The following is a 55,053-nucleotide window of genomic DNA, read 5'->3' as shown; positions in this document are numbered from 1 at the left end:
ACCAGCTGGACAAGCGTTACGTGTTTGTCGCGCCGGCCGCGCCGCTGGCGGGGGCGGCGTGACCGTGCTTGAGGGCTGGGGCCGCTACCCGAGGCAGGAGGCCCGCCTGCTGCTGCCGCTGTCGGCCGGCCAGTGCGCCCAGCGCCTGCGCGAGGCCGCCGCGGACGGGGCGCTGATCGCGCGCGGCCTGGGCCGGGCCTACGGCGACAGCGCGCTGGCGCCGCAGGTGATGGCGATGGGGCAGCTCGACCAGTTCATTGCCTTCGACCCCGAGACCGGGCTGGTGCGCTGCGCCGCCGGCGTCACGCTGGACACCATGCTGCGCACCTTCGTGCCGCGCGGCTGGTTCCTGCCGGTCACGCCGGGCACGCGCTACGTCACGGTCGGCGGCGCCATCGCCAGCGACGTGCACGGCAAGAACCACCATGTGGACGGCACCTTCGGCACCCATGTGCGCGAGCTCGATCTGTTGCTGGGCAATGGCGAGCGGGTGACCGCCTCGCCCGCCGCGCACCCCGAGCTGTTCCATGCCACCTGCGGCGGCATGGGCCTGACCGGCGTGATCCTGGCGGCCACCGTGCAGCTCAAGCGGGTGCCGTCGAGCGACGTCATCGAAACCACCATTAAGGCGCCCAACCTGGACAGCGCGCTGGCAGCGTTCGAGCAGCACGGCGCCAGCACCTACTCGGTGGCGTGGATCGATTGCCTGGCGCGCGGCGCCAGCCTGGGACGCTCGCTGCTGATGCTGGGCGAGCACGCGCCGGCCGGCGAGCTGGTGGCGCCGGAGAAGGGCGCGCTGCCGGTGCCGTTCGACCTGCCGGCCGGCCTGCTGAACCGCGCCAGCGTGCAGGCCTTCAACACGCTGTACTACCACCGCGTGCTGCGCCAGCGCAGCACGCGCCGGGTGCCGTACACGCCGTTCTTTTATCCGCTGGACGCGCTGTCCGGCTGGAACCGCCTGTACGGCAAGGCCGGCTTCCTGCAATACCAGTTCGCCCTGCCGCGCCAGGCCGGCGCGGCCGGCATGCGCGCCGTGCTGGCCGCCATCGCCGACTCCGGCCGCGGCTCCTTCCTGGCCGTGCTCAAGGCCTTCGGGCCGGCCAACGCCCATCACTTGTCGTTCCCCATCGAAGGCTATACGCTGGCGCTGGATTTCAAGGTTGAGCCGGCCGTGTTCGCGCTGCTCGACCACCTCGACCGCATCGTGCTCGAGCACGGCGGCCGCCTGTACCTGGCCAAGGACGCCCGCATGAGCGCCGAGACCTTCCGCCGCGGCTATCCGCGCTGGCAGGAGTTCGAGCAGGTGCGCGCGCAATGGCACGCGCACGGGCATTTCGCCTCCACCCAATCCCGCCGTCTAGGACTCTTATGAAAAAAATCTTGATTATCGGCGCCAGCTCGGCGATCGCCCAGGCCGCCGCCCGCCAGTGGGCCGCGCAGGGTCACGCGCTCTATCTGCTGGGCCGCGACGAGGAGCGCCTGGCAGCGCTGGCCGCCGACCTGGCGGTGCGCGGCGCCCCGGTGGCGCGCCATGGCCTGCTCGATGTGAACGAGTTCGCGCTGCACGCGGCCGCCATCGACGCCGCCGCCGCCGCGCTGGGCGGCCTGGACACCGTGCTGATCGCGCACGGCACGCTGGGCGACCAGAAGCTGTGCGAACAGGATTTCGCCGCCGCGCTGCGCGAGCTGAACACCAACGCGATCAGCGTGATGTCGCTGCTGACCTTGCTGGCCAACCGTTTCGAGGCCCAGCGCCACGGCACCCTGGCCGTGATCGGCTCGGTGGCCGGCGACCGTGGCCGCCAGTCCAACTATGTGTACGGCACCGCCAAGGGCGCGCTGGCGATCTTCCTGCAGGGCTTGCGTAACCGCCTGCATCCGGCCGGCGTGCGGGTGCTGACCGTCAAGCCCGGCTTTGTGGACACGCCGATGACGGCCTCGTTCAAGAAGGGACCGCTGTGGGCGACGCCGGAAGCGGTGGCCGCGGCCATCGTGGCCGCGGTCGAACGCGGGCGGGATGTGATCTACACCCCGTGGTTCTGGTGGGGCATCATGACGCTGATTAAGCTGGTGCCGGAGCGCGTATTCAAGAAGCTCAAGCTGTAACGCCCGCCCGGGCTCAGCCCGGCGTGATGCGGATTTCGTACAGGGTGAACGGGCGCTTGCCGGTCCAGTTGTTGCGGAATTCCAGCCGTTGCCCGCCCTGCCATGGGGCCATGGCGAACGGCAGCGTCACTTCCTGCACCGCGTCTTCGGTTCCCTTCAGGCCGCGCACCAGCAGCGACCGGCCCGCCGCCGTGTCGTAGACATCGAACAGCGAGACCAGTTCGTTCGCGGGCGCGGCGCTGCGGTAGCGCAGCGTGACGCGGTAGGTGCCGCTGGGCAGCGGCAGGTAGGGACCGAAATTGAGCATGCCCGGCAATTCCGCGCCGGGCTGCGCCGTGCGCGCGGCGCCGTCCACATGTCCGGTCTGTCCCGGCAGGCTGGCGGCCGTCAGCACAATCGCGCTGGCCCGCTGGCCCGGCGCCATGCCGGCCGCCACGATGACGCCGGCGCCCAGCACGGCCGCGCCGATCCAGCGCCAGCGCGCGCCGCGCGCAAAGCCCGCCGCCAGCAACAGCACCGTCATCGCCAGCCACGCATAGTTGGGCCGGTAGCCGAAGGCCCAGTCGCCGTTGTACAGCGCCGGCAGCCAGGCGTGGAGGCGGCCGTAGTACATCGAGTAGCTGGCCAAGGGCGTCTCCCACGCGTGGTTGAACATGTCCACTTTTTCGACCGCGTAGCAAAAGAAGAAATACGCCTGCAGCGCCACCGACAGCCAGGCCAGCGCCAGGAACAGCGGGCGGCGGCGGCGCGACAGCTCCAGCAGCGCGTACAGCGTGGGCACCGCGAACACCACGGCCGCGGGCCAGCCGAAGCGTCCGGTGAAACTCCAGCCGCCGTACCAGGCGGGATGCAGCGAATTGGGGCCGATCAGCGTCGCGAAGACGGCCGCCCACAGCAGCAGGAACGGACGGTTGGCGCGGTACAGCCAGCCCACGCCCAGCAAGCCCAGCAGGTTGATCGGGTTTTGCAGCAGGAAACCCTGGTTCTGGTCGAAGTGCAGGCCCATCAAGACCATCAGGCTGGTCCTGCTCACTTCCACCGCGTTGTCCTGGTACGGGCCGGACATCTTGCCGAAGGCGTACAGGTTGTAGGCCGCCAGCGCCACGCAGGAGACGGCCGCGGCCGCCAGCAGCCGGGCCACGCGGCCCCGGTCGCCCGATTCGCGGTGGATCTTGGCGGCCACGCCCAGCACCAGCAGGGCGCAGGCCGGGCCGAACTTGATCTGCAGCCAGGGCAGGTAGACCACCGCCACGGCCAGCGCCAGTTCGGCGGCGGCGCTGCGCCGCTGTTGCGTGGTGAGGAACCAGTACAAGCCGGTCAGGGCGAGCAGCCCGCCCAGGATGTCGGGGTAGACCTGGCTGGCGGCGGGCACCAGCGGCGCGGCGACGCAGCTGGCCAGCACGGCCAGGCGGCGCGCCCCGGGCTCGCTGGAGAACAGCCCCGAGATCTTCCACGCGCACAGCACCACGCCGGCGCCGCAGAGGATCATGAACAGCTTGGCGCCGAGGATGCCGCCCAGCGTGAACGGCAACGCCAGCAGCAGGGGCAGGCCGAGGTTGTGGAGGTTGAAGCGTCCGTGCGGGCCGGCGATGGAGTGGTCGTCGGTGGGCGGCAGGCCGAAGCGCTCGGGCTGGCCGGGCTGTTTGGCGTCCTGGTACGGAATGGTCTGCTCCAGCGCGCCGTGCCGGGCCAGGCCGTTGGCCATGACCATGTAGTGGGGTTCGTCGCCGGTGGGAATGTTGACCTGCGCCTGGCGCCAAAGCGTCAGGGTCGCCAGCGCGCACACCAGGTAGATCAACAGGATGGGCCAGGGGGAGGAGTGTTTCTGCATTGTCGGATAGAGGTGGGGGCGCGCATGCAAAAACGGCACTGATGCACTAAAAGTAATTGATGATACAGCAATAGGCGGTATTTCTCCAGACGGCGGCCGCCAGCCCGCCCGCCGCCGCGCCAATCCATGCGACATACCTCGTATTAAGTTGTTGCGTCAAGGGTCTTTTCGCGCTACACTAGCCGGCTTCGGTATGGATTCGCCTTTTTATTGGTCCGTACTAATTTTAGTAGTTCAACATATCCCCGCCCAATCGTAGGTGGGAATTGGAGAAAAAATGAGCCTTGGCCTTCTCGGTCGCAAGGTTGGTATGATGCGCATCTTCACCGATGACGGGGATTCGATCCCAGTCACCGTGTTGGACGTATCGAACAACCGTGTTGCGCAAATCAAAACTCCTGAAACCGATGGTTACACCGCGGTTCAGGTCGCATTCGGTCAACGTCGCGCTTCCCGCGTAACGAAGGCTGTTGCTGGTCACCACGCTAAAGCCGGTGTCGAAGCTGGTACTCTGTTGAAAGAGTTCCGCGTTGACGCAGCCAAAGCTGCTGAACTGAAAGCTGGCGACGTTGTTGCCGCTTCCCTGTTCGAAGTCGGTCAGAAGATCGACGTTCAAGGCGTCACGATCGGTAAAGGCTACGCCGGTACCATCAAGCGTCACCACTTTGCTTCGGGCCGTGCTACCCACGGTAACTCCCGTTCGCACAATGTTCCAGGTTCCATCGGTATGGCGCAAGATCCAGGCCGCGTGTTCCCAGGTAAGCGCATGACCGGTCACCTCGGTGACGTCACCCGCACTGTGCAGAACCTCGAAATCGCCCGTATCGATGCCGACCGTCAGCTGCTGCTGGTCAAAGGCGCGATCCCAGGCGCGAAAAACGGCCAGGTTGTAGTGTCGCCTGCTGTCAAAGTTAAAGCAAAGAAGGGAGCTTAAACGATGGAACTCAAGCTCTTGAACGCTCAAGGTCAAGCCGCCTCTAACGTCGCCGCCGCCGATACCATTTTCGGCCGTGACTACAACGAAGCCCTGATCCACCAAGTCGTCGTTGCTTACCAAGCCAATGCTCGCAGCGGCAACCGTAAACAAAAAGACCGTGAAGAAGTCCACCACACGACCAAGAAGCCATGGCGCCAAAAAGGCACCGGCCGCGCTCGTGCTGGTATGTCGTCGTCGCCACTGTGGCGCGGCGGTGGTCGCATCTTCCCGAACTCGCCTGACGAGAACTTCACCCACAAAGTGAACAAGAAGATGTATCGCGCAGGTATCTGCTCGATCCTGTCCCAGCTGGCCCGCGAAGACCGTCTGACGGTTATCGAAGACCTGACGATCGAAGCGCCAAAGACCAAGCTGCTGTCGCAAAAGCTGACCGGCATGGGCTTTGACTCGGTTCTGATCATCACCGACGTCGCCAACGAAAACCTGGAACTGGCATCGCGTAACCTGCCTAACGTACTGGTTGTTGAACCGCGTCACGCAGATCCAATGTCCCTGGTGTTCTACAAGAAGATCCTGGTCACGAAAGCTGCACTGGCCAAGATTGAGGAGATGCTGGCATGAGCGCATTGAAATTTAGCGAAGAGCGCCTGATGAAGGTGCTGCTGGCTCCGGTCATTTCCGAGAAGGCCACCATGGTCGCGGAAAAGAACGAACAGATCGTGTTCCGTGTAACCACCGACGCGACCAAGCCAGAAATCAAAGCCGCTGTTGAACTGCTGTTCAAAGTGGAAGTGGAATCGGTGCAGACCGTCAACCGCGAAGGTAAGCAGAAGCGTTCCGGTGCCCACACCGGCCGCCGCAACCATACCAAGCGTGCTTTCGTGTGCCTGAAACCTGGCCAGGAAATCAATTTCTCCGAGGAGGCTAAATAATGGCACTCGTTAAGATGAAGCCAACCTCCCCAGGCCGTCGCGGCATGGTGAAAGTTGTGAACCCGGACCTGTACAAAGGTCGTCCGTTCGCAGCCCTGGTTGAGAAAAAATCGAAAACCGCTGGTCGTAACAACAACGGCCACATCACCACCCGCCACATCGGCGGTGGTCACAAGCAGCACTATCGCCTGATCGACTTCAAGCGTCAGAAGGATGGCATTCCAGCGAAAGTGGAACGTATCGAATACGATCCAAACCGCACCGCGAATATCGCCCTGCTGTGCTACGCCGACGGCGAGCGCCAGTACATCATCGCCACCAAAGGCATGAGCGTTGGCGACACCGTGATGAACGGTTCGGAAGCGCCGATCAAGTCGGGCAACTGCCTGCCGATCCGCAACATTCCGGTCGGTACCGTCATGCACTGCGTCGAAATGCTGCCAGGTAAGGGTGCCCAGATGGCCCGTACCGCCGGCGCCGGCGTGGTCCTGATGGCCCGCGAAGGCACCTACGCTCAAGTGCGTCTGCGCTCGGGCGAAGTGCGTCGCGTGCACATCGAGTGCCGTGCAACCGTGGGCGAAGTCGGCAATGCCGAACACAGCCTGCGTAAAATCGGTAAGGCCGGTGCGATGCGCTGGCGCGGTGTTCGTCCTACCGTTCGCGGTGTGGTCATGAACCCGGTCGATCACCCGCACGGTGGTGGTGAAGGTAAAACTGCAGCTGGTCGTCATCCAGTGTCGCCTTGGGGCCAACAGACTAAGGGTAAGAAGACCCGCAGCAACAAGCGTACTTCTTCCATGATCGTCTCGCGCCGCGGCAAGAAATAAGGGGTAGCACATGACTCGTTCATTGAAAAAAGGGCCGTTCTGTGACGCCCACCTGGTGAAAAAAGTCGAAGCCGCGCAAGCTGCCAAAGACAAGAAGCCAATCAAAACCTGGTCCCGTCGTTCGACCATCATGCCTGACTTCATCGGCCTGACGATCGCCGTCCACAATGGCAAGCTGCACGTGCCAGTGTACGTTTCCGAGAACATGGTTGGTCACAAGCTCGGTGAATTCGCGCTGACCCGCACGTTCAAGGGCCATGCCGCTGACAAGAAGGCGAAGAAATAATGGAAACCAAAGCTATCCTCAAGGGTGTGCGCTTGTCGGATCAAAAAGGTCGCCTCGTGGCTGACCAGATCCGCGGCAAGAAAGTTGACGCTGCACTCAACATTCTGCAATTCAGCCCAAAAAAGGGCGCGACCATCATCAAGAAAGTGCTGGAGTCGGCTATCGCCAACGCCGAGCACAATGATGGCGCGGACATCGACGAACTGTTCGTGAAAACGATCTACGTCGAAAAGGGTCCGATCCTCAAGCGCTTCACTGCACGCGCTAAGGGCCGGGGCGATCGCATTTCGAAACAATCGTGTCACATTTATGTGACCGTCGGCAACTAAGGAGCCAAAGATGGGTCAAAAAATTCATCCAACCGGCTTCCGTCTGTCGGTTACCCGTAACTGGGCGTCGCGTTGGTACGCAGGCAACAGCAACTTCGCTGCCATGCTCAACGAAGACTTGAAAGCACGCGCTTACCTGAAAACCAAGCTGAAGAACGCTTCGGTTGGCCGCATCGTCATCGAGCGTCCTGCCAAGAACGCGCGCTTCACGATCTACAGCTCGCGTCCGGGCGTGGTCATCGGTAAAAAAGGCGAAGACATCGAAGTACTGAAGTCGGCGCTGACCAAGATCATGGGCGTGCCTGTCCACGTGAACATCGAAGAAATCCGCAAGCCGGAAATCGACTCGCAGCTGATCGCCGATTCGATCGCCCAGCAGCTGGAAAAGCGCATCATGTTCCGCCGCGCGATGAAGCGTGCGATGCAAAACGCCATGCGTCTGGGTGCCCTGGGCATCAAGATCATGTCGTCGGGTCGTCTGAACGGTATCGAAATCGCTCGTAAAGAGTGGTATCGCGAAGGCCGTGTGCCACTGCACACCCTGCGCGCCGATATCGACTACGGCACCAGCGAAGCTTCGACCACCTACGGCATCATCGGTGTCAAGGTGTGGGTCTACAAGGGTGACCGCGCGCCGAACGGCGATGCACCAGTCATCGATACCCCACCGGACGAGAAGAAGCCACGTGGCCCACGTCGTGACGACGGCAAACCAGCTGGCCGTCCGCGCCCAGCCGGCGCCGGCGCCAAGCCAGCCGCTCCAGGCGCTCGTGTACGCACTGCCGCCAAGCCGGCCGAGAAAGCAGGAGAATAATCATGCTGCAACCAGCACGCAGAAAGTATCGTAAAGAGCAGAAAGGCCGTAACACCGGCATTTCGCACACCGCCGGCACTTCGGTGTCGTTCGGCGAGTTCGGTCTGAAGGCCGTTGCCCGTGGTCGTATCACGGCACGCCAGATCGAGGCAGCACGTCGCGCCATGACCCGTCACATCAAACGTGGCGGTCGTATCTGGATTCGCGTGTTCCCGGACAAACCGATCTCGAACAAGCCTGCCGAAGTCCGTATGGGTAACGGTAAAGGTAATCCGGAGTACTACGTCGCTGAAATCCGTCCAGGCAAAGTCCTGTACGAAATGGATGGCGTCGCAGAAGAACTGGCGCGCGAAGCATTCCGCCTGGCCGCTGCCAAACTGCCACTGGCGACCACCTTCGTGGTCCGTCAAGTTGGTCAATAACAGGAGTGAAATATGAAAGCATCTGAACTCCGCGGCAAAGACCAGGCAGCTCTGCAAAAAGAGCTGAATGACCTGTTGAAGGCGCAGTTCGGCCTGCGTATGCAAACCGCTACGCAGCAGCTGAGCAACACTTCGCAGCTCAAGAAGGTACGTCGCGATATCGCACGTGTAAAAACGGTAATGAACACGAAGGAAGCCAAATGACCGAACCAGTAAAGTCGCTCAAGCGCACCCTGATCGGTAAAGTGGTGTCCGACAAGATGGACAAGACCGTTACCGTTCTGATCGAACGTCACGTCAAGCATCCTTTGTACGGCAAGATCATCGTCCGCTCGAACAAGTATCACGCGCACGACGAGACCAACCAGGTGAAAGCCGGTGACACGGTGGAAATCGTGGAAGGTCGTCCGATCTCCAAAACGAAGGCATGGACCGTGACGCGCGTGGTGCAAGCCGCGCAAATCGTTTAATTGAAGTCGTCGCCTCCGGTCCTCGGGCCGGGGGCGATTTTCAATTAGTTCTTGCAAGCCCGCGAGTTGTATGTAATACTTGCGGGCTTCGTTCATGTAACGCCGCAAAGTGTCTGGCCACAGACGCAGAACCGTGCGGTCAGTAGCAGTACGAAGGTCAAGCACCCAAACAGTGCGCTCTGCTTGAGCGTTCTGGCGGGACCAAGACTGACCGCGGGTCCGCATTGTGTGGATTCTTCGGCTTAAGTTGGGAAAGAGAATACTATGATTCAAACTGAAAGCCGGCTCGAAGTGGCTGACAATACCGGTGCCAAAGAAGTTATGTGCATCAAGGTATTGGGCGGCTCCAAGCGCCGTTATGCTGGCATCGGCGACGTGATCAAGGTAACCGTTAAGGTTGCCGCGCCACGTGGTCGTGTCAAAAAAGGTGAAATTTATAACGCCGTGGTAGTGCGCACCGCTAAAGGTGTTCGCCGCCAAGACGGTTCCCTGGTGAAGTTCGACGGCAATGCCGCCGTTCTGTTGAACGCCAAGCTGGAACCGATCGGTACCCGTATTTTTGGACCAGTGACGCGCGAGCTGCGCACTGAAAAGTTCATGAAGATCGTGTCCCTGGCACCGGAAGTCCTGTAAGGAGTCGTAATGGATAAGATTCGTAAAAACGACGAAGTCATCGTTCTGACCGGGAAAGACAAGGGCAAGCGTGGCGTCGTTCAGCAGCGTATCGATGCTGAGCATGTCGTGGTTGAAGGCGTCAACGTCGCTAAAAAAGCGACCAAGCCTAACCCAATGACTGGCGTACAAGGTGGTATCGTCGATAAGACTATGCCGATTCACGTGTCCAACGTTGCATTGTTCAATGCGGCGACTGGCAAGGCAGACCGTGTCGGTTTCAAAGAAGTGGATGGCAAAAAAGTCCGCGTCTTCAAATCGTCCGGCGAAGTAGTGAAGGCTTAAGAAATCATGGCACGTCTCCAAGAATTCTATAAAGAAAAAGTCGTCGCTGACCTGACCGCGAAATTCGGTTACAAGTCGGTGATGGAAGTTCCACGTCTGACCAAGATCACCCTGAACATGGGTGTGGGTGAGGCTATCGCGGACAAGAAAGTCCTCGAACACGCTGTGGGCGACCTGACCAAGATCGCTGGCCAGAAGCCAGTGACCACCAAGTCGCGCAAAGCAATCGCGGGTTTCAAGATCCGTGAAGGCTACCCGATCGGTACCATGGTGACCCTGCGCGGCGCTCGCATGTACGAGTTCCTGGATCGCTTCATCACCGTGGCCCTGCCACGCGTGCGCGATTTCCGTGGCGTCAATGGCCGCTCGTTCGATGGCCGTGGCAACTACAACATCGGCGTGAAAGAGCAGATCATCTTCCCGGAAATCGAGTACGACAAGATCGATGCGCTGCGTGGTATGAACATTTCGATCACCACCACCGCCAAGACCGACGACGAAGCGAAAGCTCTGCTCGCCGCCTTTAAATTCCCGTTCAGGAACTAAGAAGATCATGGCAAAACTCGCACTGATTAACCGTGAGCAGAAACGCGTCGACCTGGCAAACAAATTTGCCGCCAAGCGCGCTTCGCTGAAGGCCATCATCGACGACCAGTCGAAGTCGGAAGAAGAACGTTACGAAGCGCGCCTGAAGCTGCAAGCGCTGCCACGTAACTCGGCACCGACCCGCCAGCGTAACCGCTGCGCCGTCACCGGTCGTCCACGCGGCACCTTCCGTAAATTCGGTCTGGGCCGTATCAAGCTCCGTGAATTCGCCATGCGTGGTGAGATCCCGGGTATGACTAAAGCAAGCTGGTAATAGGAGAATATGCAATGAGTATGAGCGATCCTATCGCCGATATGCTGACCCGCATTCGTAACGCCCAGGGCGTGCAAAAGACGACCGTGGCCATGCCATCGTCGAAAGTTAAAATTGCGATTGCCAACGTCCTCAAGGACGAGGGTTACATTGAAGATTTCGCCGTAGCCGAAGCTGGTGGCAAAGCGGAACTGAAAATCGGTTTGAAGTATTATGTTGGCCGTCCCGTCATTGAGCGCCTTGAGCGCGTGTCCCGTCCGGGCCTGCGCGTCTACAAGGGCAAAGACGAGATCCCTACTGTGATGAATGGCTTGGGTGTGGCGATCGTGTCGACTCCGCAAGGCGTCATGACTGACCGCAAAGCACGCGCTACCGGTGTCGGCGGCGAAGTTATTTGCTACGTCGCATAAGGAGTTAGACATGTCTCGTGTAGCTAAAATGCCAATCGCTGTGCCAGCTGGCGCTGAAGTCGCCATCTCCGCAGCAGCGATCACCGTCAAGGGCCCGCTGGGCGTCCTGACCCAGGCCCTGAACGGCCAGGTCACGGTGGAAAACAATGCAGGAACCCTGAGCTTCGTCGCCGCTAATGACAGCCGCGAAGCCAATGCCATGTCCGGTACGCTGCGCGCACTGGTCAACAACATGGTCACTGGCGTGACCAAGGGTTTCGAGAAAAAGCTGAACCTGGTCGGCGTGGGTTACAAGGCGCAAGCGCAAGGCGACAAGCTGAATCTGTCGCTGGGCTTCTCGCACCCTGTCGTGCACTCGATGCCAGCCGGCGTCACCTGCGCTACCGCAACGCCAACGGAGATCATCATCAAAGGGATCGACCGTCAGCAAGTGGGCCAAGTGGCTGCTGAAGTTCGCGCTTACCGCTCCCCTGAGCCTTACAAGGGCAAGGGCGTCCGTTATTCGGACGAAGTGGTTAAGATTAAAGAAACCAAGAAGAAGTAACTAGGGGCTGACGATGGACAAGAAAGAATCACGTCTGCGCCGCGGACGCCAAACCCGGATCAAGATCGCGCAACAGAAGGTGAACCGCCTGTCGGTACACCGCACCAATCTGCATATCTACGCGAACCTGATCTCGCCGGATGCCAAAGTACTGGTATCGGCCTCCACGGCAGAAGTCGAAGTGCGCAACGAACTGGCTGGCAAATCGGGCAAGGGCGGCAACGCTGCTGCTGCCGCGATCGTCGGCAAGCGCGTCGCAGAGAAAGCACTGAAAGCAGGGATTACCGAAGTCGCGTTCGACCGCTCCGGTTTCCGTTACCACGGCCGTGTGAAGGCGCTGGCAGAAGCCGCGCGCGAAGCCGGTCTGAAGTTCTAAGGAACGATCATGGCAAAAATGCAAGCAAAAATGGCAAGCGACAAGCCGGATGACGGCATGCGCGAAAAAATGATCGCGATCAACCGCGTGACCAAAGTGGTCAAGGGTGGTCGTATCATGGGTTTCGCCGCGCTGACCGTGGTTGGTGACGGCGATGGCCGCATCGGCATGGGCAAGGGCAAGTCGAAGGAAGTCCCAGTGGGTGTGCAGAAGGCAATGGAAGAAGCCCGCCGCAACCTGATCAAGGTCTCCCTGAAGAACGGCACCCTGCAGCACACCGTTACCGGTCGTCACGGCGCATCGAAAGTGATGATGTCGCCTGCGAAACCAGGTACCGGCGTCATCGCTGGCGGCGCAATGCGCGCAATCTTCGAAGTAATGGGCGTGACCGACGTCGTGGCGAAATCCACCGGCTCGAGCAACCCTTACAACCTGGTGCGCGCCACGCTGGATGGTCTGGCAAAAATGAGTACTCCTGCTGAAATTGCTGCGAAACGCGGCAAGTCGGTAGAAGAGATCCTGGGCTAAGGTGAACGACATGACAACTAAAACCGTCAAAGTACAATTGGTCAAGGGCTTGATCGGCACGCGCGAAGATCACCGTGCCACCGTCCGCGGTCTGGGCCTGCGTCGCGTCAACTCGGTCTCCGAGCTGCAAGACACCCCATCCGTGCGCGGCATGATCAACAAAGTCTCGTACCTCGTTAAAGTAGTTGCGTAAGCCCTCGGGCTTACACACGGAGAAATCATGGAACTGAATACCATACAACCAGCCGATGGCGCCAAGCACTACAAGCGTCGCGTCGGCCGCGGTATCGGCTCCGGTCTGGGTAAAACCTCGGGCCGTGGTCACAAGGGTCAAAAATCGCGTTCGGGCGGCTTCCACAAAGTCGGTTTCGAAGGCGGTCAGATGCCTCTGCAACGCCGTCTGCCTAAGCGCGGTTTCAAGTCGCTCAACGCCACCTTCAAAGCTGAAGTGCGCCTGTCCGACCTGAACAACCTGGCCGTTGGCGACGTCGACATCCTGGTGCTGAAGCAAGCTGGCGTACTGAGCGTGCTGGCACGCGACGTGCGCGTCATTCTGTCCGGCGAGATCACCAAAGCGGTGAACCTCAAAGGCCTGAAAGTGACCGCTGGCGCGAAAGCCGCCATCGAAGCAGCCGGCGGCTCGGTAGCCTGAGTTGACCGCTAACAGCTTGATCGGAGCGAAAATTGGCGACTAATCCACAATTGGCTAAAAGTGCAGCAGCTGGTTTCCCCTGGGGCCGGCTCTGGTTCTTGCTTGGCGCATTGGTGGTTTATCGTATCGGCGCTCACATCCCGGTCCCCGGGATCGATCCGGTACAATTGGCCGCGCTGTTCAAGTCGCAAGAGGGTGGCATCCTGGGCATGTTGAACATGTTCAGCGGTGGCGCTCTCGCGCGCTTCACAGTCTTTGCGCTGGGTATCACGCCTTACATCTCGGCCTCGATCATCATGCAACTGGTGTCGATCGTCTCGCCGCAGATGGAAGCGCTCAAAAAAGAAGGCGAAGCAGGCCGTCGCAAGATCACCCAGTACACCCGGTATTTCACGGTGCTGCTGGCGTCGTTCCAGGCGTTCGGCATCGCAGTCGCACTGGAGTCGCAAGCAGGTCTGGTGCTGGATCCAGGCTTTGCATTCCGTTTCGTGACGGTCGTTACGCTGTTGACCGGAACCATGTTCGTGATGTGGTTGGGCGAGCAGATTACCGAGCGTGGTCTCGGTAATGGCATCTCGATCATCATCTTCGCGGGTATCGCCGCCGGTCTGCCGGGCGCGCTGGGAGGCCTGGCCTCGTCGGTGAGCAACGGTTCGATCGGTGCCCTGTCCGCGATCATCATCATGATCCTGGTTGTGGCGGTGACGTTCTTCGTGGTCTTTGTCGAACGTGGCCAACGCAAGATTCTGGTGAACTACGCGAAACGCCAGGTGGGTAACAAGATTTACGGTGGACAAACGTCGCACCTGCCATTGAAGTTGAACATGGCCGGCGTGATCCCACCGATCTTCGCTTCGTCGATTATCTTGTTCCCGGCAACGATCGTGGGCTGGTTCACGACGGGCGCCGATACGGCCAACCCGGCGGTCCGGTTCCTGAAAGATTTGGCAGCATCGATGGGGCCAGGCGAGCCCATCCACGCACTGTTGTACGCCATTGCGATCGTGTTTTTCTGTTTCTTCTATACAGCGCTGGTCTTCAACAGCAAGGAAACAGCGGACAACTTGAAGAAGAGCGGGGCCTTTGTGCCAGGGATCCGTCCCGGTGAGCAGACTGCCCGTTACATCGACAAGATCCTGACACGTTTGACACTGGCTGGCGCCATCTACATCACTTTGGTGTGTTTGTTGCCGGAATTCATGCAAGCCGAGTGGAAAGTACCGTTCTATTTCGGCGGCACTTCTCTGTTGATTATTGTGGTTGTTACCATGGATTTCATGGCGCAAGTGCAAAACTACGTGATGTCGCAGCAATATGAATCGCTGCTGCGCAAAGCAAACTTCAAGGGCGGAATTCCGACGCGATAAGCGCGGTTTCAAACATACCGAATGGCAAAAGACGACGTCATACAGATGCAGGGCGAGATTCTTGAGAATCTCCCGAATGCAACATTTCGAGTAAAGCTGGAAAACGGACACGTGGTGCTCGGGCATATTTCAGGTAAAATGCGGATGAACTATATCCGCATTCTTCCTGGCGACAAGGTGACGGTAGAGCTGACACCTTACGACCTGAGCCGCGCACGTATCGTGTTCCGGACCAAGTAACTTAAATAATCGAACCAAGAAGAGAGTGCAAAATGAAAGTTAACGCCTCAGTCAAGCGGATCTGCCGCAACTGCAAGATCATCAAGCGCAAGGGCGTTGTTCGCGTAATCTGCGTCGAACCACGTCACAAGCAGCGTCAAGGTTAATAACCGTTATTTATCGAGGAATAACGAATGGCACGTATTGCAGGGGTTAATATCCCAAATCATCAGCACACCGTTATCGGCCTGACGGCCATCTACGGTGTAGGCCGTCCACGCGCAAAGTTCATCTGCGCCGCGACGGGTATTGCGACCGATAAAAAGGTCAAAGATCTGGACGACAGCGAACTGGAAAAACTGCGCGATGAAGTAGCTAAATTCATCGTCGAAGGCGATCTGCGTCGTGAGCTGTCCATGAACATCAAGCGTTTGATGGATCTGGGTTGCTACCGCGGTATGCGTCACCGTAAGGGCCTGCCGGTCCGCGGTCAGCGCACCCGCACCAATGCACGTACCCGCAAGGGCCCGCGCAAAGCCGCTCAATCGCTCAAGAAATAATCTAGGGAAATCACATGGCTAAGCAACAAAGCAGCGCAGCAGCAGCGCGCGTCCGCAAGAAGGTCAAGAAGAACGTTGCAGAAGGTATCGCACACGTTCACGCTTCCTTCAACAACACCATCATTACCATCACCGACCGTCAGGGCAACGCTCTGTCGTGGGCGACCTCCGGTGGTGCTGGCTTCAAGGGTTCGCGTAAATCGACCCCGTTCGCAGCGCAGGTTGCGGCCGAAGCAGCTGGTAAAGTCGCAGTCGAATGCGGCGTGAAGAACCTGGAAGTGCGTATCAAGGGCCCTGGTCCTGGTCGTGAATCCGCAGTGCGCGCACTGAACAACCTGGGCATCAAGATCACCGAGATCCAGGACGTTACCCCAGTTCCGCACAACGGCTGCCGTCCTCCAAAACGTCGTCGTATCTAAGAGTCCGGTCGGCGGCGAAGTTCGCTTCGCCTCCTTCCGACTTGCAGAAATCGCTGGAGCAGGAGACCGGAAACGGTTATACTGCCCGGCTGTTGTCGCCTGTCGAACGCAGTTCGGCGGGTTATTCGCATTTTAGCCACCGTCTGGCCCACCCTGAGGATCAGACTAGCGCCTAACCATTTCATGATGGCTGGGGCGTTATTATTTAAAAAAAGGAAGCATCGTGGCACGTTATATCGGACCTAAAGCAAAACTCTCCCGCCGTGAAGGTACTGACCTGTTCCTGAAGAGCGCACGCCGCTCGCTGGACAGCAAGTGCAAACTGGACGTCAAACCAGGCCAGCACGGCGTCAAGTCGGGTGCCCGCACCTCGGACTACGGCAATCAACTGCGCGAAAAGCAAAAAGTCAAGCGTATGTACGGCGTTCTGGAACGTCAGTTCCGTCGCTACTTCGCAGAAGCCGACCGCCGCAAAGGCAACACCGGCGAAACCCTGCTGAAGCTGCTGGAAACCCGCCTGGACAACGTTGCATACCGCATGGGCTTCGGCTCGACCCGCGCTGAAGCGCGTCAGCTGGTATCGCACAAAGCCTTCACCGTGAACGGCCAGGTTGTGAACATCGCTTCGTACGCTGTCAAAGTCGGCGACGTCATCGCCGTGCGCGAAAAGTCGAAGAAGCAAGTGCGTATCCTGGAAGCGCTGTCGCTGGCTGAACAAGTTGGCATGCCAGCTTGGGTGTCGGTTGATGCCAAGAAAATGGAAGGCACCTTCAAGTCCCTGCCAGAGCGCAACGAGATCGCCAACGACGTCAACGAATCGCTGATCGTCGAACTGTACTCGCGTTAATCTGTGGTCTAAGTAGCACCAAAACCCGCCCGCTGTGACCAGCGGGCGTTTTCACTAATGCCATCAGCCTTATCGGCCTAACGCGCCGAGGGTATTGAAAAGGACATTTACATGCAAAACAGTCTGTTGAAGCCACGTATTATCGATGTAGAGGCGCTGGGCGCCGGCCACGCTAAAGTAGTGATGGAGCCGTTCGAACGCGGCTATGGCCATACATTGGGTAATGCGCTGCGCCGCGTACTGCTGTCGTCGATGGTGGGCTACGCGCCGACCGAAGTGACGATCGCGGGCGTTGTACACGAATACTCGTCGCTCGACGGCGTCCAGGAAGACGTCGTTGACCTGCTGCTGAACCTGAAGGGCGTGGTCTTCAAAGTCCACAACCGTGACTCCGTCACCCTGACCCTGAAAAAGGAAGGCGAAGGCGCCATCCTGGCTTCGGACATCGATCTGCCACACGACGTGGAACTGATCAATCCGGACCACGTGATCGCCCACCTGACCGCCGGCGGCAAACTGGACATGCAGATCAAAGTGGAAAAAGGCCGTGGCTATGTGCCAGGTAACGTCCGCCGCCTGTCCGAAGACACCAACAAGACCATCGGCCGCATCATTCTGGATGCATCGTTCTCGCCAGTGCGCCGCGTTTCCTACTTCGTCGAGTCCGCTCGCGTGGAACAGCGTACCGACCTGGACAAGCTGATCATCAACATCGAAACCAACGGCGTCATCTCGCCGGAAGAAGCGATCCGTCAATCGGCCCGCGTGCTGGTCGATCAACTGAACGTGTTCGCCGCCCTGGAAGGCACCGAAGCCGCTGCTGAAGCTCCTTCGCGCGCACCGCTGGTCGATCCGATCCTGCTGCGTCCAGTGGACGACCTGGAACTGACCGTGCGTTCGGCCAACTGCCTGAAAGCGGAAAACATCTACTACATCGGCGACCTGATCCAGCGTTCGGAAAACGAACTGCTCAAGACGCCGAACCTGGGCCGCAAGTCCCTGAACGAAATCAAGGAAGTGCTGGCTTCCCGCGGCCTGACCCTGGGCATGAAGCTGGAAAACTGGCCGCCTGCTGGTCTGGAAAAATAACAGATTGGGTGACAGTGCTGGACATCGCGTAGCGATGTTCTGCCCTGTTGCCAACTGATTTGCTGTACCCGCCCGTCACATGTTGTGCCGGGCGTTATCCCTAGAACCGGTCCGCGCTCTCCGTCAAACGTGAGCGATCGAAGAACTCGGATTTAAACACCTGAAAGGAAGTACCATGCGTCACCGTCACGGCCTCCGTAAACTGAACCGTACCTCGTCCCACCGTCTGGCAATGCTGCGCAACATGACCGTTTCCCTGCTGCGTCATGAAGCCATCAAAACCACGCTGCCAAAAGCTAAAGAACTGCGCCGCGTAGTTGAGCCGATCCTGACCCTGGGCAAGACCGACACCCTGGCTAACAAGCGTCTGGCATTCTCCCGTCTGCGCGATCGTGAAATGGTTCTGAAGCTGTTCGCAGAACTGGGTCCACGCTACGCAAACCGCAACGGCGGCTACCTGCGCATCCTGAAAATGGGTTTCCGTGTTGGCGACAACGCTCCTATGGCTTACGTTGAGCTGATGGACCGTCCAGAAGTCACCGACATCGACGCAGCTCCAACCGCAGAAGAGTAATCTTCGCAGTTGTCACCGCGTTACGAAAAAGCCAGGCTCAGCCTGGCTTTTTTTATGTCCGGGCTTAAGGTCGCTCTCAGGCGCGAAAACTAAGCCAGGTGTACTATGCTGGTGCTCGTTTCGTCGAAAGAAAACCCATGCTGCGTATCGCCCGCCTTTTCCTGTCCTTGCTGTCGCTGATCGCCCTGTTGACGGCGCGCCCCGCGCTGGCTGACGACGGCTTCCTGGAACCCGATGTGGCCTTCAAGTTCTCGGCCCGCATGGTCGACGGCCATACGCTGTCGGTCAGCTTCCAGATCGCCGACGGCTACTACATGTACCGCGAGCGCTTCAAGTTCAGCGCCACCGGCGCCAAGCTGGGCGCGCTGTCCATCCCGGCCGGCACCGTGCACTTCGACGAGACCTTCCAGAAGAACGTCGAGACCTACCGCAAGAGCGTCACCATGACCATGCCGGTCGAGGCCGACGGTCCGTTCACGCTGACGGCGATCGGGCAGGGCTGCTCGGACAAGGGCTTGTGCTACGCGCCGCAGGAATACAAGGCCTCGCTGGTCGGCAGCGGTTCGGTGCCGCTGCCCGGCGCGTCCGCCGGCGCTCCCGCGAACACGGCCGGCGGCAACCAGGTCACGGCGCGTGCAGCCGTCCCGATTCAGGCCGCAACCGCCGCCGCGACGAGCGCCGTCCCGGCCACGCCGGCCGGCACCACGCCAGCCGCCGCCGGCGCGACCGCGGCGCCCAGCGCAGCCATCGGCGAAGGCAAGCCCGCCGCGGTGACCCCGGGCGTCACCATCCGCGCCATCCCCGAGCCAATCACCACCGTCCTGCCGCCGCTGACGCCGCCAGTCGCGGCCACCGCGCCGGCCGATGACGCCGGCCGTCTCGAAGCCGCCCTCAAGTCAGGCAGGCTGTTGCTGATCCTGCCGCTGTTCGCGCTGCTGGGCCTGGGCCTGTCGTTCACGCCGTGCGTGCTGCCGATGGTGCCCATCCTGTCCTCCATCATCGTCGGCGAAGGCGCCAACACCAGCCGCGCGCGCGGCCTGGTGTTGTCGGTCGCGTACTCGCTCGGCATGGCCATCGTCTACACCGCGCTGGGCGTGGCCGCCGGCCTCGCGGGCGCGGGCCTGAACGCCGCGCTGCAGAACGCCTGGGTGCTGGGCTCCTTTGCCCTGCTGATGGCCGCGCTGTCGCTGTCGATGTTCGGCTACTACGAACTGCAAGTGCCGGCCGCGCTGCAATCGAAACTGAGCACGGTGTCGAACCGTCAATCTTCCGGCAAGCTGGCTGGCGTATTCGTGATGGGCGCGATCTCCGCGCTGATCGTCGGCCCGTGCGTGGCCGCACCGCTGGCAGCCGCGCTGCTCTACATCAGCCAGAGCCGCGACGTCGTCATGGGCGGCAGCGCGCTGTTCGCGCTGGCGGTCGGCATGAGCGTGCCGCTGATACTGGTGGGCGTGTCGGCCGGCGCCTTGCTGCCGCGCGCCGGCATGTGGATGGATGCCGTCAAGCGCTTCTTCGGCGTGCTGATGCTGGCGATGGGCTGGTGGCTGGTGTCGCCGGTACTGCCGCCGGCCGTGCAGATGCTGGGCTGGGTTGTGCTGCTGGGTGCCTACGGCGTCTACCTGCTGACGCACCGCGGCAAGTGGCTGGCCAAGTCGGCCGGCGTCATCGCCGCCGTGCTGGGCCTGATGCAACTGGTGGGCGTGGCCAGCGGCGGACGCGATCCGCTGGCGCCGCTGGCCCACCTGGGCGCCAAGCATGAAACGTTGGCATTCCAGCGCATCAAGACCGTGCAGCAGCTGGACGCGCTGTTGGCCCAGACCGGCGGCCGCACCGTTATGCTGGACTTCTATGCCGACTGGTGCGTGTCCTGCAAGGAAATGGAAAAGCTGACCTTCGTCGATCCGCAGGTGCGCGCCAAGCTGGCCAACACCCTGCTGCTGCAGGTGGACGTGACCGCCAACGACGCCGACGACAAAGCCATGCTGAAACGCTTCGGCCTGTTCGGCCCGCCGGGCATCATCCTGTTCGACAAGCAGGGCAGGGAAATCGACGGCGCCCGCGTCATCGGCTTCCAGGATGCGGCGAAATTCACCGCATCCCTGTCACGCCTGAACTAGCCGGAACCCAAGGCTCAGCCGCCGTGGCTGTGCCAGCCGCCACGCGGACCGGCATGCCCGCCATGTGCGCCGCCCATTGTGTGGTCGTCGAAGATGGCTTTCTGCTCGGCCGTCAGCTGGCTGTAGAACGCCGTCAGCGCGGTCAGGTGGGCTTCCATTTTGGCCTGGTGCTGCTTGCTCAGGTCAAGCATCTTGGCCAGGCGGTCGGGTGCCGACATCTGGGCGATGGCCGCGCGGTCCGGCATCATGCCGCCGGTCGCGGCCGGCGCGATCGCCGCTTGGTAGCTTGCCCACGCCGACTCCTGCTGCGCGGTCAGCTTCAACAGGTCGTGCAGCTTGGCCTGGCGCTTGGCGAACATCTCCGCCATCTTGGCCTGCATCTGCTCGCGGTTGACGGTGGCGCCGTGGCGGCCGGCCGCCGGAGCCGCATTGTCCATCTGCATCTGGGCCTGCGCCGCCGCCATGCCCACCACGGTAAAACCGATCAATATGCTTTTGCGTAAGACGTTCATGGTCGTTCCTCTATCGTTGAAAGTTGAGTATCGCGATGCACGGGCAGCGCGCTTGAACCCATAGTGGCAGCGCAAGGTTGCCACGAAGTTTCGCAGTTTGCGGATTTTGTATCCAGATGTTTCGTCACTGGAGAGATATACAAGACGATACAATTGGTGATTGGTCACGCGCCGGCTAACTGGGGATAATTAGCATATGGAACCCACATCAACTATCTTGATCGTCGACGACGATCGCGACATCCGCACCCTGCTGGCCGACTACCTCGAATCGAACGGCTACCGCGCCCTGTGCGCCGCCGACGGCGCCGCCATGTGGAAGCTGCTCGACGAAGCCCGCCCCGAACTGGTCGTGCTCGACCTCAACCTGCCCGGCGACGACGGCCTGACCCTGTGCCGCAAGCTGCGCGCCCACTCCACACTGCCGGTCATCATGCTCACCGCCCGCAACGAGCCGCTGGACCGCATCCTCGGCCTGGAAATGGGCGCCGACGACTACCTGCCGAAGCCGTTCGAGCCGCGCGAGCTGCTGGCGCGCATCCGCAGCGTCCTGCGGCGCAGCAACGCCATGCCGGTCGGCAGCGGCGCCGAGAAGGCGCAGCTGATGCGCTTCTCCGGCTGGACGCTGGACCTGACCGCGCGCCACCTGCTCAACCCGGACGGCATCGTCATCATGCTGTCGGGCGCCGAGTTCCGCCTGCTCAAGGTCTTCCTCGAGCACCCGAACCGCGTGCTCAACCGCGACCAGCTGCTCAACCTCACCCAGGGCCGCGACGCCGACCCGTTCGACCGCTCGATCGACATCCAGATCAGCCGCCTGCGCCAGAAGCTGGGCGAGGACGCGCGCCTGCCGCAAATCATCAAGACCGTGCGCAACGGCGGCTACGTGCTGGCCGGCACCGTCACCGTGGAGTCGCAGGCGTGAAAGCTTTCTTCGGCTCGATGACCGGGCGGGTGTTCCTGATCCTGCTGCTCGGTATCGTCGCCTCGGCGGCGCTGACCCAGTGGCTGGCCGTGGGCGAGCGCGTGCGCGCGCTGGAGCGTTACCGCGACTTCCACGCGCTCGAGCGCGCCGAACAATTGATCACCACCGCCGACGTGCTGCCCGAGGCCTCGCGCCCGACCTACCTGCGCATGGCCACGCGCGGCACCGTCAAGCTGCAGGCCACCGACCAGCCGCTGGCCACGGGCCTGCCGCCGACCGAATTCTCCGCCACCCTGCAGCAGCGCCTGGGCGACGGCTACCAGCTGGCACCGCTGGCCGAGCACCCGGCCGTTTGCGACCTGCCGCGCAAGAGCAGCAACATCTTCGCGCCGAGCCAATGGCGCGGCACCTGCGAGACCATGAACGTGCGCCTGCACGACGGCCAGGTGCTCAAGCTGTCGGTGCTGCCGCCGCGCGCGCCGCCGCCGTCCAGCCATAGCGAGCTGCTGGCCATCCTGCCCTTCCTGCTCTGCATCGCCGCGCTGGCCTACCTGGTCACGCGCATGACGGTGCGTCCGCTCAAGCGCCTGGCGCAGGCCGCCAAGGACCTGGGCAACGACATCAACCACGCGCCGGTCGCGCTGAGCGGCGCGGTCGAGATCCGCCAGGCCAGCGCCGCCTTCAACGCCATGCAGGCGCGCATCCGCCAGCACATCATGCAGCGCACGCAGATGCTGGCCGCCATCACCCACGACCTGCAGACGCCGCTCACCCGCCTGCGCCTGCGGCTGGAAAAAGTCAGCGACCACGATTTGCAGCAGCGCCTGATCGAAGACTTGTCGGCGATGCAGCAGATGGTCAAGGAAGGCCTGGACCTGGCGCGCAGCATGGACACCACCGAAACCATGCAGGCGCTGGATCTCGACGCGCTGCTCGACAGCGTCTGCAGCGACGCCACCGACGGCGGCCAGCCGGTCGAGCTGCGCGGGCGCGCGGCGATGGCGCTGATGGGCCGGCCTATGGCGATCCGCCGCTGCCTGGTCAACCTGATCGACAACGCCGTCAAGTACGGCCACTACGCCAACGTCACGGTCGAGCGCATGGTGGGCGCGGCGCGCATCCGCATCCGCGACGGCGGCCCCGGCATCGACCCGGACCAGATGGCGCGCGTATTCGAACCGTTCTATCGCATCGAAACCTCGCGCTCGCGCGAGTCCGGTGGCACCGGCCTGGGCCTGACCATCGCCCGCAACATCGCCGAGCAGCACGGCGCCAATGTCATGCTGGCCAACCACGCCGAGGGCGGCCTGGAGGTGACGCTGATCGTGCCGGAATACTACGCCGGCGCCTGAATCCGCAGGGCGCGGTTTTTCCAGTAAATACTGTGCGACAATATTCCGCCTTGTCCAGGGTGGTAATGTTTTTCGACAGTAAACCTAGTTTAAAAAATAATGAAAAAATCTTCCTTAGCAGTGCTGGTCGGCGCCATCGCCGTGGTCGGTGGCGGCGTCTGGTACGCGACGCATCAAACGGCCGAGCCGCCGAAGGGGCAGGGCCAGGGCCAGCAAGGCCCGACCACCGTCAGCGTGATCGCCCCGGTGCGCCAGGATGTGCCCGTGGTGCTGCAAGCGAACGGCACTGTCACGCCGATCAGCACGGTGGACCTGCATCCGCAAACCACCAGCACCATCGCCAAGGTGCACATCAAGGAAGGGCAGTTCGTCAAATCGGGCGAGCTGATGTTCACGCTGGACGACCGCAGCGAGCGCGCCAACCTCGACAAGGCCCAGGCCCAGGTCGCGCGCGACCAGGCCGCGCTGGCCGACTACGAGCGCCAGTACAAGCGCGCGCAGGAACTGCTGGCCAAGAGCTTCATCGCGCAGGGTGCGGTCGACACGCTGAAGAGCCAGGTCGACTCGGCGCGCGCGCTGCTGCAGGCCGACATCGCCGCCGCCCGCTCGGTGGGCGTCGACGCCAGCTACACCGCGATCCGCTCGCCGATGAGCGGCCGTGTCGGCGCCATCAACGTCTATCCGGGCAGCCTGGTGCAGCTGGCCACGTCGCTGACCACCATCACCCAGCTCGATCCGATCAACGTCGCCTTTACGCTGCCGGAGTCGGCGCTGGCCGGCCTGCTGCAGGCGCAGCATGAAGGGCCGGTGCCGGTCAAGGTGGTGCAGGGCGGCGGCCAGGAGATCAGTGGCGCGCTGAGCTTCATCGACAACACGGTCGATCCGGTCGCCGGCGTGATCCGCGTGAAGGCCCAGTTCGACAACAAGGACACCAGGCTGTGGCCCGGCCAGTACGTCAACACCAAGCTGGTCTCGCAGGTGTTGAAGGATGCCATGGTGATCCCGCAGAACGCCATCATCAGCAACACGCGCGGCACCTTCATCTACGCGGTCGACGCCGACCACGCCGCCAAGGTGGTCAACATCAAACGCGTGTACTCGTTCGGCGACAACGCCGCCGTGACCGGCCTGAGCGGCACTGAGCAAGTCATCGTCGACGGCAAGCAGAACCTGCGGCCGGGCGGCAAGGTGCGCATCGCCGGCGCCGACAAGCCCGCCGACACGACCAAACAAAAGGGCTAAGCGATGAACCTCTCCGAGTTGTGCATCCGCCGGCCGGTGATGGTGGTGCTGCTGTCGCTGACTCTGATCCTGGCCGGCGTGCTGTCGTACTTCTATATCCCGGTCGCCGCGCTGCCGAGCTACAACACGCCAGTCATCAACGTCTCGGCCGACCTGCCGGGCGCCGCGCCGGACACGATGGCCTCGTCCGTCGCGCTGCCGCTGGAGAAGCAGTTCTCCACCATCGCCGGCCTGTCGCTGATCACCTCCACCAACACGCTGGGCAATTCCTCGCTGACCCTGGAGTTCGACCCCAGCGTCAACGTCAACGAGGCGGCGGTGGACGTGCAGGCCGCGCTGCTGCGCGCCCAGCGCCAGTTGCCGATCGAGATGACCGACCTGCCGTCCTACCGCAAGGTCAACCCGGCCGACGCGCCTGTGCTGTTCATGACGATGAACTCGCCATCGCTGACCTTGGCCGAGCTGAACGACTACGCCGAGAACCTGATCGCGCCGAGCCTGTCGACCTTGCCCGGCGTGGCGCAAGTCAGCGTCAACGGCCAGAAGCGTTTCGCCGTGCGCGTGCGCGCCAAGTCCGAGCTGATGAACGCCCGCAACCTGACGCTCGATGAACTGCAGCAGGCGATCAAGTCGGCCAACGCCAACACGCCGCTGGGCATCCTCGACGGCCCGAGCCAGACGCTGACCATCCAGGGCAACGCCCAGCTGATGAAGGCCTCCGAGTTCGCCGAGCTCATCGTCGCCCAGCGCAACGGCCAGCCGGTGCGCCTGAAGGACGTGGCGACGGTGGAGGACAGCTTCCAGTCGGTCAAGACCGCCGGCAGCTACAACGGCGAGCGCTCCATCGTGCTGCTGGTGCAGCGCCAGCCGGACGCCAACACCGTGCAAGTGGTGGACGGCGTGCGCCGCCTGCTGCCGCGCTTCAAGAACCAGTTGCCGGCCTCGATCAACATCAACCTGGTCAACGACCGCTCGGTGTCGATCCGCGAAGCCATCCACGACGTCAACCTGACGCTGCTGCTGACCATCTTCCTGGTGGTGCTGGTGATTTTCCTGTTCCTGCGCCGCGCGGCCGCCACCTTCATCCCGGCCATCACGATGCCGATCTCGCTGCTGGGCGCGCTGGCCTTGCTGTACGCCTTCGGCTACAGCCTCGACAACGTCTCCCTGCTCGGCATCACCTTGGCGGTCGGCCTGGTGGTGGACGACGCCATCGTGGTGCTGGAGAACATCGTGCGCCACATCGAGCTCGGCAAGAAGCCGCTGCAGGCCTCGCTGGTGGGCGCCAAGGAAATGGGCTTCACGATCATCTCGATCTCGGTCTCGCTGGTGGCCGTGTTCATCCCGATCTTCTTCATGCCCGGCGTGATCGGTTTGATGTTCCATGAATTCGCCGTGGTGGTGGCGCTGTCGGTGCTGGTGTCGGCGGCGGTGTCGCTGATGCTGGTGCCGATGCTGGCCAGCCGCCTGCTGCCGGCCGACGCCATCGATCCCGAGCACGACAAGGGCGGCTTCATCGGCCGCTGGTTCGAGACCGGCTTCACCGCGCTGCGCAACGGCTATGTGCGCACGCTGGACATCGCGCTGCACCACCGCTACATCGTGCTGCTGGCGGCGATCGGCACCTTCGCGCTGACGGCGGTGCTGTACGTGACCATCCCCAAGGGCTTCTTCCCCGAGGAGGACCTGGGCCAGATCCGCGTCAACACCGAGGCCTCGGAAGACATCTCCTCGTCCTCGCTGATGGAGTTGCAGGAGCGCGTGGCGGCCGTCATCAAGGCCGACCCCAACGTGCAGGACGTGACCTCGTTTGTCGGCGGCGGCAACAGCGGCCGCATGTTCCTGGTGCTCAAGCCGCGTGGCCAGCGCCAGAAGATGCCGCAAGTGCTGGACAGCCTGCGCAAGGCCACCAAGTCGGTGGCCGGCATCTCGGTCTACCTGAGTCCCGTGCAAAACCTGCAGCTGGGCGGACGCCAGTCCAAGAGCCGCTACCAGTACACGCTGCAATCGGTCAGCCCCGGCGCGCTCAACGACTGGGCGCAAAAGTACCTCGACAAGCTGCGCGCCGATCCCGACTTCCGCGACGTCACCAGCGATTCGCAGAACAAGGGCCTTCAAGCCTCGCTGAAGATCGACCGCGACAAGGCCAACAACCTCGGCGTGGCCATCGGCGACATCCGCACCGCGCTCTACCTGGCCTTCGGCGAGCGGCAAGTGTCGACCATCTACTCGCCGGCCGCCAGCTATTACGTGATCCTGGAGGCGGCCACCGCCGACCGCCAGTTCGACGACGCGCTGACCCGCATCTCGGTGCGCAACAAGAGCGGCAACCTGGTGCAGCTGTCCAGCTTTGCCACGGTCGAGCGCACCATCGGCCCGACCGCCGTCAACCACCAGGGCCAGCTGCAGGCGATCACGCTGTCGTTCAACCTGGCGCCGGATGTCCCGCTGGGCAAGGCCACCGCCAAGATCGACCAGATGGGCATGGAGATGCATTTGCCGCCGTCGATCATCACCAACTACGGCGGCGACGCGGCGGTGTTCCAGAGCTCGCAGGGCAGCCAGCTGATCCTGATCATCGCCGCGCTGGGCGTGATCTACGTGCTGCTGGGCGTGCTGTACGAGAGCTACATCCACCCGCTGACCATCCTGGCCGGCCTGCCGTCGGCCGCCGTGGGCGCCTTGCTGACCTTGCGCCTGTTCAACCTGGACCTGACGATGATCGCCATCATCGGCATCCTGATGCTGATCGGTATCGTCAAGAAGAACGCCATCATGATGATCGACTTCGCGCTGCACGTGCAGCGCAACGAGGGCCGCACGCCGGCCGAGGCGATCCGCGAAGCCTGCGTGCTGCGCTTCCGTCCGATCATGATGACCACCATGGCCGCGCTGATGGGCGCCTTGCCGATCGCGCTGGGCCTGGGCGCCGGCGCCGAGCTGCGCCAGCCGCTGGGCCTGGCCGTGGTGGGCGGCCTGATCTTCTCGCAGGTGATCACGCTGTACATCACGCCGGTCATCTACCTGTTCCTCGACAAGTACAGCGGCACCGGCCCGATGAGCGACGAGGAGCTGGTGGCCGGCGACGTGCCGCCCGCGCCGGGTGTGCACGCCGTACCACTGAAGGCCGTGAACACCGTCAAGCATTGAGCGGTCACAAGTTGCTCTGAAGATCGTCTATTTATTATGGGCAAGTTGCCCATAATAAAAGGACGGATACAGATGAAACGCCACAGTGTCACCATCATCGGCATGGGCCCTCGCGGGCTCAGCGCTTTTGAACGCCTGGCGGCGGCCGCCGCCAGCCTGCAGCTGCCGCTCGACATCAACCTGATCGAACCTGGCGACTGCGGTCCCGGCGTGCACAGCACGCGCCAGCCGCAGCATCTGCTGATCAACACCATCGCCAGCCAGGTCACGCTGTTTCCCGCGCCGGGCGCGGTGCAGCACGCGCCGGTGTGCGCCACACCCTCGCTGACCACCTGGGCGCGCCAGCAGGGCTACCGCCGCGTCGGCGAGCGCTACTACCGCCTCGGCGAACACGGCGGCGCCGAGATCACCGAAGCCGACTACCTGCCGCGCAGCCTGCTGGGCGAATACCTGGCCTGGGGCTATCGCCAGATCGCCGCCGCGCTGCCATCCAGCGTGCGCCTGACCCACCACCGGCTGCGCGCCACCGACCTGTGGCGCCAGCCGGATGGCCGCCACACCGTCGAGCTGGAAACCGGCTACCTGGTGCACAGCGACTTCGTCGTGCTGACCACCGGCCACGGCCGCAACCAGCCCAGCGCGATGGACGACATGCTGGCCGCCTTCGCGCAGGAGCATGCGCGCCACAACAGCCGGCTGGCCTTTGTGCGCCACGCCTATCCGCTGACCCGGCTCGACGGCATCGGCGCCGGCACCCGCGTCGCCATCCAGGGCCTGGGCCTGAGCGCGCACGACGTCATTGCCGAGCTGACGGTGGGGCGGGGCGGCGCCTTCGTGCAGGACGGGGACGGCCTGCGCTACGAGCGCTCGGGCGCCGAGCCGCAGCTGACGCTGTGCTCGCGTCACTGCCTGCCGGCCGCCGCGCGCGGCGTCAACCAGAAGGGACTGGACGGCCGCCACCAGCCGCGCTACTTCACGCCGGACGCGGTGGAGGCGCTGCGCCGCCTGGCGCTGGCCTCGCGCGGCAGCCGCCAGCTGGACTTCGAGCGCGAGCTGCTGCCCCTGCTCAAGCGCGAGATGGGCTGGGTCTACCGCAACACGCTGGCGACGGCGGCGCCCGGCGGCGCCGCCATCGATCCCGCCCGTTACATGCTGTCGGCCGACGACAGCGCGCTGATCGACCAGCTGCTGTTCCCGTTGCGCGGAAGCGAGTTCGATTCGCTGGAAGAGTTCCGCCAGTTCTTCACCGGCTGGCTGCGCGACGACCTGGCCGAGGCCCTGCTGGGCAACGTCGGCAGCGCCGTCAAGGCCGCCACCGACGTGCTGCGCGACGTGCGCGCCACGCTGCAGGCGGCGGTCGAGCACGGCGGGCTGACGCCGGCCTCGCACCGCCGCTTCCTCGAGGTCTACCACCCGGCCATCAACCGGGTCGCCTTCGGGCCGCCGCTGCGCCGCAACCAGGAACTGCTGGCGCTGCTGGACGCGGGCGTGATCGAGATCGCCTCCGGCCCCGGCTGCACGGTCGGGCTCGACGAGCAGAACGCGCGCTACGCGCTGAGCACCAGGTTCGGCGACAGCGTGGTCCAGCACCAGGCCGATGTGCTGGTCGTGGCCCGCCTGGACGCCTTTTTGCCCGAGCTGGACGATTCCTTACTCATCCGTAATGTGCTGAAACGTGGGCTGGCGCGGCCGTACTACAACGGCTCCTACCACCCCGGCGGACTGGACATCGACGCCGCCGGCCAGCCGCGCGACGACTTCGGCCGGCCGTCCCGCAACCTGTGGGTGCTGGGCTACCTGGCCGAGGGCGCGCACTACTACACGCACGCCCTGCCACGGCCCGGAATGCGCTCGCGCCAGGTGCTGGACGCCGACCTGTGCGTGCACGCCATGCTGGCCCGCATGGACGCCATCCCGCTGCCGGAGACCCGCCACGCCGCCGTTCCGGCGTCCCCGGCGGCCTTGCCACACGTCACTTTGTAAAGCCGGTTGATACATACGGTAACACCCGTCAAGACGTGGAACTTGTAAGCTACCTTTTCCTGGAGCGTACGCGCCGCCGTCCGGCGCGTTATCATGGCCTTGCACAGCGGTTCCCAAAAATGCGGGACTCTGGCACTATGGCCGCATTTTCTCGACGTCGTTCCGTTCAAGGTTTGCTATTTTGCATCACGATTCCCATATACTTTCTGCAAATTCCGAATATTGCGAAACGTGCGGCCAGCGTTTGCCTGAGGCCGGGGAGCGGTTCGCCGCATGGGATCGCAAATCGAAGTCCAACCGCATCGGCATCGGCATCTCGATCGCGCTTCACCTGCTGGGCGTGCTGTACTACTTCCTGTCGCCCACGCCCAAGCCCACCCACGCCGCGCCGCCCAAGGGCGGGGTGATGGTCTACATCGCGCCGCTGCCGGAGAAGGCGACCAAGAAGCCCACGCCGGAACCCAAGAAGACCGAGGTGGCCAAGGCCAAGCCGCCACCGCCGCGCAAGCAGGTCGCCGCCAAGGACGCGCCGGCCGCCATCCGGCCCAAGCTGGAAACCTATGTGCCGCCGGTGCAGGCCACCATGACGCCGCCGCCCGAGCAGGACATGTCCGAGATGATCGCCAAGCGCCGCGCCGCGCGCGAGGCCAACAACCCGCAACCGGCGCCAGCGGCGCCGACCGAGAGCGACAGCGAACGTTCGCTGCGCATCGCCAAGGCCAACATCGCCGGCGCGCAGGGCCGCACCAGCGGCGCCGACAAGGACGACACCGGCGGCATCTTCTCGGTCGACAAGAGCTACCACAGCGCCGACGTCAAGTTCCGCGGCTGGAACACCAACTTCAAGCGCCGCTGGCTGCAGCAGATCCACGTCGAGCAGGGCGCCGAGCAGGACATCGAAACCGCCGTGGCCAAGGAAATGGTCAAGATCATCCGCAAGGAAAAGCCGGGCGACTTCGAATGGGATTCACGCCGCCTGGGCAAGGTGGTCACGCTGAGCGCGCGCAAGGAGGACGAGAAGGAATTGATCGCCTTCCTGCTGAAGGAAATGTTCCCCGAGTACACGCGCGGCGCCGGCCGCTGATTTGCCAAAAAACTACGTTTCACCCCCCGATTTTCGCCGTTGGTCGCAAACTCCCGATAGCTTGACAACTTTATTTTAAAGTAATCTTGTCGCGGACCCCGTCCGTCCCCTATCAGGAGAGTGCGTTCCATGCTATCGATCAAACAGCTGAGCAAGACCTACGCCAACGGCGTCAAGGCCATCAACGACGTCACCCTGGACATCCCGAACGGCATGTTCGGCCTGCTGGGCCCCAACGGCGCCGGCAAGTCGTCGCTGATGCGCACCATCGCCACGCTGCAGGATCCCGATAGTGGCACCATCCATTTCGACGGCCTCGACGTGCTGGCCCAGCCCGAGGCGCTGCGCCGCCAGCTCGGCTACCTGCCGCAGGACTTCGGCGTCTACCCCAAGGTCACGGCCGAGGTGCTGCTGAACCACTTCGCCGTGCTCAAGGGCCTGACCGCGCGCGGCGAGCGCAAGGAGGCGGTCGAGGCGCTGCTGCAGCAGACCAACCTGTGGGAAGCGCGCAAGCGCGGCCTGGGCACCTTTTCGGGCGGCATGCGCCAGCGCTTCGGCATCGCCCAGGCGCTGCTCGGCTCGCCACGGCTGGTGATCGTCGACGAACCCACCGCCGGCCTCGACCCCGACGAACGCAACCGCTTCCTCAACCTGCTGGCCAAGATCGGCGAGCAGGTGGTGGTGATTTTGTCGACCCACATCGTGGCCGACGTCACCGACCTGTGCCCGCGCATGGCGCTGATCGTCAAGGGCGAGGTGCGGCTGCAGGGCGAGCCGCAGGCCACCATCGACACGCTGCGCAGCAAGGTCTGGCGCCGCAGCGTCAGCGCCGAGGCGCTGCCGGAATACCAGCAGCGCATGAACGTCCTGCACACCCGCCTGGTCGGCGGCAAGCCGCAGATCAATGTGTTCGCCGACAGCCAGCCGGACGACGGCTTCATCCAGGTCGAGCCGGACCTGGAGGACGTCTACTTCCTGCACGTGCGCAGCGCCGCCGCCAACGCGGCCGCCACCGTCTGAGGGGCGCGCCATGTTGATGGAATTCTTTAAGTTCGACCTGCGCTACCAGTTGCGCCAGCCGCTGCTGTGGGTCACCGGCCTGATCCTCGGCCTGATGGCCTTCGGCGCCGCCACCAGCGACGCCGTCCAGGTCGGCGGCGCGATCGGCAATGTGCACCGCAACGCGCCGGTGGTCGTGGCGCAGATGCTGGGCTCGTTCACCGTGGTGGCGACCTTCATCGTCACCGTCTTCATCGCCGGCGCAGTGCTGCGCGACAGCGAGGTCGGCATCTCCGACATGCTGTTCGCCACGCCGATGCGCAAGTACCAGTACCTGGCCGGGCGCTTCCTGGCCGGCCTGGCCGCCTGCGTGTGCATCTTCGTGCTGATCGCCGCCGGCATGCTGATTGGCTCGGTGATGCCGTGGGTCGACACCGCCCGCGTCGGCCCGCAGCCGCTGTTCGCCTACCTGTGGGGCTTCGCGTTCTTCGTCATTCCCAACCTGGTGTTCGTCGGCGCCTTGCTGATGCTGCTGGCGTCCACCACGCGCTCGATGATGCTGGTGTATGTCGGCGTGCTGGGCTTCTTCGTGCTGTGGATCGTGGCCGGCGTGTTCACCCGCGACATCAACAACGAGTGGACCGCCGTGCTGCTCGACCCGTTCGGCGTGCGCGCCTTCGGCCGCGCCACCCGCTACTTCTCGACCGCCGATTCGAACGCCGGCCTGCCGCCGTTCAGCGGCTTCCTGCTGGCCAACCGCGCGCTGTGGCTGGCGGTGGCGCTGGTGTTCTTCGGCGCCACGCTGGCGCTGTTCAAGCCGCAGCGCGCCGGCACCGGCCGCCGCCTGTTCGGCAAGGCCAAGCAGGCCGCCCCGGTGGCGGCGGCGCCGTCCAACGTGGCGCTGCCGCGCACGGTCGCGCACTTCGACGCGTTGACCGGATGGCGCCAGTGCTGGCACATCCTGCGCTTCGACGCTGTGGGCGTGTTCAAGAGCGTGCCCTTCCTGGTGATGCTGCTGTTCGGCGTGCTCAACTTCGTCGGCGCGGCCAGCCAGGCCGGCACCAACTTCGGCACCACCGTGTATCCGGTCACCGGGCTGATGCTGCGCACGCTGGCCAGCGCATTCAACTTCATGCTGATCATCGTGCTGACCTTCTACGCCGGCGAGCTGATCTTCAAGGAACGCCAGGCCAAAATCGCCGACGTCAGCGACGCCATGCCCGTGCCGGACTGGGCGCCGCTGCTGGCCAAGAGCATCGCGCTGATCGGCGTCATCTTCGGCTTCCTGCTGACCGGCATGGTGGCGGCCGTGTGCTTCCAGCTGGTCAAGGGCGGCACGCCGATCGAAGTGGGCCTGTACCTGAAAGGCCTGCTGCTGGAGTCGGCGTTCTTCGTGCTGATGGGCCTGATGGCCCTGGTGCTGCAAGTGCTGACCAATAACAAGTTCCTCGGCTACCTGCTGGTGATCGTGCTGATGGTGTCGCAGATCGTGCTGAGCGTCATGCACTTCGACCACAACCTGTACAACTTCGCCTCGCTGCCCGGCCTGCGCTATTCGGACATGAACGGCTACGGCCACTTCCTCAAGGGCTGGTCATGGTTCGGCGTCTACTGGGGCTTGTTCACCTTGGCCTTGCTGGTGCTGGCGCAGGCGTTCTGGGTGCGCGGACTGGCGCGTCCATGGCGCCAGCGCGCGCAGCTGGCGGCCGCGCGCCTGAAGGGGCCGTCCGGCTTCGCGCTGGCCACGCTGCTGGCCGGCTTCGTCGGCAGCGGCGCCTGGATCTTCTACAACACCAACGTGCTCAACAAGTACGAGGCGTCCGACGTGGTGATGGACAAGCAAGCCCGCTACGAAAAACTGTACCGCCGCTACATCGACCTGCCGCAGCCGCGCGTGACCGACATCAGCGCCGACGTCGACATCTTCCCGGCCGAGCGCCGGGTGGCGATCCACGGCCGCTACCAGATGGAGAACAAGACCGGCGCGCCGCTCGACGTGCTGCGCATCCAGGTCAATCCCGACCTGGAAACGCGCTTCGACAACCTGCCGCCGCACACGATGGAACTGGACGACAAGGTGGCCGGCTTCAGCATCGTCAAGCTGGCGCAGCCGCTGGCGCCCGGCGCCAAGCTGGACCTGTCCTTCCACGTCGACGTGCGCAACCAGGGCTTCACCAACAGCGGCGCGCCGGACCGCGTCAACCTGAACGGCACCTTCTTCGACAACTTCACCTTCTTCCCGCACTTCGGCTACAACCACCAGGGCGAGCTGACCGACCGCAACGAGCGCCGCAAGCGCGGCCTGGGCGAGCCGGTGCGCATGCCCAAGCTGGAGGACGAGAAGGCGCGCGCCAACGCCGTCTTCAGCGACGAGGCGGACTGGATCAACTTCGAGACCACCGTCTCCACCAGCGCCGACCAGATCGCCATCGCCCCCGGCTACCTGCAGAAGCGCTGGGAGCAGAACGGCCGCCGCTACTTCCACTACAAGATGGACCGGCCGATGGTGCCGTTCTTCGCCTACCTGTCGGCCCGCTGGGACGTGCGCAAGGGCGAGTGGCACGGCCTGCCGATCGAGATCTACTACGACAGCAAGCACGCCTACAACGTCGACCGCATGATCACCTCGGCGCAGAAGTCGCTCGACTACTTCGAGGCCAACTTCACGCCCTACCAGCACAAGCAGGTGCGGGTGCTGGAGTTCCCGAACTACCAGAGCTTCGCGCAATCGTTCGCCAACACCATCCCGTATTCGGAATCGATAGGCTTCATCGCCGACCTGCGCAGCAAGGACGACATCGACTACGTCTACTACGTCACCGCGCACGAGATGGCACACCAGTGGTGGGGCCACCAGGCGGTCAGCGCCAACATGCAGGGCTCGACCATGCTGATCGAATCGCTGGCGCAGTACTCGGCGATGATGGTGATGGAGAAGGCCTACGGCCGCGACAAGCTGCGCCGCTTTTTGCGCTTCGAGCTGGACCGCTACCTGAGCGACCGCGGCGGCGAGCTGGTCGAGGAGCAGCCGCTGCTGCGCGTGGAGAACCAGCAGTACATCCACTACCGCAAGGGCAGCCTGGTGTTCTACCGCCTGCGCGACGAGATCGGCGAGGCCGCGCTCAACCGCGCGCTGAAGCGCTTCCTGACCGACAAGGCCTACCAGCAGCCGCCGTACACCACCAGCCGCGAATTGCTGTCCTACATCCGCGCCGAGGCGCCGCAGGACAAGCAGGCGCTGATCACCGACCTGTTCGAGAAGATCGTCTTCTACGACAACCGCGTGACCGAGGCCAAGGCCCACAAGCGCGCGGATGGCCAGTGGGACGTGACGATGACGCTGCACCTGGCCAAGATGGAGGCCGATGGCAAGGGCAAGGAGACGCCGCGCGTGTACGACGAGCCGGTGGAGATCGCGGTGTTCGCGCGCGACAAGGGCGCCAAGGAGCGCGACGAGCGCGTGCTGTTCACCGACAAGCGCGTGCTGCAGGGCAGCGATCCAGTGGTGACGGTGACGGTCAAGGAGCAGCCGTTCGAGGTCGGCGTCGATCCGTACAACAAGATGATCGACCGCGTTTCGCGCGACAACCGGATGGAGGTCACGGTCGAATAAGCGTGGTAAAAATTGTTACACTAAAAGACAAATTAGTGAATTGACAAATCTATCATCGGCGGAGATACTGCGCCGATGATAGAGCTCCGCGAGATCCGTAAGACCTACCGCCAGGGCGGCAATGACATCCGTGCGCTGGACGGCATCGACCTGCACATCGCGCCCGGCGAGTTCGTCGCCATCATGGGGCCGTCCGGCTCCGGCAAATCCACCTTGCTCAACGTGCTCGGCGCGCTGGACCGTCCCGACAGCGGCCGCTACCGCCTGGCCGACGACGAGATCAGCGCGCTTGACGACGACGCCGCCTCCGAGGTGCGCAACCGCCGCATCGGCTTCGTGTTCCAGTCCTTCCATCTGCTGCCGCGCCTGACCGTGCTGGAGAACGTATTGCTGCCGCAGCGCTACGCCCGCGTGGCCGATCCGGATGCGGCCGGCCGCGCCGTCGCGCTGCTGGAACGCATCGGCCTGGGGGAGCGCACCGGCCACCTGCCGGGGCAGCTGTCCGGCGGCCAGTTGCAGCGCGCCGCGATCGCCCGCGCGCTGCTGAATCGTCCGGCGCTGCTGCTGGCCGACGAGCCGACCGGCAACCTCGATTCAAAAAGCGCCGCCGACGTGCTGGCGCTGCTGAAGGAATTGCATGCGGGCGGGCAGACGCTGGTGCTGGTCACGCACGATCCCGCCATCGCCGCCGGCGCCCAGCGCACCATCCACCTGCGCGACGGCCGCATCGACGAGGTGGGCGCATGAAGCCGCGCCTGAAGCCTTCCACCATCGCCGTGCTGTGCGCCGTGCCGTTGCTGGCCGCCGGCATTGCCGCCGCCGTGTCGTCCGGCGGCACCGCCGCCTCGACCGCCAGCGCCGCGCCGGGCAACGCCGGTGCCGTGCCGGCGCCGGCCCCGGCAGCGCGCCCGGTGCTGCTGACCGGCGAAGTGGAAGCGCTGGACACGCAAACCATCGTCGTGCCGCCATCGAACTCATCGCCGCTGGTGCTGCGCAACTTCGTGGCCGAGGGCACGCCGGTCAAGGCCGGCGACCTGGTGCTGCGCATTGAAACCGGCGGCGCCGCCAACATCGACCGCCTGAAGACCGAACTGGACCGCACCATCGCGCGCGTTGAACGCGAGACCGCCACTCTTGAAGCGGGCGCCATCGACACCGAGAAAGCACTGATCAGCGCCGAAGCCGCGCTGGCCAAGGCCAAGGTGGACGCCGCGCTGCCCAAGCAGCAGATCGCCGCGCTGAACTACGACCGCAACCAGGCCGAGCTCGACCGCGCCACCCGCGACCTGGCGGTCAAGCTCGAAGCGCGCGACAACTACCGTCAATCGGTGGTGCGCCGGCGCGAGGACGGCGAGCTGGAGGTGAAGAAGATGCAGATCAACCTGGCCTTCCAGACCGTCCAGCTCAAGCAGTCCGAAGTGCGCGCCACGCGCGACGGCGTGGTGGTGCACGGCTACAGCCCGTGGAAGGGCGAACGCTTCGAGGAAGGCTCGTCGGCCTGGCCGGGCAATGCCGCCGGCGTGGTGCAGGGCAACGGCCAGATGGCGGCCACCGCCTGGGTGCTGGAAGCCGACCGCCCCTACCTGTCCGAAGGCCAGGAGCTCGCCCTGCGCTTCGACGCGCTGCCCGGCGCCGCATTGACCGGCAAGATCAAGTCCATCACCAGCGCGCCGGAAGCGCGCGCCAGCTGGGGCAACGGGCGCTACTTCCGCGTCAGGATCGCCCTGCCGGAAGGCCACGGCCTGCCGCTGGTGGCAGGCATGAGTGTGTTCGCCGAACCGCACGCCGCGGCAGCCGCCGCGAACGCCGCGCACAAGCCGGCCAGCGCCGCCGAGCCGCTCGCCATCGAAGGCGAGATCGCCTCGCGCCAGGCGCTGCCGGTATCGCCGCCCACCATCCCCTACGTGTGGCAATACAAGCTGGCCAGCATCGCCCCCGAGGGCGCGCTGGTCAATGCCGGCCAGCCGATCGCGCAATTCGAATCGGGCGAGGTGACCACCCAGCTGATGCAGCATCAGGGCCAGCTGCGGGAAAAGCAGCGCGCGCTGGAAAAGCTGCAGCTCGACCAGGCCGAGGCCGACCGCGCCGGCGAGCTGGCCGTGGCCGAGGCGCAAAGCAACGCTGAAAAGGCCGAGCGCAAAGCCAGCCAGCCGAAGGAACTGATACGCCGCGTCGACTACGACAAGCTGGTCATCGAACGCACGGAAAAGACCGCGCTGGCCAAGCTGACGGTCGAGCAGCGCGCCGTGCAGATCCGCGCACGTCGCGCCGAGCTCACCGGCCTGCAGGCGGAAGTGGCGGACCTGCAGCAGCAACTGGACGCGCTGACCAAGGGGCAGGCGGCGCTGACCGTGCTGGCGCCGCGCAAGGGACTGGTGATGTACCGCACCACCTTCTCCGGCGAGAAGTTCGCCGTCGGCAGCCAGGTGTGGATGGGGCTGTCGGTCGCCACGCTGGCCGACCCGGACCAGCTGTACGTCAACGCCACCATCCCGGAGGCGCAGGCGTCGAACGTGCGGATCGGCCAGCAGGCCCGCGTGACCGTGCCGGGCGCCAACCAGGCGCTGAGCGCGCACGTGGTGGCGCTGGGCCGCGCCTTCCATGGAAAATCCACCGCGCAATCGACCATCGTGCGCGATCTCGAGCTGCAGTTTGACGGCGCGCCCGCCGGCCTCAAGCCGGGCGCCGCCGTGCAAGCGGTGCTGGTGGCCGACGCGCATGGCAAGGAACGCAAGCAATGAACAAACCCTGCATGGCATTGATGCTGCTGGCGCTGGCCGGCTGCGGCGGCGACGCGGCGGTCGCACCCGGCGCGGTCGAAACCCTGGCCGCGCGGCCGTGGGCCGAAACGCTGACGGTGGACGGCGAAATCAAGGCCGCCGCCAGCACCGCGCTGACCGTGCCCGGCAGCGGTTGGAAAAGCCGCGTGCTGGTGGACATGGTGGCCGACGGCAGCGCCGTCCGCAAGGGCGACGTGGTGGCGCGCTTCGACGCGCCGCAGGCGCGCATGGAATTGTCGCAGGCCGAGCTGGAACTGCTGCGCAAGACCATCGCCGAAGCCGGCAACACCGGCAACGCCTCGGTCGAGCGCAGCACGCTGGCCGGCGAGCGCGCCAAGGTCGAGGACGACCTGAACCTGAGCCGACACTACGCCAAGGTCGACCTGACCATCTTCGCCCGCAACACCATCCTCGACGCGCTGGCCGACGTCGGCTTCCTCAGCACCAAGCGCGGCTACCTGGACTGGAAGGGCGGGCAGGCCAAGGCACGCGCGGCCGCGCAGGACGCGGTGCTGCACTCGCAGCGCGACAGCGTGGAGCAGACAGCCAAGCGCAACCGTGAGAGCCTGGACGCGCTGGAACTGGTGGCGCCGCACGACGGCGTGTTCCTGCTGGTGCCGCGCTGGGACGGCGCCAAGCCCGAGATCGGCTCCAACCAGTCGGCCGGGCAGGAATTCGGCATGCTGCCGGACCTGCGCCAGCTGGTGGCGCACTTCACCGTGGCCGAGGGCCAGGCCTTCGGCCTGAAGGCCGGGCTGCCGGTGCAGGCGCGGCTGGCCGGCACCGGCACCGCGCTGACGCTGACCATCACGCGCGTCGGCAGCAGCGCCAGCACCACCTCCACCGACTCGCCGGTCAAGTACAGCGACTTCGACGCCGCCATCCCCAACGACGCCGCGGTCAAGCTGGGCCTGAAGCCGGGCCAGGCGCTGCGCGGCACCGTGCAGCTGGTGACGCGGCCGGCCGCGCTGACCGTGCCCAACCTGGCGCTGGTGCAGGAAGGCGCGGGCTACGCCGTCTACACGGACGAGCAGGGCAAGCCGGTGCGGCACAAGATCGAGCTGGGCCAGCGCGGCCCGGTGCGTAGCGAACTCAAAAGCGGACTGACGGCCGGCGCGCGCATCGTGCTGCTGCCGCCGTCGACGGCGGTGAAGTCATGAATATGTCCTTGATACGGGAGGCCGTAACCGAACTGCTGCGGCGCAAGCTGCGCACCGGGCTCACGCTGCTGGGCATGATCTTCGGCGTGGCCGCCATCGTCGCCATGCTGGCGGTGGGCGAGGGCAGCAAGCGCGAGGCGCTGCGGCTGGTGGCCGAGCTGGGCCTGGACAACGTGCTCATCGAAAGTAAGGCCATCGAGCCCGAGCAGCTGAAGGAAATCCGCACGCGTTCGCTGGGCCTGTCCGCCGCCGACGCCGACGCGGCGCTGTCGGTGGTGCCGGGCGCGCAGTCGGTGGCGTTGAAAAAGGAAATCAAGGTGGACCAGCTGGTGCTGGGAGACAAGGTGGTGGCCGGGCGCGCCTACGCCGTCTCGCCATCGTACGCGGCGCATGGCGGCCTGCGGGTGGCCACCGGCCGCTGGCTGGCACCGCAGGACGGCGCCACGCTGGCGCCGGTGTGCGTGCTTGGCGCGCGGCTGGCGCACACCCTGTTCGGCGACGGCGCGGCGATCGGCCAGCGGGTCAAGCTCAACCACGTGTGGCTGGAAGTGGTCGGCGTGCTGGCCGACCGCGCGCAAAGCAAGTCCGACTTCGAAGGCGTCAAGCTGGGGCTGGATGACGAGCGCCTGTTCGTGGCGTGGGAAACGGGGCGCGCGCGCTTCAGCTTTAAGCGCATCGAGGACGAGGTGGACGGCATCAGCGTGCGCCTGGGCGGCGGCGTCGCGCCCGACAGCGCGGCGCGCGTACTGCAGGCATTGATCACGCAGCGCCATGGCGGCGCCGACGACACCAACCTGATCGTACCGATGGGCCTGTATCGCCAGAACCAGCAGACGCAGCGGATCTTCACCATCGTCATGAGTTCGATCGCGGCGGTATCGTTGCTGGTGGGCGGCATCGGCATCATGAACATCATGCTCGCCAACGTGCTGGAGCGGCGGCGTGAAGTGGGCCTGAAGCGCGCACTGGGCGCGCGGCGGCGGGACGTAATTGAACAGTTCCTGGCCGAAGCCCTGGTCATCGCCGTCAGCGGCGCCCTGCTGGGCGTCATGCTGGGCGCAATCGCCGCCTACAGCATCGCCGCCTTGGCTGGCTGGTCGGTCGCCTGGTCACCGTTGAGTTTGATCGTAGCGGTGTTGCTATGTGTCGGCGTAGGTCTGGCCTTCGGCGTCTTCCCCGCCCGCCAGGCCGCCGCCCTCGATCCTATCGCCGCCCTCCGCAGCGACTAAATAAAATTGGGGTCAAGTCTGACATTCGGACACGAGCTCTGCAGTAGGCGCTTGCCTAGTGCAGAGTTCGTGTCCGAATGCCAGACTTGACCCCAAATTGTTTAGTGCAGAGCTCGTGTCCGAATGCCAGACTTGACCCCAGTGCTTTTAAGCTTTGAGCAGGCGGGCGACGTCCAGCGCGAAGTAGGTGAGCACGGCGTCGGCGCCGGCGCGCTTGAAGGCCAGCATCGATTCCATCATCACTTTGTCGTGGTCCAACCAGCCGTTTTGCGCGGCGGCCTTGATCATCGCGTATTCGCCACTGACCTGGTATGCAAAAGTCGGTACCTTGAACTCGTCCTTGACCCTGCGCACAATATCCAGGTAGGGCATGCCCGGCTTGACCATCACCATGTCCGCACCCTCGGCCAGGTCCAGCCCGACTTCGCGCAGGGCTTCGTCGCTATTGGCCGGGTCCATCTGGTAGGTGTTCTTGTCGCTCTTGCCCAGGTTCTTGGCCGAGCCGACCGCGTCGCGGAACGGGCCGTAGAACGCCGAGGCGTACTTGGCCGAGTACGCCATGATGCGCGTGTGGATGTGCCCCTTGGCCTCCAGCGCCGCGCGCACCGCGCCGATGCGCCCGTCCATCATGTCCGACGGCGCCACCACGTCCACGCCCGCGTCCGCCTGGCACAGGGCCTGGCGCACCAGCATGTCGGTGGTGAGGTCGTTGATCACATAACCGTTTTCATCGATCAGGCCGTCCTGGCCGTGGCTGGTGTACGGGTCCAGCGCGACGTCGGTCAGGATGCCCAGCTCGGGGAAGGCTTGCTTCAAGGCGCGCACGGCGCGCGGCACCAGGCCGTCCGGGTTGGTCGCCTCGATGCCGTCCGGCGTCTTCTTGGCGGCGTCGATCACCGGGAACAGCGCCAGCACCGGAATGCCCAGTTCCACGCATTCCTGCGCCACCTTCAGCAGCACATCCACCGACACCCGCTCCACGCCCGGCATCGACAACACCGGCTCGCGCTGCTGCGTGCCTTCCAGGATAAACACCGGGTAGATCAAGTCCGCGGCGGTGACGTTGTTTTCGCGCATCAAGGCGCGCGAGAACGGGTCGCGGCGCATGCGGCGCATGCGGATGGCGGGGAATTGGGCGGAAACGTGTGGATTGTGCATCGCTAAAACTTTCCTATGCTGTGAGGTTATTGCTCGTCTGGCTCGACGTCGTCTTCCATCTCGATCAGATCGACCTGGGCCGCGGCTTCGTCATCGCTGACGCCGGCCAGTTCCAGGATCTTGTCGTTGGCTTCTTCGATGCCGATCCGCTTGAGCGCGGAGAACAGTTGCACGGTGAAAGGGAAACCTTCGCCGTCTTCGTCGACGTAGCTGTCGAGCTTGGCCTTGGCCTGGCGCAGCACGTTGACGGATTCATTGCGGTTCAGTTTGTCAACCTTGGTCAGAATGCAATGGATCGGCTTGCCCGTCGGGGCGAACCATTCCAGCATCTGGATGTCCAGCTCGGTGAACGGGCGGCGCGAATCCATGATCAAGATCAAGGCCGCCAATTGCTCGCGGCGCTGGACGTAGTCGCCCAGCAGGCGCTGCCAGTGCAGCTTGGCCGAGCCGGACACCTCGGCGTAGCCGTAGCCCGGCAAGTCCACCAGCAGGCATTCGATTTCGTCGACGATGGTCGGATCCTTGCGGTGCTGCGCCACGTGCGCGCCGCCGATGGAGAAGTAGTTGATGTGCTGCGTGCGGCCAGGCGTCTTGGACGCGAACGCCAGGCCCTTCTGGTTGCACAGGATGTTGATGGCGGTCGATTTGCCGGCGTTGGAGCGACCTGCAAAGGCGATTTCCGGCACGGTGGTGTCGGGCAGATCGCGCAATTGGTTGACGGTCGTAAAGAAGCGGGCTTGCCAGAGTTTGGACATGAGATGGGGGAAATGCAACAAAAGGGAGCAAATATGCTGGAAAGCTATTGTACAATGAGTGGTTACGAAGTGTTGCCATAGCCGATAGCTCCAAGCCTGCGGCATACGTTCGACAAACTTTTTTGAGGGTGCTTGAATGAATCGTGCGTTTTCACCGTTTGTAAAATCCCTGTTGGTAGCCCTGCTGGCGGTTGCCGGCACCGCATCCGCCGCCGAAGAAAAAAAACCGGCCCACGCCGAAGCGGCAGCGCCCAAAGTCGATGCGGCCAAAGGCGGCACCCTGTTTGAAAACGGCGACACCGCGCGCGGCCTGCCGGCCTGCGTCTCCTGCCACGGCGCGGGCGGCAACTCCACCATCACCGTCAACCCGAAACTGGCTGGCCAGCACGAAGGCTACCTGTACAAGCAGCTGGTGAACTTTTCCGGCCCGGAGCGGAATCAACCGGTCATGACCACCTTCGCCAAGATGCTGACCGACGAGGAAAAGCACAATATCTCGGCCTGGCTGGCCACCCAGGCGCAAAAGCCTGGCGCGGCAAAGAACAAGGACACGGTTGAACTGGGCAAGAAGATTTATCGCGGCGGCATCGCCGAGAAAAACGTTCCAGCCTGCGCCAGCTGCCACGGCGCCGCCGGCGCCGGCATTCCGGTGCAATATCCACGCATCGCCGGCCAGCACCAGGATTACACGGTAGCCCAGCTGGGCCTGTTCAAGGCCGACGGCCGCAAGAACAGCGCGCAGATGACCACCATCGCCAAGCGCATGTCGGAAGAAGAAATGAAAGCCGTGGCCGATTACGTCGCCGGCTTGAAATAAGAACAGCTGGCCGCGCCCTCGGGTTGCGGTGCAACTGATAGTGCATAGAGGGCGGCAGCGTAAGCGGGCTGCCCTTTTTGTTGTTATGCTGCCCCCAGCATATTTTTTTGAGATCGTTCCAGCATGAGCAGCAGCCCCAGCACCACCGGCATCGAACTGAAGACCCGCCGTCCCCTCGTCGGCGAACTGGTCGAATTGATATCCTCCATGCGCTTCGCCATCGCGCTGCTGGCGATGATCGCCATCGCCGCCATCGTCGGCACCGTCATGAAGCAGGGCGAGGCCACCAACAACTACATCAACCAGTTCGGCCCGTTCTGGTTCGAGGTGTTCGGCAAGCTGGGCCTGTACACCGTGTACTCGGCCTGGTGGTTCCTGCTGTTGATGGCCACGCTGGTGACGTCGACCACGCTGTGCATCCTGCGCAACGCGCCCAAGATGCTCAAGGACATGCGCAGCTGGCGCGAGAACGTGCGCGAGAATTCGCTGCTCAATTTCCACCACAAGATGCAGTGGCGCGCACCGCTGGCGCGCGCCGCGCTGGCGCAGCAGACCGCAGCCCGCCTGGCCGACGCCGGCTACAAGGTCAAGCTGGTGGACAAGGACAACGGCACGCTGGTGGCGGCCAAGCGCGGCGCGGCCAACAAGTTCGGCTACATCTTCGCGCACACCGCCATCGTGGTGATCTGCATCGGCGGCCTGCTCGACTCGGACGTGCCGATCCGCCTGCAGGAATGGTTCCTCGGCAAAGTGCCCTTCAACGGCAGCGGCTTGATCTCGGCGGTGCCGGCGCAGAGCCGCCTGGGCCTGGGCAATCCCACCTTCCGCGGCAACACCATGATCCCGGAAGGCTCGACCAGCGACAGCGCCATCATCACCCGTCCCGACGGCGTGCTGATCCAGGACCTGCCATTCACCATCAAGCTGAAAAAATTCAACATTGATTTTTACACCACCGGCATGCCCAAGCTGTTCGCCAGCGAGGTCGAGGTGCGCGACCATGCCAGCGGCGAGGTGGTCAAGGCCGTCATCGAAGTCAACAAGCCCTTGCTGTACAAGGGCCTGGCGATCTACCAGTCCAGCTTTGACGACGGCGGCAGCAAGCTCAAGCTGAGCGGCTACCCGATGGTTGGCAGCAGCACCACCAAGTTCGACATCGCGGGCGAAGTCGGCAGCAGCACCGCCATGGGCGACGCCTACACCGTCGAGTGGTCGGGCTTCCGTCCGTTCAACGTCGAGAACCTGGCCGCCACGCAGGACGCGCGCGCCGTCACCAAGGGCAAGAGCCTGGAAGAGCAGTTCGCCAACAGCCTCGACAAGCACACCGGCTCGGCCGGCCGCAACGCCAACAACAAGGACCTGAAGAACGTCGGCCCCAGCGTGACCTACAAGCTGCGCGACAAGACCGGCCAGGCGCGCGAATACCAGAACTACATGCAGCCGGTGACGGTGGACGGCGCCACGGTGTTCCTGGCCGGCATGCGCGTCAACCCGTCCGACCCGTTCAGCTTCCTGCGCATCCCGGCCGACGACGCCCACAGCGTGACCGAATGGATGCGCCTGCGCGCCGCCCTCAACGATCCGGCCCTGCGCGCCGCCGCCGCCAAGCGCTACGCCGAGCGCGCCACGCCGCAGTCGCCCAATGGGGACGCGCTGCGCGGCCAATTGCAAGCCTCGGCCGAGAAGAGCCTGACCATCTTCGCCGGCAACGACAAGGCGGCCGGCTTCGTCGCCATCTCGCGCTTCCTGGAGAAGATCCCGGCCGCCGAGCAGGAGAAGGCCGCCGACGTCTTCATGAAGATCCTCAACGGCAGCCTGTGGGACCTGTGGCAGGCCGCGCGCGCCAAGGACGGCCTGGAGCCGGTCAGCGCCGACGAGGCCCATGCCCGCTTCCTGCAACTGTCCACCAACGCCTTGTCGGACGCCTACTTCTACGGCGCCCCGGTCTACCTGCAGCTGGACGACTTCACCCAGGTCCAGGCCTCGGTGTTCCAGGTCACCCGTTCGCCGGGCAAGAAGGTGGTCTACCTGGGCTGCGTATTCCTGGTGCTGGGTGTATTCTCGATGTTTTATATCCGCGAACGCCGCCTGTGGGTGTGGATCAAGGACGATGGCGCCGGCGCCGAGGCGCTGATGGCCATGAGCACCCAGCGCAAAACGCTGGACTTCGAACGCGAGTTTGAAACTTTGAAAGAAAAGCTGCCGCAATCGGCGTAAGCTGGAACGGCCACGGAGAGAAATGATGGAACTGACGCAATCGACCCAAACCTATACCCAGGCGCCCGGCTACTTCAAGCGCCTGACCGCGTTCGACTGGGTGTTCGCGCTGGCGCTGCTGGCGGGCTCGCTGTACGGCCTGAGCCGCTACGGCCACTACATGGACATCTACGAGAAGGGCATCCTGCTGGCCGCCGCGCCGGCGTTTGCCGCGCTGGGCTGGCACTGGAAGCCGGCGCGCTGGCTGATGCCGCTGGTGGCTCTGCTGGCGCTGGGCGCGATCGCCATGTACGCCGGTGAGCTGGACAACGGCACCAAGAAATTCTGGCTGCGCATGATGCTGTCGAGCCAGTCCGCGATCCTGTGGATGAGCGTGATGTTCTGCCTGTCGACGCTGTTCTACGTGATCGGCTCGGCGGCCCGTTCCGAGTCCGCCTTCAGCATCGGCTCCAAGCTGTGCTGGGCCGCCGTGGTGCTGGGCCTGACCGGTATGATGGTGCGCTGGTACGAGTCCTACCTGATCGGCACCGACGTCGGCCACATTCCGGTGTCGAACCTGTATGAAGTGTTTATATTGTTTTCGCTGATCACCGCGATGTTCTACCTGTACTTCGAGCAGCGCTACGCCACCCGCCAGCTGGGCGCCTTCGTCACGCTGGTGATCACCGCCGCGATCGGCTTCCTGTTCTGGTACACCACCTCGCGCGACGCCGCCGACATCCAGCCGCTGCTGCCGGCGCTGCAAAGCTGGTGGATGAAGATCCACGTGCCGGCCAACTTCATCGGCTACGGCAACTTCGCGCTGGCCGCGATGGTGGCGGCTGCCTACCTGCTGAAAACCTCGGGCCGCCTGGTGGACCGCCTGCCGTCGGAAGAGGTGCTGGACGACGTCATGTACAAGGCCATCTCGGCCGGCTTCGCCTTCTTCACCATCGCCACCATCCTCGGCGCGCTGTGGGCGGCCGAGGCGTGGGGCGGCTACTGGTCGTGGGATCCGAAGGAAACCTGGGCGCTGATCGTCTGGCTGAACTACGCGGCCTGGCTGCACATGCGCCTGATGACGGGCCTGCGCGGCCGGCCGGCGGCCTGGTGGGCGCTGGTGGGCCTGCTGGTGACCACCTTTGCCTTCCTGGGCGTGAACATGTTCCTGTCCGGTTTGCATTCCTACGGCAAGTTGTAAACGCAATGTGAACTTTTGACGCCCAAGATTAGTGTAAGGTTCAGGCTATAGCCGCGACCAAGTCTCAACCTTGCACAAATCTTTGGAGTCAGCATGCTGATCAAGCGTAGCCCCAACGGCATCGAGTTGCCGTTTTCATCAGAAATCACGCCGCGCGAGGTGTACGAATCGCGCCGCAACTTCATGAAGCAGATCGCCACCGGCGCCCTCGGCGGCGCCGCGCTGCTGGAGATGGCCAACCGCGAAGCCTTCGCGCAAGGCGTCAATCCCAAGCTGGCCGCCAAGCTCAATCCGTCCTACTCGGCGCTCGACAAGCACACGCCGTACAAGGACGCGACCAGCTACAACAACTTCTACGAATTCGGCACCGACAAGAGCGAACCGGCCATGTACGCCGGCACGCTGAAGACCCGGCCGTGGACGGTGTCCATCGAGGGCGAGGTCAACAAGCCGATGACGCTGGACATCGACGCGCTGCTGAAGCTGGCGCCGCTGGAAGAGCGCGTCTACCGCCTGCGCTGCGTGGAGGGTTGGTCGATGGTGATACCGTGGATCGGTTATTCGTTCTCCGAGATCATCAAGAAGGTCGAGCCGACCGGCAACGCCAAGTACGTGGAGTTCATCTCGCTGGCCGACAAGAAGCAGATGCCGGGCGTGGGCAGCCGCGTGCTGCAATGGCCGTACACCGAAGGCCTGCGCATCGACGAGGCCAATCACCCGCTGGCCTTGCTGACGCTGGGCATGTACGGCGAAACGCTGGCCAACCAGAACGGCGCACCGGTGCGCATGGCGCTGCCGTGGAAGTACGGCTTCAAGTCGGCCAAGTCCATCGTCAAGATCCGCTTCGTCAAGGAGCAGCCGCGCACGTCGTGGAACCTGTCGGCGCCGAGCGAGTACGGTTTCTATTCGAACGTCAATCCGGACGTGGACCACCCGCGCTGGTCGCAGGCATCCGAGCGCCGCATCGGCGAGGACGGCTTCCTGGCCCGCAAGCGCAAGACGCTGATGTTCAACGGCTATGCCGACGTCGCGCCGCTGTATGCCGGCATGGACCTGAAGAAGTTCTTCTAAGCGTATGGCGTTCAATCCCACCGCCCGGCAGACCGGGCTGATCAAGGCTGCGCTGTTCGTGCTGGCGCTGGTGCCGTTGGCGCACATGGTGTACCTGACCTTGACCGGGCAACTGGTCGAGCCGCTGGAATTCATCACGCGCGGCACCGGCGACTGGACCTTGTACTTCCTGTGCTTCACGCTAGCGGTGACGCCGCTGCGCAAGCTGAGCAAATGGAACTGGCTGATCAAGCTGCGCCGCATGATGGGGCTGTACATGTTCTTCTACGGCCTGCTGCACTTCATGACTTTCCTGTGGTTCGACCATTTCTTCGACGTGCAGGAGATGTGGAAGGATGTGCTGAAGCGGCCGTTCATCACGGTGGGCTTTATCGCCTTCGTGCTGCTGATTCCGTTGGCCGCGACCAGCACCAACGGCATGATCAAGCGGCTGGGCGGCAAGCGCTGGCAGTGGCTGCACCGGCTGATCTATGTGATCGCGCCGCTGGCCATCCTGCACTTCTGGTGGATGAAGGCGGGCAAGCACAACTTCACGCAGCCGATCATCTTCGGCCTGATCCTGGGCGCGTTGCTGCTGATGCGGGTCTATTGGGCGCGCGGCAAGGCGCTGTCGGCTACGGCGGCACGCTAGCGCCCCTTTGAGCGCGCCCAACAGCGGCGCGCCCCGCCTCGCTACGTGCGCCTCGCCGGCTAATGGATCTACATCTACCTGCTGCTCGAATTCCAATCCCGCTCCGATCACTGGATGGCGCTGCGCATGCAGGTCTACGTCGGATTGCCTTATCAAGACCTGATCAAGCGCCAAGAGTTGCCTCAACCGGGACGGCTGCCTCCGGTATTTCCCGTGGTGCTGTACAACGGCGTCAAGCCATGGCGGGCCAACCTTAGCCTGGCTGAGCTGATTGTTGCGGTGCCGCCAGATCTCCAGCAACTGCAAGCCTATCAGCGTTATCTCCTGATTGACCAATCGCGATTGTCGGACGTTGCTCTCGCAGCCATTGATAACTTCGCCGCCATGGCGTTCCGCGTTGAGCGCTTACAAACTGGTGCGGATGTTATCGAGGAAATCGGGCGATGGTCCGGCTTGTCGGAATTTGAGTCGAGTCCACAAATTTTGCCGCTGTTAAGTCGTTGGGGCGCGCGTCGTTTGCAGCGCCTTGCTCGAAAGCGTATTATCGAATTTGATCGCGTAGTCACGGAGGACCAGGCTATGGCTGTTCCCGTAATCAAGAGCTTTGCCGATGCATGGCGATATGAAGCCGAACTCTATATGCGTCGCGAACTGTTGAAGAAGCTGCTGGTTAAGCGCTTTGGCACGCTGTCGCGGAAACTGAATAAGCGCATTGAATGGGCTGAAATGGACGATCTGGATCGTTGGTTCGATCGCATTTTCGATGCCAGAAGTATTCAGGAAATATTTGCCGAAAGCCAGCCCGCATGAAAAAAGCCGCCGGCGTTGACGCGGGCGGCTTTTGCTTGCGGGCTGAACGGCTTACTTGATCAGCGATTCCAGCGCGTACAGGTCGGCCGGATTTTCGCGCTTGCGCACCACATGGCACACCTCGCCATCGACGATGATCTCCGCCGCGCGGCCGCGCGTGTTGTAGTTGGACGCCATCGTCATGCCGTAGGCGCCCGCGCTGTGCATCACCAGCAGGTCGCCCGCTTCCACCGCCAGCTCGCGGTCGCGCGCCAGCCAGTCGCCCGACTCGCAGATCGGTCCCACCACGTCATACGCCAGCGCACCCGACTTGCCCTGCACCACAGGCTGCATGTCCATCCACGCCTGGTACAGCGCCGGACGCGCCATGTCGTTCATCGCCGCATCGACCACGCAGAAATTCTTTTCCTCGCCGTGCTTGATGAACTCCACCTTGGTCAGCAGCACGCCGGTGTCGCCCACGATCGAGCGGCCCGGCTCGAAGATCACCTTGATCGGCTTGCCGCCGTGGCGCTCCGCGCGCCACGCGTCCACGCGGGCGAACAGGCGGGCCAGGTAATCGCCCACCGGCACCGGCGGCGCTTCGCCCGCTTCGCCGTAGTTGATGCCGATGCCGCCGCCGATGTCCAGGTGGTGCAGCACGATACCTTCATCGCCCAGCTTGTCGATCAGCTCGATCAGGCGGTCCAGCGCCTCCAGCAGCGGCGCGTCGTCCAGCAGCTGCGAGCCGATGTGGCAGTCGATGCCGGCCACTTCCAGGTGCGGCAGCCTGGCGGCCGCGCGGTAGGTGTCGAGCGCGTCGTCGAAGGCCACGCCGAACTTGTTGGCCTTGAGGCCGGTCGCGATGTAGGGATGGGTCTTGGCGTCCACGTTGGGGTTGACGCGCAGCGAGACGCGCGCGGTCTTGCCCATGGAACCGGCCACTTCGTTCAGGCGGTGCAGCTCGGGGATCGACTCGACGTTGAAGCACAGGATGTCGTGCGACAGCGCCAGGCGCATTTCGTCGACGCTCTTGCCGACGCCGGAGAAGATCACCTTGCGCGGATCGCCGCCGGCCGCCAGCACGCGCAGCAGTTCGCCGCCGGAGACGATGTCGAAGCCGGCGCCCTGGCGCGCCAGCAGGTCGAGGATGGCCAGGTTGGAGTTGGCCTTCATGGCGTAGCAGACCAGCGCGTCGCGCCCGGCGCAGGCGTCGGCGTAGGAGGCGAAGTTGGCCAGCAGCTGCGCCTTCGAGTACACATAGGTCGGGGTGCCGAACTGCGCGGCGATGGCGGCCAGCGAGGCGCCCTCGGCGTGCAGCACGCCATTTACATAGGAAAATTGCGACATAAGGATTATTGTTGAGGTGCTGGAGTGGATGGAACCGGGGCAGCTTCAGTGCTCTTGGCAGGCTTGGCCGGTGGAGCCTTGGGCAGGTACAGCGGGCCGGGTTGGCCGCAGCCGCTCAACAAGACGGTCAGGCACAGGGCGGTTGTGCCGCAAACGGTGCCGATAAATAAACGGAATGTGGACTTCACGATAAAATCACGGATTGACTATAGATACTGGAGTGTAGCATGGGCGAATCAGAATTCCTGGCGCAGGCCGAGGCCACCCTTAACGCCATCGAGGCCGCGCTGGACCGTCTGAACGACGAGGACATGACCGACGTCGAGTGCAGCCGCAGCGGCAACGTGCTGGAAATCGAGTTTATCGACAATGGTTCCAAGATCATCGTCAACAGCCAGGCCGCGATGCAGGAGCTGTGGGTGGCCTCCCGCTCGGGCGGCTACCACTACAAGCAGAAGGACGGCAAGTGGCTCAACACCCGCGACGGCTCCGAGCTGTTCTACTCGCTGTCCGAGATGGTCAGCGCGCAAGGTGGTAGTCCGGTAGTGTTGGGACAGTAAAAATGGCCGTGGTCTGGATCGTCTGTGATGGGGGTAGCTATGCCATTGATCGTAGATTTTCTTTTGCCACGGCGCCCCGTTTCACACCAGGCGAAAGACGCGAAGAACAAACAGGCCTGGCGTGACTACGTCTATGGCCGGGCGATGACGATCTGGCCGACGAGGCCACTGGTGAACTATCCTCTGAAATTTACCATGGTCTATCTTTCGGACGATCCCGCGCCGGGTGACATTAACAATTTCGTCAAGCCTGTACAGGATGCGTTGCGCGCACTGATTTATGCGGACGATTCCATGATTCTCGATGTTTCCGCCCACATGCGGCTGTTGAGCGAGCCCAACTCCATAAGCGGGCTGCCTGGCGTGCTCGCGCGGGCTATCATCGACGGCGAGGCGTGCGTCTACGTGGCGATTTCCGACTCACCAGAACTCGCGGAGGAACTGAAATGAACATCGTAGCCAGAAGTCGCGGCGAGAAGTTGATTGCCAAACGCTATGAGGAACAAGGGTATGTCGTGACGTTCGACCCGCCTGCTTCCGTATTTCCTTTTTCGCTGGATAACTATCAGCCTGACATGTTGGCGACAAAGGCCGACGAAAACATAATTATCGAGGTGAAATCGGCTGGCACCAAGGTCGATTCAGAGCCTTATCTCCGTTTGGCCCAGGAAGTCCAGCGCCATTCTGGTTGGCGGTTCTTGCTGGCGACGGTAAATGAAGCGGAATTGCAGGATCAACATTCGAGAGGCGATGGCAATCTGAATATTGAGCGACTGCATGAATATCTTGGGAAGATCGACAAGGTAGCCGAAAAAGAAGAGTTGGCGGTACTCGTTTTGCCTCAACTATGGACTGCCTACCTGTCGGCGTTAAGGCTACTGGCCCGACGCGATGGGTTGGTCATTGAGGATGGCTCCGACCTTAGCTTTCTCAATCAAGCTTATGCCACAGGGCTGCTATCGTTTGATGAGTACGAATCGGCCAGGCGCTTGTTGAACCTTCGTAATCGAGCGGCGCATAGTCTGGATTCACTAGAGGTGATTTCCGATTGGAGGGAATTGCGAATTATGGTTGACGCAGTCCTGGGCCAACTCTCAACCGTGCCCGCCTCTGTCCCACACGCCTGAACAGTTTTAAAAAATTAAGGGACCTTCCGGTCCCTTAATTTTTGCGCTTTAGAACAACTCGTTTTTCACGGCGTCCTTGGCTTTTTCCTCGGCCGGCGTGCCGTGCGAGGCGCCGTCGATGTTGTGCACGCCGGTGCCCGGTGGATTCTCCGTGTAGTAGTACTCGTCGCCCACCAGCATCACGCCTTCCGGCACGGCCCGCTCCTCGATCGGGATGTTCTTCAGCGCCTTCTGCATGTAGCCGATCCAGATCGGCAGCGCCAGGCCGCCGCCGGTCTCGCGGTTGCCCAGGTTCTTCGGCTGGTCGTAGCCGATCCAGGCGATGCCCACCAGGTGCGGCTGGTAGCCGGCGAACCAGGCGTCGATCGAATCGTTGGTGGTGCCGGTCTTGCCCGACAGGTCGGGACGCTTGAGCACCAGCGCCTTGGTCGCCGTGCCGTAGCGCACCACGTCCTTCAACATGCTGTCCATCAGGAAGGCGTTGCGCTCGTCGATGACGCGGTTCTTCTCGTCGCCGGCCTTGTCCGGATTGGCCTGCGACAGGATCTTGCCGTCGGCGTCGGTCACCTTGGAGATCAGGTAGGGGCTGACCTTGTAGCCGCCGTTGGCGAACACCGCGTAGGCGCCGGCCATCTGCAGCGGCGTGACGTTGCCCGCGCCCAGCGCCAGCGTCAGGTAGGGCGGGTTCTTGTCGGCGTCGAAGCCGAAGCGGGTGCTGTACTCCTGGCCGTACTTGGCGCCGATCTTGTGCAGGATGCGGATCGAGATCATGTTCTTGGACTTGGTCAGGCCGCGCCGCATGGTCATCGGTCCCTCGTACTTGCCGTCGTAGTTCTTCGGCTCCCAGGCCTGGCCGCCGGTCTGGCCGGCGTCGAACGAGATCGGCGCGTCGTTGATGATGGTGGCCGGCGACAGCCCGCGCTCCAGCGAGGCCGAGTAGATGAACGGCTTGAACGACGAGCCCGGCTGGCGCCAGGCCTGGGTCACGTGGTTGAACTTGCTGCGGTTGTAGTCGAAGCCGCCCACCATGGCCTTGATCGCGCCGTCGTGCGTGTCGGCCGCGACAAACGCCGACTCGATTTCCGGCAGCTGCGTCACTTGCCAATCCTTACCCTCCTGCATGACGCGGATCACCGCGCCGCGGCGGATGCGCTTGTTCGGCGCGGCCTTGTCGGACAGCCACGAACGGCCCATCTCCAGCCCCGGTCCGCTGATCTTGATTTCCTCGCCGGTGGCTGTGACCGCGGTGATCAGCTGCGGCGTGGCGGCCAGCACCATGGCGGCCACGATGTCGTCGCTGTCCGGATGGTCGGCCAGCTCGGTCTCGATGGCGTCGTCCGCCTCTTCCTTGTTCTGCGGGATGTCGATGTAGGCTTCCGGGCCGCGATAGGCGTGGCGCTTCTCGTAGTCCATCACGCCCTTGCGCAGCGCCAGGTAGGCGGCGTCCTGGTCGGCCTTGGTGATGGTGGTGAACACGTTCAGGCCGCGGGTGTAGGTGTCCTCCTTGAACTGCTCGTACACCAGCTGGCGCGCCATCTCGGCCACGTACTCGGCGTGCACGCCGAACTCGCTGCTGTCGGTCTTGACTTTCAGCTGCTCGGCCTTGGCTTCCTCGAACTGCTTGTCGGTGATGTAGCCGAGCTCGTGCATGCGCTGCAGGATGTACTGCTGGCGGGTGCGCGCGCGCTTGGGGTTGACCACCGGGTTGTAGGCCGACGGCGCCTTCGGCAGGCCGGCCAGCATGGCCGCCTCGGCCACGCTAATGTCTTTCAGGTTCTTGCCGAAATAGATTTGCGCGGCCGACGAGAAACCATAGGCGCGCTGGCCCAGGTAGATCTGGTTCATGTAGACCTCGAGGATCTGGTCCTTGCTGAGGTTTTTCTCGATCTTCCAGGCCAGCAGCACCTCGTAGGCCTTGCGCTTGAGCGTCTGTTCGCTCGACAGGAAGAAGTTGCGCGCCACCTGCTGGGTGATGGTGGACGCGCCCTGCTTGGCGCCGCCGGTGGCGTTGTGGATGGTCGCGCGCAGGATGCCGGTGTAGTCGACGCCGCCGTGCTCGTAAAAGCGGTCGTCCTCGATGGCCAGCACGGCCTTTTTCATCACGTCGGGGATGTCCTTGATGCGCACCAGGTTGCGGCGCTCCTCGCCGAACTCGCCGATCAGCACGTTATCGGCCGAGAATATGCGCAGCGGCATTTTCGGACGGTAGTCGGTCAGCGTGTCGAGCTCGGGCAGGTTGGGGTAGGCCATCGCCAGCCCGAACACCACCAGCAGCAGGCCCACCAGCCCGAGGCCGACCACGGACAGGCCGGCCAGCAGGAAGAAGCGGGTGGCGGGTTTGGCCGCCGGTTTGCCCGCCGTATTCGAAGGTGGCGGGGCCGAATTGGAAGAAGAAGCCATGCAGTGCGATCTCTCAGTTATGTTTGCGGGCCATTATAAGCGAGGCAAGGGTCGCGGCGCGCACTGCCCGTAGACAGGAATCTTTACCCGTAAGCAACAAAGCAACTGAGTTGTTTTTGCGGCCAGATAGTGGCGGAAAAGTGTGGCGAAACCCTCACACCAGGTCAATTGTGCACAATAGAAATACCTTTACACTTATATAGGCAGGATTTAATGTGTGGTCATAGATAAGCAGTCTAAACGCTGGTTTTCAAACGAGTTCCTAAATGCACACTGTTCGAATGTTGATTCGGCGGCAAAGAAATCCAGGCGCCAGCCGTGGCGCCGGGAGACTCGTATGATCGATATCAAGACGCTGCTGGGGCAGGGCAATCCGCCGCTGGTGGGCATCGACATCAGCACCTCCAGCGTGCGCCTGGTCGAGCTGGCCCAAGGCGGCAAGGGCGAGTACCGGCTGGAACGCTACGCCGCCGAGCCGCTGCCGCGCGGCGCCGTGG

Annotated in this window: 61 protein-coding genes (2 of these 61 running past the window's edge); 54 read left to right on the top strand and 7 right to left on the bottom strand. The window is 63.5% G+C overall.

Features of this window, described 5'->3' with window-relative positions; genetic code table 11:
- The 3 genes in view from ACUJB0_RS16580 to ACUJB0_RS16570 are tightly spaced (each overlapping or abutting the next) and all read left to right on the top strand, a layout consistent with a single transcriptional unit that may run on beyond the window.
- Positions 1-62 carry the 3' end of a GtrA family protein gene (locus ACUJB0_RS16580; RefSeq protein ID WP_444846167.1) on the top strand. Its footprint begins 370 nt before the window's first position, so the window shows 62 of its 432 coding nt (coding positions 371-432); its start codon lies off the left edge, out of view; its stop codon occupies positions 60-62.
- The gene (locus tag ACUJB0_RS16575) at positions 59-1,372 is read left to right on the top strand and encodes an FAD-binding protein (protein WP_444846166.1); all 1,314 of its coding nucleotides are present in this window, start codon (positions 59-61) and stop codon (positions 1,370-1,372) included. The genes ACUJB0_RS16580 and ACUJB0_RS16575 overlap by 4 nt, the downstream gene beginning before the upstream one ends.
- Positions 1,369-2,106 carry an SDR family oxidoreductase gene (locus tag ACUJB0_RS16570; protein ID WP_444846165.1) on the top strand — a complete coding sequence of 246 codons (738 nt, stop codon included), beginning with the start codon at positions 1,369-1,371 and terminating at the stop codon, positions 2,104-2,106. Before ACUJB0_RS16575 ends, ACUJB0_RS16570 begins: the two co-directional genes overlap by 4 nt.
- Positions 2,107-2,119: 13 nt before the next feature.
- On the opposite strand, the gene ACUJB0_RS16565 is transcribed toward ACUJB0_RS16570, so the two are convergent.
- Positions 2,120-3,937: a hypothetical protein gene (locus ACUJB0_RS16565; protein ID WP_444846164.1), complete on the bottom strand. Its 1,818-nt coding sequence runs from the start codon at positions 3,935-3,937 to the stop codon at positions 2,120-2,122.
- Positions 3,938-4,214: 277 nt separating this feature from the next.
- On the opposite strand from ACUJB0_RS16565, the gene rplC reads away from it, so the two are divergent.
- From rplC to dsbD, 29 genes are all read left to right on the top strand, one after another.
- Positions 4,215-4,871: a 50S ribosomal protein L3 gene (rplC, locus tag ACUJB0_RS16560; protein ID WP_020704370.1), complete on the top strand. Its 657-nt coding sequence runs from the start codon at positions 4,215-4,217 to the stop codon at positions 4,869-4,871.
- Between the two features lie 3 nt (positions 4,872-4,874).
- Positions 4,875-5,495, top strand: coding sequence for a 50S ribosomal protein L4 (gene rplD, locus ACUJB0_RS16555; RefSeq protein ID WP_117014458.1), 621 nt, complete (start codon positions 4,875-4,877; stop codon positions 5,493-5,495).
- Positions 5,492-5,806: a 50S ribosomal protein L23 gene (gene rplW / locus ACUJB0_RS16550; protein ID WP_008444291.1), complete on the top strand. Its 315-nt coding sequence runs from the start codon at positions 5,492-5,494 to the stop codon at positions 5,804-5,806. The genes rplD and rplW overlap by 4 nt, the downstream gene beginning before the upstream one ends.
- A complete protein-coding gene (rplB, locus tag ACUJB0_RS16545; RefSeq protein ID WP_008444293.1) occupies positions 5,806-6,633 on the top strand; it encodes a 50S ribosomal protein L2 in 828 nt (275 codons plus the stop codon). The genes rplW and rplB overlap by 1 nt, the downstream gene beginning before the upstream one ends.
- Positions 6,634-6,643: 10 nt before the next feature.
- Entirely contained in the window at positions 6,644-6,919 is a 276-nt protein-coding gene (rpsS, locus tag ACUJB0_RS16540) for a 30S ribosomal protein S19 (RefSeq protein ID WP_008444295.1), read from the top strand.
- Entirely contained in the window at positions 6,916-7,248 is a 333-nt protein-coding gene (gene rplV, locus ACUJB0_RS16535; RefSeq protein WP_176362469.1) for a 50S ribosomal protein L22, read from the top strand. Before rpsS ends, rplV begins: the two co-directional genes overlap by 4 nt.
- 10 nt (positions 7,249-7,258) lie before the next feature.
- Complete coding sequence (gene rpsC / locus ACUJB0_RS16530; protein ID WP_152841147.1) at positions 7,259-8,062, top strand: 30S ribosomal protein S3; 804 nt, start codon at positions 7,259-7,261, stop codon at positions 8,060-8,062.
- 2 nt (positions 8,063-8,064) lie between these two features.
- A complete protein-coding gene (gene rplP / locus ACUJB0_RS16525) occupies positions 8,065-8,484 on the top strand; it encodes a 50S ribosomal protein L16 (protein ID WP_008444302.1) in 420 nt (139 codons plus the stop codon).
- Positions 8,485-8,496: 12 nt separating this feature from the next.
- Positions 8,497-8,688, top strand: a complete 192-nt coding sequence (gene rpmC, locus ACUJB0_RS16520; protein WP_020704377.1) for a 50S ribosomal protein L29 — start codon at positions 8,497-8,499, stop codon at positions 8,686-8,688.
- The gene (gene rpsQ / locus ACUJB0_RS16515; RefSeq protein WP_008444314.1) at positions 8,685-8,954 is read left to right on the top strand and encodes a 30S ribosomal protein S17; all 270 of its coding nucleotides are present in this window, start codon (positions 8,685-8,687) and stop codon (positions 8,952-8,954) included. Before rpmC ends, rpsQ begins: the two co-directional genes overlap by 4 nt.
- Before the next feature lie 264 nt (positions 8,955-9,218).
- On the top strand, positions 9,219-9,587 hold the full coding sequence (gene rplN / locus ACUJB0_RS16510) for a 50S ribosomal protein L14 (protein WP_008444317.1): 369 nt from the start codon (positions 9,219-9,221) through the stop codon (positions 9,585-9,587).
- Positions 9,588-9,596: 9 nt separating this feature from the next.
- Positions 9,597-9,911, top strand: a complete 315-nt coding sequence (gene rplX / locus ACUJB0_RS16505) for a 50S ribosomal protein L24 (RefSeq protein WP_008444319.1) — start codon at positions 9,597-9,599, stop codon at positions 9,909-9,911.
- 6 nt (positions 9,912-9,917) lie between these two features.
- The gene (gene rplE, locus ACUJB0_RS16500; protein ID WP_008444321.1) at positions 9,918-10,457 is read left to right on the top strand and encodes a 50S ribosomal protein L5; all 540 of its coding nucleotides are present in this window, start codon (positions 9,918-9,920) and stop codon (positions 10,455-10,457) included.
- Positions 10,458-10,464: 7 nt separating this feature from the next.
- Complete coding sequence (rpsN, locus tag ACUJB0_RS16495) at positions 10,465-10,770, top strand: 30S ribosomal protein S14 (protein ID WP_008444324.1); 306 nt, start codon at positions 10,465-10,467, stop codon at positions 10,768-10,770.
- 14 nt (positions 10,771-10,784) lie between these two features.
- Positions 10,785-11,180 (top strand): 30S ribosomal protein S8, encoded by a 396-nt coding sequence (gene rpsH, locus ACUJB0_RS16490; RefSeq protein WP_008444325.1) that lies wholly within the window; start codon positions 10,785-10,787, stop codon positions 11,178-11,180.
- A gap of 10 nt (positions 11,181-11,190) precedes the next feature.
- Positions 11,191-11,724: a 50S ribosomal protein L6 gene (gene rplF / locus ACUJB0_RS16485; RefSeq protein ID WP_008444327.1), complete on the top strand. Its 534-nt coding sequence runs from the start codon at positions 11,191-11,193 to the stop codon at positions 11,722-11,724.
- A 13-nt stretch (positions 11,725-11,737) separates the two neighbouring features.
- Complete coding sequence (gene rplR, locus ACUJB0_RS16480) at positions 11,738-12,100, top strand: 50S ribosomal protein L18 (RefSeq protein ID WP_090325886.1); 363 nt, start codon at positions 11,738-11,740, stop codon at positions 12,098-12,100.
- A gap of 9 nt (positions 12,101-12,109) precedes the next feature.
- Complete coding sequence (gene rpsE / locus ACUJB0_RS16475; protein WP_008444331.1) at positions 12,110-12,628, top strand: 30S ribosomal protein S5; 519 nt, start codon at positions 12,110-12,112, stop codon at positions 12,626-12,628.
- A gap of 10 nt (positions 12,629-12,638) precedes the next feature.
- Entirely contained in the window at positions 12,639-12,821 is a 183-nt protein-coding gene (rpmD, locus tag ACUJB0_RS16470; RefSeq protein WP_090325890.1) for a 50S ribosomal protein L30, read from the top strand.
- A gap of 27 nt (positions 12,822-12,848) precedes the next feature.
- On the top strand, positions 12,849-13,280 hold the full coding sequence (rplO, locus tag ACUJB0_RS16465) for a 50S ribosomal protein L15 (RefSeq protein ID WP_008444334.1): 432 nt from the start codon (positions 12,849-12,851) through the stop codon (positions 13,278-13,280).
- A 32-nt stretch (positions 13,281-13,312) separates the two neighbouring features.
- Positions 13,313-14,647 (top strand): preprotein translocase subunit SecY, encoded by a 1,335-nt coding sequence (gene secY / locus ACUJB0_RS16460; RefSeq protein WP_161093003.1) that lies wholly within the window; start codon positions 13,313-13,315, stop codon positions 14,645-14,647.
- A 21-nt stretch (positions 14,648-14,668) separates the two neighbouring features.
- On the top strand, positions 14,669-14,887 hold the full coding sequence (gene infA / locus ACUJB0_RS16455; protein ID WP_005663428.1) for a translation initiation factor IF-1: 219 nt from the start codon (positions 14,669-14,671) through the stop codon (positions 14,885-14,887).
- A 32-nt stretch (positions 14,888-14,919) separates the two neighbouring features.
- Positions 14,920-15,033 (top strand): 50S ribosomal protein L36, encoded by a 114-nt coding sequence (gene rpmJ, locus ACUJB0_RS16450; protein ID WP_005663407.1) that lies wholly within the window; start codon positions 14,920-14,922, stop codon positions 15,031-15,033.
- Between the two features lie 27 nt (positions 15,034-15,060).
- Positions 15,061-15,426, top strand: a complete 366-nt coding sequence (gene rpsM, locus ACUJB0_RS16445) for a 30S ribosomal protein S13 (protein ID WP_019923475.1) — start codon at positions 15,061-15,063, stop codon at positions 15,424-15,426.
- 14 nt (positions 15,427-15,440) lie between these two features.
- Positions 15,441-15,845 carry a 30S ribosomal protein S11 gene (gene rpsK / locus ACUJB0_RS16440; protein ID WP_008444339.1) on the top strand — a complete coding sequence of 135 codons (405 nt, stop codon included), beginning with the start codon at positions 15,441-15,443 and terminating at the stop codon, positions 15,843-15,845.
- A 223-nt stretch (positions 15,846-16,068) separates the two neighbouring features.
- Positions 16,069-16,692, top strand: coding sequence for a 30S ribosomal protein S4 (rpsD, locus tag ACUJB0_RS16435; RefSeq protein WP_117014455.1), 624 nt, complete (start codon positions 16,069-16,071; stop codon positions 16,690-16,692).
- Between the two features lie 111 nt (positions 16,693-16,803).
- Entirely contained in the window at positions 16,804-17,781 is a 978-nt protein-coding gene (locus ACUJB0_RS16430; protein ID WP_008444343.1) for a DNA-directed RNA polymerase subunit alpha, read from the top strand.
- Positions 17,782-17,956: 175 nt separating this feature from the next.
- Positions 17,957-18,355, top strand: coding sequence for a 50S ribosomal protein L17 (gene rplQ, locus ACUJB0_RS16425; RefSeq protein ID WP_008444345.1), 399 nt, complete (start codon positions 17,957-17,959; stop codon positions 18,353-18,355).
- Between the two features lie 137 nt (positions 18,356-18,492).
- Positions 18,493-20,472, top strand: a complete 1,980-nt coding sequence (gene dsbD / locus ACUJB0_RS16420; RefSeq protein WP_444846163.1) for a protein-disulfide reductase DsbD — start codon at positions 18,493-18,495, stop codon at positions 20,470-20,472.
- Between the two features lie 14 nt (positions 20,473-20,486).
- On the opposite strand, the gene ACUJB0_RS16415 is transcribed toward dsbD, so the two are convergent.
- Complete coding sequence (locus ACUJB0_RS16415) at positions 20,487-20,984, bottom strand: Spy/CpxP family protein refolding chaperone (RefSeq protein ID WP_444846162.1); 498 nt, start codon at positions 20,982-20,984, stop codon at positions 20,487-20,489.
- A 196-nt stretch (positions 20,985-21,180) separates the two neighbouring features.
- Here ACUJB0_RS16415 and ACUJB0_RS16410 point away from each other — a divergent pair, with 196 nt between their 5' ends.
- From ACUJB0_RS16410 to ACUJB0_RS16355, 12 genes are all read left to right on the top strand, one after another.
- A complete protein-coding gene (locus ACUJB0_RS16410; protein WP_117014453.1) occupies positions 21,181-21,909 on the top strand; it encodes a response regulator in 729 nt (242 codons plus the stop codon).
- Positions 21,906-23,261, top strand: coding sequence for an ATP-binding protein (locus tag ACUJB0_RS16405; protein ID WP_444846161.1), 1,356 nt, complete (start codon positions 21,906-21,908; stop codon positions 23,259-23,261). Before ACUJB0_RS16410 ends, ACUJB0_RS16405 begins: the two co-directional genes overlap by 4 nt.
- A 99-nt stretch (positions 23,262-23,360) precedes the next feature.
- Positions 23,361-24,503: an efflux RND transporter periplasmic adaptor subunit gene (locus ACUJB0_RS16400; protein ID WP_444846160.1), complete on the top strand. Its 1,143-nt coding sequence runs from the start codon at positions 23,361-23,363 to the stop codon at positions 24,501-24,503.
- A gap of 3 nt (positions 24,504-24,506) precedes the next feature.
- The gene (locus ACUJB0_RS16395; protein ID WP_444846159.1) at positions 24,507-27,653 is read left to right on the top strand and encodes an efflux RND transporter permease subunit; all 3,147 of its coding nucleotides are present in this window, start codon (positions 24,507-24,509) and stop codon (positions 27,651-27,653) included.
- A gap of 72 nt (positions 27,654-27,725) precedes the next feature.
- Entirely contained in the window at positions 27,726-29,636 is a 1,911-nt protein-coding gene (locus tag ACUJB0_RS16390; protein ID WP_444846158.1) for an FAD/NAD(P)-binding protein, read from the top strand.
- A 244-nt stretch (positions 29,637-29,880) separates the two neighbouring features.
- Complete coding sequence (locus ACUJB0_RS16385; RefSeq protein WP_444846157.1) at positions 29,881-30,720, top strand: hypothetical protein; 840 nt, start codon at positions 29,881-29,883, stop codon at positions 30,718-30,720.
- A gap of 129 nt (positions 30,721-30,849) precedes the next feature.
- Positions 30,850-31,740, top strand: a complete 891-nt coding sequence (locus tag ACUJB0_RS16380; RefSeq protein ID WP_444846156.1) for an ABC transporter ATP-binding protein — start codon at positions 30,850-30,852, stop codon at positions 31,738-31,740.
- Between the two features lie 10 nt (positions 31,741-31,750).
- Positions 31,751-35,332 (top strand): M1 family aminopeptidase, encoded by a 3,582-nt coding sequence (locus tag ACUJB0_RS16375; protein WP_444846155.1) that lies wholly within the window; start codon positions 31,751-31,753, stop codon positions 35,330-35,332.
- A gap of 75 nt (positions 35,333-35,407) precedes the next feature.
- Complete coding sequence (locus ACUJB0_RS16370) at positions 35,408-36,079, top strand: ABC transporter ATP-binding protein (protein WP_444846154.1); 672 nt, start codon at positions 35,408-35,410, stop codon at positions 36,077-36,079.
- Positions 36,076-38,073, top strand: a complete 1,998-nt coding sequence (locus tag ACUJB0_RS16365; RefSeq protein ID WP_444846153.1) for an HlyD family secretion protein — start codon at positions 36,076-36,078, stop codon at positions 38,071-38,073. Before ACUJB0_RS16370 ends, ACUJB0_RS16365 begins: the two co-directional genes overlap by 4 nt.
- Positions 38,070-39,272 (top strand): efflux RND transporter periplasmic adaptor subunit, encoded by a 1,203-nt coding sequence (locus ACUJB0_RS16360; protein WP_444846152.1) that lies wholly within the window; start codon positions 38,070-38,072, stop codon positions 39,270-39,272. Before ACUJB0_RS16365 ends, ACUJB0_RS16360 begins: the two co-directional genes overlap by 4 nt.
- Entirely contained in the window at positions 39,269-40,501 is a 1,233-nt protein-coding gene (locus ACUJB0_RS16355; protein ID WP_444846151.1) for an ABC transporter permease, read from the top strand. Before ACUJB0_RS16360 ends, ACUJB0_RS16355 begins: the two co-directional genes overlap by 4 nt.
- 147 nt (positions 40,502-40,648) lie before the next feature.
- On the opposite strand, the gene hemB is transcribed toward ACUJB0_RS16355, so the two are convergent.
- Complete coding sequence (gene hemB / locus ACUJB0_RS16350) at positions 40,649-41,659, bottom strand: porphobilinogen synthase (protein WP_444846150.1); 1,011 nt, start codon at positions 41,657-41,659, stop codon at positions 40,649-40,651.
- A gap of 26 nt (positions 41,660-41,685) precedes the next feature.
- Entirely contained in the window at positions 41,686-42,414 is a 729-nt protein-coding gene (yihA, locus tag ACUJB0_RS16345) for a ribosome biogenesis GTP-binding protein YihA/YsxC (RefSeq protein WP_161084429.1), read from the bottom strand.
- Between the two features lie 136 nt (positions 42,415-42,550).
- Here yihA and ACUJB0_RS16340 point away from each other — a divergent pair, with 136 nt between their 5' ends.
- From ACUJB0_RS16340 to ACUJB0_RS16315, 6 genes are all read left to right on the top strand, one after another.
- A complete protein-coding gene (locus ACUJB0_RS16340) occupies positions 42,551-43,231 on the top strand; it encodes a c-type cytochrome (RefSeq protein WP_444846149.1) in 681 nt (226 codons plus the stop codon).
- A gap of 123 nt (positions 43,232-43,354) precedes the next feature.
- The gene (locus tag ACUJB0_RS16335; RefSeq protein ID WP_444846148.1) at positions 43,355-45,448 is read left to right on the top strand and encodes a cytochrome c biogenesis protein ResB; all 2,094 of its coding nucleotides are present in this window, start codon (positions 43,355-43,357) and stop codon (positions 45,446-45,448) included.
- Between the two features lie 25 nt (positions 45,449-45,473).
- Positions 45,474-46,628 carry a c-type cytochrome biogenesis protein CcsB gene (gene ccsB / locus ACUJB0_RS16330; RefSeq protein WP_444846147.1) on the top strand — a complete coding sequence of 385 codons (1,155 nt, stop codon included), beginning with the start codon at positions 45,474-45,476 and terminating at the stop codon, positions 46,626-46,628.
- Between the two features lie 93 nt (positions 46,629-46,721).
- On the top strand, positions 46,722-47,699 hold the full coding sequence (msrP, locus tag ACUJB0_RS16325; RefSeq protein ID WP_444846146.1) for a protein-methionine-sulfoxide reductase catalytic subunit MsrP: 978 nt from the start codon (positions 46,722-46,724) through the stop codon (positions 47,697-47,699).
- A gap of 4 nt (positions 47,700-47,703) precedes the next feature.
- Complete coding sequence (msrQ, locus tag ACUJB0_RS16320; protein ID WP_444846145.1) at positions 47,704-48,330, top strand: protein-methionine-sulfoxide reductase heme-binding subunit MsrQ; 627 nt, start codon at positions 47,704-47,706, stop codon at positions 48,328-48,330.
- A 126-nt stretch (positions 48,331-48,456) separates the two neighbouring features.
- Entirely contained in the window at positions 48,457-49,140 is a 684-nt protein-coding gene (locus ACUJB0_RS16315) for an Rpn family recombination-promoting nuclease/putative transposase (RefSeq protein WP_444846144.1), read from the top strand.
- 51 nt (positions 49,141-49,191) lie between these two features.
- On the opposite strand, the gene lysA is transcribed toward ACUJB0_RS16315, so the two are convergent.
- Both lysA and lptM read right to left on the bottom strand, forming a co-directional pair.
- Positions 49,192-50,469: a diaminopimelate decarboxylase gene (gene lysA, locus ACUJB0_RS16310; RefSeq protein ID WP_444846143.1), complete on the bottom strand. Its 1,278-nt coding sequence runs from the start codon at positions 50,467-50,469 to the stop codon at positions 49,192-49,194.
- 5 nt (positions 50,470-50,474) lie between these two features.
- On the bottom strand, positions 50,475-50,657 hold the full coding sequence (gene lptM, locus ACUJB0_RS16305) for an LPS translocon maturation chaperone LptM (RefSeq protein ID WP_229213344.1): 183 nt from the start codon (positions 50,655-50,657) through the stop codon (positions 50,475-50,477).
- A gap of 39 nt (positions 50,658-50,696) precedes the next feature.
- On the opposite strand from lptM, the gene cyaY reads away from it, so the two are divergent.
- Genes cyaY through ACUJB0_RS16290 form a run of 3 tightly spaced genes read left to right on the top strand, consistent with a single transcriptional unit; the run spans position 50,697 to position 52,156 of the window.
- Complete coding sequence (cyaY, locus tag ACUJB0_RS16300; protein ID WP_444846142.1) at positions 50,697-51,029, top strand: iron donor protein CyaY; 333 nt, start codon at positions 50,697-50,699, stop codon at positions 51,027-51,029.
- A 39-nt stretch (positions 51,030-51,068) separates the two neighbouring features.
- On the top strand, positions 51,069-51,479 hold the full coding sequence (locus ACUJB0_RS16295) for a RusA family crossover junction endodeoxyribonuclease (RefSeq protein ID WP_444846141.1): 411 nt from the start codon (positions 51,069-51,071) through the stop codon (positions 51,477-51,479).
- Positions 51,476-52,156 carry a hypothetical protein gene (locus tag ACUJB0_RS16290; RefSeq protein WP_444846140.1) on the top strand — a complete coding sequence of 227 codons (681 nt, stop codon included), beginning with the start codon at positions 51,476-51,478 and terminating at the stop codon, positions 52,154-52,156. Before ACUJB0_RS16295 ends, ACUJB0_RS16290 begins: the two co-directional genes overlap by 4 nt.
- Before the next feature lie 48 nt (positions 52,157-52,204).
- On the opposite strand, the gene ACUJB0_RS16285 is transcribed toward ACUJB0_RS16290, so the two are convergent.
- A complete protein-coding gene (locus tag ACUJB0_RS16285) occupies positions 52,205-54,556 on the bottom strand; it encodes a penicillin-binding protein 1A (protein ID WP_444846139.1) in 2,352 nt (783 codons plus the stop codon).
- A gap of 337 nt (positions 54,557-54,893) precedes the next feature.
- Here ACUJB0_RS16285 and ACUJB0_RS16280 point away from each other — a divergent pair, with 337 nt between their 5' ends.
- Positions 54,894-55,053 carry the 5' portion of a pilus assembly protein PilM gene (locus ACUJB0_RS16280; RefSeq protein ID WP_161090892.1) on the top strand. The gene runs 917 nt beyond the window's last position, so only the first 160 of its 1,077 coding nucleotides appear in the window; the start codon lies at positions 54,894-54,896; its stop codon lies off the right edge, out of view.

This window comes from Duganella caerulea, from assembly GCF_040362985.1.
Lineage (GTDB): Bacteria > Pseudomonadota > Gammaproteobacteria > Burkholderiales > Burkholderiaceae_D > Rugamonas > Rugamonas vulcania.
This window is presented reverse-complemented; position numbering and strand designations above follow the sequence as displayed.

Coding starts and splice junctions, on each gene's coding strand:
- rpsE (WP_008444331.1), top strand. CDS start 12,110: ATGGCAAAAATGCAAGCAAAAATGGCAAGCGACAAGCCGGATGACGGC.
- ACUJB0_RS16360 (WP_444846152.1), top strand. CDS start 38,070: ATGAACAAACCCTGCATGGCATTGATGCTGCTGGCGCTGGCCGGCTGC.
- rpsM (WP_019923475.1), top strand. CDS start 15,061: ATGGCACGTATTGCAGGGGTTAATATCCCAAATCATCAGCACACCGTT.
- rplW (WP_008444291.1), top strand. CDS start 5,492: ATGAGCGCATTGAAATTTAGCGAAGAGCGCCTGATGAAGGTGCTGCTG.
- ACUJB0_RS16340 (WP_444846149.1), top strand. CDS start 42,551: ATGAATCGTGCGTTTTCACCGTTTGTAAAATCCCTGTTGGTAGCCCTG.
- rplB (WP_008444293.1), top strand. CDS start 5,806: ATGGCACTCGTTAAGATGAAGCCAACCTCCCCAGGCCGTCGCGGCATG.
- ACUJB0_RS16375 (WP_444846155.1), top strand. CDS start 31,751: ATGTTGATGGAATTCTTTAAGTTCGACCTGCGCTACCAGTTGCGCCAG.
- rpsC (WP_152841147.1), top strand. CDS start 7,259: ATGGGTCAAAAAATTCATCCAACCGGCTTCCGTCTGTCGGTTACCCGT.
- ACUJB0_RS16395 (WP_444846159.1), top strand. CDS start 24,507: ATGAACCTCTCCGAGTTGTGCATCCGCCGGCCGGTGATGGTGGTGCTG.
- ACUJB0_RS16400 (WP_444846160.1), top strand. CDS start 23,361: ATGAAAAAATCTTCCTTAGCAGTGCTGGTCGGCGCCATCGCCGTGGTC.
- rplX (WP_008444319.1), top strand. CDS start 9,597: ATGGATAAGATTCGTAAAAACGACGAAGTCATCGTTCTGACCGGGAAA.
- ACUJB0_RS16380 (WP_444846156.1), top strand. CDS start 30,850: ATGCTATCGATCAAACAGCTGAGCAAGACCTACGCCAACGGCGTCAAG.
- rpmD (WP_090325890.1), top strand. CDS start 12,639: ATGACAACTAAAACCGTCAAAGTACAATTGGTCAAGGGCTTGATCGGC.
- rpsS (WP_008444295.1), top strand. CDS start 6,644: ATGACTCGTTCATTGAAAAAAGGGCCGTTCTGTGACGCCCACCTGGTG.
- rplQ (WP_008444345.1), top strand. CDS start 17,957: ATGCGTCACCGTCACGGCCTCCGTAAACTGAACCGTACCTCGTCCCAC.
- ACUJB0_RS16410 (WP_117014453.1), top strand. CDS start 21,181: ATGGAACCCACATCAACTATCTTGATCGTCGACGACGATCGCGACATC.
- ACUJB0_RS16355 (WP_444846151.1), top strand. CDS start 39,269: ATGAATATGTCCTTGATACGGGAGGCCGTAACCGAACTGCTGCGGCGC.
- hemB (WP_444846150.1), bottom strand. CDS start 41,659: ATGCACAATCCACACGTTTCCGCCCAATTCCCCGCCATCCGCATGCGC.
- ACUJB0_RS16430 (WP_008444343.1), top strand. CDS start 16,804: ATGCAAAACAGTCTGTTGAAGCCACGTATTATCGATGTAGAGGCGCTG.
- rplE (WP_008444321.1), top strand. CDS start 9,918: ATGGCACGTCTCCAAGAATTCTATAAAGAAAAAGTCGTCGCTGACCTG.
- rpsQ (WP_008444314.1), top strand. CDS start 8,685: ATGACCGAACCAGTAAAGTCGCTCAAGCGCACCCTGATCGGTAAAGTG.
- rplD (WP_117014458.1), top strand. CDS start 4,875: ATGGAACTCAAGCTCTTGAACGCTCAAGGTCAAGCCGCCTCTAACGTC.
- ACUJB0_RS16390 (WP_444846158.1), top strand. CDS start 27,726: ATGAAACGCCACAGTGTCACCATCATCGGCATGGGCCCTCGCGGGCTC.
- rplC (WP_020704370.1), top strand. CDS start 4,215: ATGAGCCTTGGCCTTCTCGGTCGCAAGGTTGGTATGATGCGCATCTTC.
- rpmC (WP_020704377.1), top strand. CDS start 8,497: ATGAAAGCATCTGAACTCCGCGGCAAAGACCAGGCAGCTCTGCAAAAA.
- msrQ (WP_444846145.1), top strand. CDS start 47,704: ATGGCGTTCAATCCCACCGCCCGGCAGACCGGGCTGATCAAGGCTGCG.
- dsbD (WP_444846163.1), top strand. CDS start 18,493: ATGCTGCGTATCGCCCGCCTTTTCCTGTCCTTGCTGTCGCTGATCGCC.
- ACUJB0_RS16370 (WP_444846154.1), top strand. CDS start 35,408: ATGATAGAGCTCCGCGAGATCCGTAAGACCTACCGCCAGGGCGGCAAT.
- ACUJB0_RS16415 (WP_444846162.1), bottom strand. CDS start 20,984: ATGAACGTCTTACGCAAAAGCATATTGATCGGTTTTACCGTGGTGGGC.
- ACUJB0_RS16315 (WP_444846144.1), top strand. CDS start 48,457: ATGCAGGTCTACGTCGGATTGCCTTATCAAGACCTGATCAAGCGCCAA.
- rplF (WP_008444327.1), top strand. CDS start 11,191: ATGTCTCGTGTAGCTAAAATGCCAATCGCTGTGCCAGCTGGCGCTGAA.
- ACUJB0_RS16335 (WP_444846148.1), top strand. CDS start 43,355: ATGAGCAGCAGCCCCAGCACCACCGGCATCGAACTGAAGACCCGCCGT.
- ACUJB0_RS16285 (WP_444846139.1), bottom strand. CDS start 54,556: ATGGCTTCTTCTTCCAATTCGGCCCCGCCACCTTCGAATACGGCGGGC.
- ACUJB0_RS16570 (WP_444846165.1), top strand. CDS start 1,369: ATGAAAAAAATCTTGATTATCGGCGCCAGCTCGGCGATCGCCCAGGCC.
- rplN (WP_008444317.1), top strand. CDS start 9,219: ATGATTCAAACTGAAAGCCGGCTCGAAGTGGCTGACAATACCGGTGCC.
- yihA (WP_161084429.1), bottom strand. CDS start 42,414: ATGTCCAAACTCTGGCAAGCCCGCTTCTTTACGACCGTCAACCAATTG.
- ACUJB0_RS16365 (WP_444846153.1), top strand. CDS start 36,076: ATGAAGCCGCGCCTGAAGCCTTCCACCATCGCCGTGCTGTGCGCCGTG.
- cyaY (WP_444846142.1), top strand. CDS start 50,697: ATGGGCGAATCAGAATTCCTGGCGCAGGCCGAGGCCACCCTTAACGCC.
- lysA (WP_444846143.1), bottom strand. CDS start 50,469: ATGTCGCAATTTTCCTATGTAAATGGCGTGCTGCACGCCGAGGGCGCC.
- ACUJB0_RS16565 (WP_444846164.1), bottom strand. CDS start 3,937: ATGCAGAAACACTCCTCCCCCTGGCCCATCCTGTTGATCTACCTGGTG.
- rplO (WP_008444334.1), top strand. CDS start 12,849: ATGGAACTGAATACCATACAACCAGCCGATGGCGCCAAGCACTACAAG.
- rplP (WP_008444302.1), top strand. CDS start 8,065: ATGCTGCAACCAGCACGCAGAAAGTATCGTAAAGAGCAGAAAGGCCGT.
- rpsN (WP_008444324.1), top strand. CDS start 10,465: ATGGCAAAACTCGCACTGATTAACCGTGAGCAGAAACGCGTCGACCTG.
- msrP (WP_444846146.1), top strand. CDS start 46,722: ATGCTGATCAAGCGTAGCCCCAACGGCATCGAGTTGCCGTTTTCATCA.
- ACUJB0_RS16290 (WP_444846140.1), top strand. CDS start 51,476: ATGAACATCGTAGCCAGAAGTCGCGGCGAGAAGTTGATTGCCAAACGC.
- rpsK (WP_008444339.1), top strand. CDS start 15,441: ATGGCTAAGCAACAAAGCAGCGCAGCAGCAGCGCGCGTCCGCAAGAAG.
- rpmJ (WP_005663407.1), top strand. CDS start 14,920: ATGAAAGTTAACGCCTCAGTCAAGCGGATCTGCCGCAACTGCAAGATC.
- rpsH (WP_008444325.1), top strand. CDS start 10,785: ATGAGTATGAGCGATCCTATCGCCGATATGCTGACCCGCATTCGTAAC.
- infA (WP_005663428.1), top strand. CDS start 14,669: ATGGCAAAAGACGACGTCATACAGATGCAGGGCGAGATTCTTGAGAAT.
- ccsB (WP_444846147.1), top strand. CDS start 45,474: ATGGAACTGACGCAATCGACCCAAACCTATACCCAGGCGCCCGGCTAC.
- ACUJB0_RS16295 (WP_444846141.1), top strand. CDS start 51,069: ATGCCATTGATCGTAGATTTTCTTTTGCCACGGCGCCCCGTTTCACAC.
- rplR (WP_090325886.1), top strand. CDS start 11,738: ATGGACAAGAAAGAATCACGTCTGCGCCGCGGACGCCAAACCCGGATC.